Below are 56387 nucleotides of genomic sequence, written 5' to 3' on the forward strand. Positions count from 1 at the left end.
AGACGCTCGATCAACTCAACTCGAAGCTCCAGGCCAACAACCTGACGGCGACGATCGACGCCAACGGCCTGCTGACGGTCTCCACCACCAACGATTACGCGTCCTCGACCATCGGATCGACGGCCGCGGGCGGTGCGATCGGCGGCACGCTGACGACGTCGCTGACCTTCTCGACGGCTTCCACCCCCGTCCAGGATACGGTTGCCCAGACCTCGCGTGCCAATCTGGTGTCCCAGTACAACAACATCCTGAACCAGATCGACTCCACCTCGCAGGACTCCTCGTTCAACGGCGTCAACCTCTTGAACGGCGACCAGCTCAAGCTGGTGTTCGACGAGACCGGCAAGTCGAACCTCAGCATCACCGGCGTGACCTACAACTCCAAGGGTCTGGGCCTCGCCGCGTTGACCGGCGGTGTCGACTTCATCGACAACGCCGCCACCAACAAGGTGCTGACCAACCTGAACGCCGCGTCGAGCACGCTGCGCTCGGAAGCTTCGAGCCTCGGTTCGAACCTGACGATCGTGCAGGTGCGTCAGGACTTCAACAAGAACCTGATCAACGTGCTGCAGACCGGTTCGTCCAACCTGACCCTGGCCGACACCAACGTCGAGGCGGCCAACAGCCAGGCGCTGTCGACCCGTCAGTCCATCGCGGTCTCCGCGCTGTCGCTGGCCAACCAGTCGCAGCAGAGCGTGCTGCAGCTGCTCCGCTAACAAGCGGCAGACATCGCAAGCAGGATCCGGCGGCGGGGCTTCGGCCCCGCCGCTTTTTTTGCTTTGGGCTCGAGATTTTCGAGAAGGCAGGCGGGGCTCGAAAAAGTAACCAGCGGTTATGGTTAATGGAGCGTAAGCGCGAAGAAATACCAATGATTTCAGGCCGATTGCCGATTGCCATCGGTGCCTTGTCCGCGCTTATGGTGAACCGGCGCTTATGCAGGCGATGCTTGTTTCACCCTTTGTTAGCCATGTCGCGGCACGCTGGCCCCGTCACTCGATCCGAAGCGATCGAACGAAGACGCGTAAGCCAGAAGGGTAAGAGTCATGTCCGGTATTGTTCTCTCTGCGTCGGTTCGTCAGAACCTGCTCTCTCTCCAGTCCACCGCCGATCTTCTCGCCACCACACAGAACCGTCTGTCGACCGGCAAGAGCGTCAACTCGGCCCTGGACAATCCCACCAACTTCTTCACCGCTCAGTCGCTCGACAACCGCGCCAGCGACATCAACAACCTGCTCGATAGCATCGCCAACGGCGTGCAGGTGCTGCAGGCCGCCAACACCGGCCTGACCTCGCTGCAGAAGCTGATCGACAGCGCCAAGTCGATCGCCAACCAGGCGCTGCAGACCACGGTCGGCTACTCCACCAAGTCCAACGTCTCGACCACGATCGCCGGTGCGACCGCGGCCGACCTGCGCGGCACCACGAGCTTCGCCAGCGCGACGGCGAGCAGCAACGTGCTGTACAACGGCACCGCCGGCGGCACCACGGCGGCGAACGGCACCACGACGCTCGGCGCCACCATCGGCGCCTTCACGGGCACCGCGGCAACGGCCGGCGACGGCACCACCGCCCTGACCGGCGCCATCACCCTGATCGCCACCAACGGCACGACCGCAACCGGCCTTGCCAGCAACGCCCAGCCCGCCGACGGCGACACGCTGACCGTGAACGGCAAGACCATCACCTTCCGCAGCGGCTCGGCTCCGGCATCGAGCGCGGTTCCGACCGGTTCGGGCGTCAGCGGCAACATCGTCACCGACGGCAACGGCAACACCACCGTCTATCTCGGCACGGCGGGCACTCCGGCTGCGACCGTCAACGATCTGTTGACCGCGGTCGATCTGGCCAGCGGCGTCAAGACGGTATCGATCAGCGCCGGTGCCGCGACGATCGCGACCAGCTTCAACCAGACTGCTTCGAGCGTTGGCGGCGGTGCCGTCACGTTGAGGAGCTCGACGGGTGCGGATCTGAGCGTCACCGGCAAGGCCGACCTGCTCAAGTCGCTCGGCCTGACGACGTCAACCGGTGCCGGCAATGCCACCGTCAATGTCAACCGGACCACGAGCGCGGCCTCGCTGGGAGCGACCCTCACGGACGGCTCGACGCTGAACGTCAACGGTCACATCATCACCTTCAAGAACGCGCCGATCCCGGGCTCGACCGGTGCTCCGAGCGTTCCGACAGGTTTTGGCGCCAGCGGCAACGTCCTCACTGACGGCGCCGGCAACTCGACGGTCTATCTGCAGGGCGGCACGGTCAACGACGTGCTGAAGGCGATCGACCTCGCCACCGGCGTGCAGACCGCGACGATCGCTGCCAACGGTACCGCGACCCTGGCGACGGCGACCGGCCAGTCGAACTCGACGATCAACACGTCCGGCCAGCTGAAGATCTCGACCGGCGTCAACGCCGATCTGTCGATCACCGGCACCGGCAACGCGCTGAACGTGTTCGGTCTCGCCGGCAACACCGGCAACGCGACCGCCTTCACCGCGGCCCGCACCTCCGGCATCGGCGGCATCGCCGGCAAGACCTTGACCTTCACCTCCTTCAACGGCGGCACGGCGGTCAACGTCACCTTCGGTGACGGCACCAACGGCACGGTCAAGACGCTCGATCAGCTCAACACCAAGCTTCAGGCCAACAACCTGTCTGCAACGATCGACGCCAACGGCCTGCTGACCATCACCGCGTCCAACGACTACGCGTCCTCGACGCTCGGATCGACGGCGGCGGGCGGTGCGATCGGCGGCACGCTCACCTCGGCGCTGACCTTCTCGACGGCTTCCACCCCCGTCCAGGATGGCGTCGCCCAGACCGCGCGTGCCAATCTGGTGTCGCAGTTCAACAACATCCTGAACCAGATCGACACGACCTCGCAGGACTCCTCGTTCAACGGCGTCAACCTCTTGAACGGCGACCAGCTCAAGCTGGTGTTCGACGAGACCGGCAAGTCGAGCCTCAACATCACCGGCGTCACCTACAACTCCAAGGGTCTGGGCCTCGCCTCGCTGACCGTCGGCGTCGACTTCATCGACAACGCCGCTGCCAACAGGGTGCTGACCAACCTCAACGCCGCCTCGAGCACGCTGCGCTCCGAAGCCTCCAGCCTCGGCTCGAACCTCTCGGTGGTGCAGATCCGTCAGGACTTCAACAAGAACCTGATCAACGTGCTGCAGACCGGCTCGTCCAACCTGACCTTGGCCGACACCAACGTCGAGGCGGCCAACAGCCAGGCGCTGTCGACCCGCCAGTCGATCGCGGTCTCCGCGCTGTCGCTGGCCAACCAGTCGCAGCAGAGCGTGCTGCAGCTGCTCCGCTAATAAACGACTGAAATCACTGAATAAAATCGAGCGGCGGGGCCCTTTGCCCCGCCGCTCTTTTTTGCGTCCGGAGGCGGGCGGAGGCGTTCATCCGGCATTAACCCTATCGCTTAAGCCGGCGTTAACCATACTTTAAAGGACACCTCCTAAAACTGGACGAAAGCCCGCTTTGCAGACCCGAGCGGCCGATTCGTATCCGGTTCAAGAGGAAGACTCGCCAATGTCCAACATCGTTCTCTCGGCGTCAGTTCGCCAGAACCTGTTGTCGCTGCAGTCGACGGCCGACTTGCTGGCCACGACGCAGGAGCGGCTGGCGACCGGCAAGAAGGTCAACACGGCGCTCGACAATCCCACCAACTTCTTCACCGCGCAGGGGCTGGACAACCGGGCGAGCGACATCAGCAACCTGCTCGACGGCATCAACAACGGCGTCCAGGTGCTGCAGGCCGCCAATACCGGCATCACCTCATTGCAGAAGCTGATCGACAGCGCGAAATCGATCGCCAACCAGGCGCTTCAGACCACGGTCGGCTACTCCACCAAGTCGAACGTCTCCACCACCATTCCCGGCGCGACGCCGGCCGACCTGCGCGGCACGACCTCCTATGCGAGCGCGACCGCCAAGAGCAACGTGCTCTATACCGGCGCCGCCGGTGGCGTGACCCCGGTGACGGGAACCGCCGCGCTCGGCGCCTCGCTGGGCTCGAGCGCCGGCACCTTTACCGGCACGGCAGCGCTCGCCGCCGACGGCACGACCGCGCTGTCCGGCACTGCGACGCTGCTCGGCACCACGGCCTCCACCACGTTCAGCACGCCGCCCGCGGACGGCGACACCATCACGGTGAACGGCAAGACCATCACCTTCCGCACCGGCGTCGCGCCGGCCACGCAGCCGACCGGCTGGGGTCTGGACGCAAGCGGCCATATCGCCACCGACGGCAACGGCAATTCGATCGTCTATGAGGGAACGGCGGCTGCGCCAGGGGCGACCATCAACGACGTCCTCACCGCGATCGACCTCGCCAGCGGCGTCAAGACCGCAACCATCAGCGCGAGCGCGGCGACCATCGCCGTCAGCGGCGCGGCCGGTCCCGTCGGCACACTTCAGGTGGCGTCGTCAATCACGGCGGGCGCTGTGACCTTGAAGAGTTCGACCGGTGCTGATCTGAGCGTGACAGGCAAGGCCGATTTCCTCAAGGCGCTCGGTCTGACCTCCGCGACCGGCGCGGGCAACGCGAACGTGACCGCGAACCGCTCGACCACGGCGGGTTCGCTCGGCACGCTCGTTCAGGACGGCTCGACGCTGAACATCGACGGCCACACCATCACCTTCAAGAACGCGCAGACGCCGCAATCGGCTGCGAGCGTCGCCAACGGCTTTGGCGTCAGTGGCAACATCGTCACCGACGGCAACGGCAACTCGACGGTCTACATCCAGAGCGCGACGTTGACCGACCTGCTCAACGCGGTCGACCTCGCGACCGGCGTCAAGACGGCCAGCATCTTCAACGGGGCGGCAACGCTGTCGACCACGGCGGGCCAGATCCCGTCGTCGGTCAACAGCAGCGGACAGCTCGCGCTCTCCACCGGCGTCAATGCCGATCTCTCGATCACCGGCACCGGCAATGCCCTCAGCGCCTTCGGCCTCAGCGGCAACACGGGAACGGCGACCGCCTTCACCGCGGCCCGCACCTCCGGCGTCGGCGGCATCAGCGGCAAGACGCTGACGTTCACGTCCTTCAACGGCGGCACGCCGGTGAACGTCACCTTCGGCGACGGCACCAACGGCACCGTCAAGACGCTGGACCAGCTCAACGCGCAGCTGCAGGCCAATCATCTGACTGCGACGATCGATGCCAACGGCGTGCTCACGGTGACCACCGTCAACGAGTACGCCTCCTCGACCCTCGGCTCGACGCTCGCCGGCGGCGCCGTCGGCGGCACGATCACTGGCGTCCTGGCCTTCACCACGGCGCAGCCGCCGATCCAGGACCCGGTGGCGCAGACCGCGCGCTCCAACCTGGTCAACCAGTTCAACAACATCCTGGCCCAGATCGACACCACCTCGCAGGACTCCTCCTTCAACGGCGTCAACCTGCTCAACGGCGACACGCTAAAGCTGGTCTTCAACGAGACCGGCAGCTCGACGCTCAGCATCAACGGCGTGGTGTTCAATGCCGCCGGCCTCGGCCTCAGCAATCTCGTCAACGGCGTCGACTTCATCGACAACGGCGCCACCAACAAGGTGCTGGCCAGCCTGAACGCGGCCTCGAGCACGCTGCGCTCGGAAGGCTCGACACTCGGTTCGAACCTGTCGATCGTGCAGGTGCGTCAGGACTTCTCCAAGAACCTGATCAACGTGCTGCAGACCGGCTCGGCCAACCTGACGCTGGCCGACACCAACGAGGAAGCGGCGAACAGCCAGGCGCTGTCGACCCGCCAGTCGATCGCGGTCTCGGCGTTGTCGCTGGCCAACCAGTCGCAGCAGAGCGTGCTGCAGCTGCTTCGCTAATTCGCGCGCGCAAGCTCGCTACTCGAGATTTCGCGGCGGGGCCAAGGCTCCGCCGTTCTTTTGAGGGAGATCGCTAAGACAGGATTAGCTGAGATCGGCGCGCATCACGCGAAGCGAGTTTACATCGTGCGTGCGTGGATCTAGCGTTGCGCTGACGAAGAGCTCCGCGACCCGTAATTATCCGGAGTGCTTCCAAGCACACACGTAAGCAAATCTTAAGCGGTGCTGCCTAGGGTTGGGAAAGAAATCCTTAAGCGCGTACAACGCGCTAGGTAACCTCCAGGGTGTGATTGATGTCGAATTCCGCTGCCTCGGCTTATGCGCGTGTTGCAACGACCACCGCATCTCCTCGGGACATCGAGGCGCAGACTCTGCTCAAGGCCGCGAACAAGCTCCAGGACGCCGTGAACAACGCCGATCCGCTCAGCGAGCAGACCATGCAGGCCCTGATGTTCAACCGCAAGCTCTGGACCATCTTCCTGAGCGAAGCGATGCGCGACAACAACCCGCAACCGATCGACGTCAGGCAGAAGATCGCCAACATCAGCGTGTTCGTGCTGAGCCAGACCGCCGCGCTCCAGATGAGCCCGCAATTCGATCACTTCCGTCCGCTGATCGAGATCAACCGCAATATCGCTGCGGGTCTGTCCGGGCGGCCGTGACGGGCGCTCGTGATGGCCGACATCGCGGGCATTCTTGCACCCACTATCGGGGCGGGTGACGATCAAGATACGCAGTTGTGCTTCGGCAATGCGAATTTCACGCTGACCGGTGCCGGTCAGACGCGGAGCAGAACATCGTCACCGATCCCGCGATCCCGACTCGTCAGGCGCTGACGTCCGTGCTGAGCGGACGCGAGGACTCGGACTTCATATCCAATGCATGGAAATAGGCCCGCCGGCGCAGCATCGCTTCGTCGGGGAACTGGTTGACCACCGCGTCGGTCCTGTCGTTGACGACCTGGAAGACGAAGGATGCGGCCGCCTGGTCGAACACGACCTGGCGCGAGATGTTCTCGTGGTTCGGCAGATCATTGCGCACGGGGGCGCTCGTATCCGCCGCGGCGACCGTCTGGCTCACCGGAAGATCGGTTTGCACAGCCTCGTTCGCCGCCACGCTGGACGCCGCTACGATCTGCACGGGGGCCGGGATCCCCACCGGCCTGATGCTGAAATCTGTACTCATGGCAGCCTCCTGGTTGCCTTGATTGAGTCAAATCCCAACCCCTCTCGTAACGCAACCATGGAACGTCAGGACTGAAGACCCGGTCAACAAACGTGCCTAACCGCGCGACGAAATCGCCGCGCGGTTTTTCGTAAAATTGTCGGGTGTTTTCGTGCGCGTTCAGAGCGAGCGGCTGACCGCGAGCGGGGTGATGTGGCGCGGGCCCGGCGCTGCGCGCCGCCCGGCGGCCGTATAGGTGTTCGGCACGTTGCGCTTCTGGATCTCGGCATTGACGCCGCGCACGACGCTTTCGGAAACGGCGTGCGCGGTCGCGAGCACGGTGAGGTTGACCTGGAGCATGGCGCGGAATGCGTCGTGGTGGCGGTGCAGCGTCGAGAGCAGCTCCGGAGCGGATTTCGCCAGCTGCGCCTGGTTCGCCTTCAACTCGCTGACGGCACCGACATAATTCCGCGACAGCTCCTGCTTCTTGCTCTCGAGCGTCATCGCCTCGCGGACCTTGCCGGCGCGAACGAGCTCGGTCTCGCGCTCGATCAGTCCGAGCAGGGCGCTCATCGCGTCCATCAGGTCTTCGGCGAGCTTGCGCGCCTCGGCGCTGCCCGGCGCAATGTTCGGGCGTTGGGCCGGCATCGGCTGACGTGAGGCGTTGAAGTGGTTCATCTCGTTTGACCTTATGCCGTGCGGATCGTTTTCGCCTGCTGCATGATGAGGGTGCGGTAGACCTCGCTGGCGACGCCGACGCCGCCGGCCTGGGCGAAGTTCTTGGAATATTGCTCGGTCAGCATCGAGCGCCACACGCCGGTGCCGGGCGTGTCGCCGAACGGGCCTTCGCCCTTCAGGCCCGAGGTCATCTGCGAGAACATGCTGTTGAGGAACATCGCCTCGAAATCGGTGGCGGTCTTCTGCGCCCTGGCCTGCTGCTTCGGCGAGACCTTCTGCAGGGCGCTGGCGAGGTCGAAATCGGGCCGGCCGTTGCGGCTCTCGACCGAAAAGGCCGAGGAGGTGGCGAGGCGCGGCGTGTTGATCGTGCTGGTCTGCATCACATCACCTCGATGTCGGCTTCGATCGCGCCGGCGGCCTTGATCGCCTGGAGGATGCTGATCATGTCGCGCGGGCCGATGCCGAGGCCGTTGAGGCCGTCGACCAGTTGCTGGAGCGAGACGCCGTCCTTGACGACGGCCAGCTTCTTGCCGTCCTCGGTGACGGTGACGGCGCTGCGCGGTGCGACCACGGTGCGGCCGCGCGAGAGCGGGTTGGGCTGGCTCACCTGCGGGCTCTCGGAGATGGTGACCGTGAGGTTGCCCTGCGCCACCGCGACGGTGGCGACGCGAACGTCGCGGCCCATCACGATGATGCCGCTGCGCTCGTCGATGACGATCTTGGCGGCCAGATCGGGGTCGACCTGCAGCTGCTCGATCTCGGTGAGGAATGCAACGACGTTGCCCTTGAACTCCGGCGGGATCGAGAGCTGCACTGTCGAGGGATCGATCGGCTCGGCGGTCTTGACGCCGAGATAGTCGTTGACGGCGGCCGCGATGCGCTTGGCGGTGGTGAAGTCGGCGTTGCGCAGCGCCAGGCGCACGTTCGGCAGGCGATTGAGCGCGAACTCGATCTCGCGCTCGATGATGGCGCCGTTGGCGATGCGTCCCACGGTCGGAACGCCGCGCACGATCTTGGCCGCCTCGCCCTCGGCCTGGAAGCCGGAGATCGCGAGCGAGCCCTGCGCGACCGCGTAGACATTGCCGTCGGCACCTAACAGGGGGGTGACGAGCAGGGTTCCGCCCTGCAGGTTCTTGGCATCGCCGAGCGCGGAGACGGTGACGTCCATGCGCGTGCCCTGGGTGGCGAAGGCCGGCAGATTGCCTGTCACCATCACGGCGGCGACGTTGCCGGTGCGGATGGTGGCGCCGCGAATGTTGACGCCCATGCGCTCGAGCATCGCCTGCAGCGATTGCTTGGTGAAGGGGATGTTGTTGAGAGTGTCGCCGGTGCCGTTGAGGCCGACGACGAGGCCATAGCCGATCAGCTGGTTCTGCCGCACGCCTTCGATGTTGGCGAGATCCTTGATGCGCGAGGTCGCAGCCGCCGGAGCGACCGACAGCGCCAGCGCCGAAAGCGCCGCGCAGGCCACCCCGATAATCCTCACCCAACGAACGCCTGGCATCCTCTGCCCCCCGAGGCCCCTCAAATCGGAAAGACCTGCACGACACTCCCATGACGAGCTGGTCCGACGCTGTCCTTGCGAGGGCTATGCCAAGCCGGGGCAGCAAGGTTAGGTGGCTGAATAGGTTGAATAAATCTGTTTCGACCGGTGTCAGCCGGCGTTGTCCCTGAGGAGCGAAACTGCCGCCCGTCGGCAGATTTTGCCGGGCTGTTTACGCCCCGTTAACCATAAGACGGCGAAGGTGACGGCATCGATCACCCGGATTCCCTCCGATGCGCATCTACGGACCGAACGGCACCACGCTTGGAACGCCGGCCAGCCAGGCCAGGCGGACCGGCTCCGGCACCTTCGTGCTGCCCGACACCTCGTCGGCGCAGGAGACCCGGAGCGCTGCCGCACCGAAGGCCGCCGCCAACATCGATGGGCTGCTGGCCCTGCAAGGTGTCGCGGAGGATCCGGTCGAGCGCCGCAAGCGCTCGGTCGCGCGCGGCAGGACTGCGCTCGACGTGCTCGATGATCTCAAGATGGGCCTCTTGTCCGGCAATCTCGACGCCTCGACCGTGATGCGGCTGCGGGATGCCGCAGCGAACCTGAAATCGTCCTCGGGCGATGCCGGTCTCGATGCGGTGCTGGCCGAGATCGAGCTCCGCGTCGAGGTCGAGCTGGCGAAGGCCGGGCAGGCGTAGAACGTTATCCGTCACCCTTGAGGTGGCCGCTTCTTCAGCGCTCCTCGAAGGGCGACGGCCCGGCTGCATCTCGGCCGTCCATCCTTCGAGGCCCACGGCGCGATGCTTTTGCATCGCGCCACTCGCACCTCAGGATGACGGAACTCCCATAGCGTTTTCTTCGTGGCCCTACGCCGCTTCCTCGTTCTGCCGCGCGTCGTAGCGGCGCTGGGCGGCGAGAACGTCTTTGAGATTTTGCTCGGCCCAATCGCGCAGCGGATCGACCGCGCCGGCGAGCGTCAGCCCGAGCTGCGTGATCGAATACTCGACCGTCACGGGCACGGTCGCGATGGCATGGCGCCTGAGCAGGCCGTCGCGTTCGAGCGATTTGAGAACCTGGCTCAGCATCTTCTGCGAAATGCCTTCGATGGTGCGGCGCAGCTGATTGAAGCGCATCGGCTGCTCGCGCAGCAGCAAGAGGATCAGCACCGCCCATTTGTCGCCGACGCGGTCGAGGATTTGGCGGGTGGGGCAGTTCGCCGCATAGACGTCGGGTTTCATCGTCGGTCCTCGGAGTTGGTTCGGTCGTCGCTTGCGGTTCGGGTGTCGGTCGGCTGGGTTACGCCCTCCGGGTTACCCTCGCGTAATCAGGTAAGCACAAAGTGCTCTCTTAACACCAGCATTCTTTGCGATATCTAGTCTCCATTAGTTACCATAGTAGCAATGGAGCCTTCCAATGAAAATCGCAGTCGCCGGCGCATCAGGCCGGGCCGGGTCGGAGATCACCAAGGAACTGTCCCGCCGCGGCCACGCGGTCACCGCCATCGCCCGGAACCCGGAGAAGATCGCGGCCCTGCCGAATGTCACGCCGACCAAGGGGGACGTGCTCGACCAGGCCGGCCTTGCCAGGCTGTGGGCCGGCCACGACGTCGCCGTGAGTTCCGTGCACTTTCTGTCCAGCGACGCGCACAAGCTGATCGGCGCGGCAAAGGACGCCAAAGTCGGCCGTTACCTCGTGGTCGGCGGCGCCGGCAGCCTCGAGGTCGCGCCGGGCGTGAAGCTGGTCACGACTCCCAATTTTCCGGCCCAGTACAAGGCGGAAGCCGAGGCAGGCGCGGCCTTCCTCGACCTGTTGCGGCAGGAGAAGGAGCTGAACTGGACCTTCATTTCGCCGTCCGCGCTGTTCGTCGAGGGGGAGCGCACGGGCAAGTTCCGGCTCGGGACCGACCAGCTTCTCGCAGATGCGAACGGCAAGAGCTGGATCACCTTCGCTGACTACGCCATCGCGCTTGCCGACGAGATCGAGCGCCCGGCCCATCCGAGGCAGCGTTTCACGGTCGGCTACTAGCCTTCGGCCGCCCCCGAGCCCTCCAGGATAAACCTTCCTGTGCAAGGACTTGGGGGTGACGGCCAGACTCTCAGGGAAATATTGTCTGTCACATGAGGCCACTATATAAGGCGCGGTTCAACGGACCCTGTTTCCGTTGCGAGTCGTTGCTTAGACAGATAGGCCGCCCTTGGAAAAGTTGAAAAACTACCGACCGACCGAAAAAGAGCCTTTCATGAACGACCGGCAGAAGGAGTACTTCCGTTTGAAGCTCCTCGCCTGGAAGGATGAGATCCTCAAAGAGTCCAAGCTGACGCTGCAAGCTTTGCAGGAGGAGAACGTCAACCACCCCGATCTTGCCGATCGGGCATCGTCCGAAACCGACCGTGCCATCGAGCTGCGTGCCCGCGACCGCCAGCGCAAGTTGATCGCCAAGATCGACGCCGCGCTCCAGCGCATCGAGGACAACACCTACGGCTATTGCGAGGAAACCGGAGAGCCGATCTCGTTGAAGCGGCTCGAGGCCCGGCCCATCGCGACGCTGTCGGTGGAAGCGCAGGAGCGCCACGAGAAACGCGAGAAGGTTTATCGCGACGAATAAAGGCGGAGCCGCAGAGATGCGGCTCTTTTATTTTGTGGCGGAAGGTGCGCGGTTTCGCACCGCGTGCGGCGTTTGCCTGCCGCTTGAATGTTGCCCATCCGGCGCGTAGTTTGGCGCCGCCATGATGATTTGCACTTCCAACATCGCATCGATCTTCTTCCTGGGTTGAGCGCAGGCGCCTCCGCCGCGGAGGCATTGCGTCCCGCGAGCGCGACTTGCGGATTCCCCAGCGATCGACCCGGCCGGTTCCGCAGCGAGCGGACGACGCGGGCTGGGCGAGACATCGAGAGATCATCATGACGACCAATCCCCGCGTGTTGGACGACGCGCAGATCGACCAATTCATTCGTGACGGCTTCATTCGGATCGACAACGCCTTTCCGCCCGACCTGGCCGAGGCGGTGCGTGCCATCATGTGGCGCGATCTGCCATGCAGCGAGCACGACCCCGCAAGCTGGACCCGGCCCGTGGTGCGGTTGCCGTACTATGGCGACCCGCCGTTCCGGGATGCCATCAACACCGCAGTGCTGCATGCCGCGTTCGACCAGATCGTCGGGCAGGGACGATGGCGGCCGCGACGCGATATCGGCACCTTTCCGGTGCGCTTTCCCCATCCGGACGATCCGGGCGACGATGGCTGGCACGTCGATCTCAGCTTTCCCGGCGAGGGCTGCAACCCGGACGAGGCGCAGGATTTCTCGGCCTGGCGCGTCAACGTCGCCTCGCGGGGGCGGGCGCTGCTGCTGCTGTTCCTGTTCTCCGATGTCGGTGACGACGATGCGCCGACGCGGATCCGGGTCGGTTCGCATCTGCCGATGGCGCGTTATCTGGCGCCCGCCGGCGATGCGGGTCGGGCGCACATGATGCTGGAGCGGATGGGAGCCGATTGCCCGGTTGCGGTTGCGACCGGCGCGGCCGGGACGGTCTATCTCTGTCATCCCTTCCTGGTTCATGCCGCGCAGAAGCATCGGGGAACGCGACCGCGCTTCCTGGCGCAGCCGCCGCTGCATCTCGCCGAGCCGTATCGGCTGGAGCGGGGGGAGGGCGATTACTCGCCGGTCGAGGTCGCCATCCGCATCGCGCTTGGACGCAATTAACGGACGCGATGCCGTTGCACTCGGCGTTGTGGCGCGTTCCTGCGCCACAACGCGATTGTCGTTCGAGACCGATTGCAGGGACCGCGAAAAATGAATCGCGATCAATGGGCTAGAGTCGAATCCTCCGTGCTCACGTGAATTCGCATGAGAAACAGCCTTCACTTCAGGTGCGGGACGTTTTGCGAGTCGCATCAAGGAGATCGGCCGGCAACTTGAGACGGCGGCGCAGCGGCTTCACGCATCGCTGCAATCAGGGTCTCGTGCCGCGCGGGCGCGTAGGGCTGGCGCGTGGCTCCATAAATACCGGACCAACTCAATATTTCCTTAAGCGGGCGGGAGCATCCCGTAATCGACCCGGACGAGCGCCGACCGGCGCTTGTCACGCCCGGGCGGGAATGCTGAAGTGCCGCCCTTGAATGCGTAGCGTGGGAGGCGGCGCCGATGGACAGGATTCTCCAAGCCGCGAAGGCGATCGCGCTGGCGCGCCGCAACCATGCGCCGCTCGCGGCGCTGGAGCGTCCGCCCATGGATGAGGCCGAGGGCTATCAGGTCCAGCGCGCGCTGCACGATCTGCTGCTGGCGCATGCCGGGCCTTTGGTCGGCTACAAGATCGGCTGCACCAGCCAGGTGATGCAGGACTATATCGGCATCCCGCATCCTTGCGGCGGCGGCGTGTTCCAGAAGGGCGTGCATGACAGCGGCGCCAAGCTGGCCGCCTCCAACTATGTCCGGGTCGGGGTCGAATGCGAGATCGCGGTGCGGCTGAAGCGCGACCTCGCCGCCAGCGAAGCGCCGTTCACGGCCGAATGGGTCGGCGAGGCGGTCGAGGCCTATCATCCCGCCATCGAGATCGTCGACGACCGTTACGTGAAGTGGGAGACGATGGGCGCCCCGACGCTGATCGCGGACGATTTCTTCGCCGCCGGCTGCGTGCTGGGGCCGTCCGTGCCCCGCTCGTCGGTGCCGGATCTGAAAGCGGTCAAGGGCCGCGCCATCGTCAACGGCGAGGAGGTCAGCCAGGGCACCGGCGCCGACGTGCTCGGTCACCCCCATAACGCGCTCGCCTGGCTCGCCAACCATCTCGCCGCCGAAGGCAAGGGTCTTCACGCGGGGCAGCTCGTGCTGACGGGCAGCCTGGTCAAGACGCTGTGGCTCAAGGCCGGCGACAAGGTGCGGATGGAGCTGGACGGGCTGGGCGTGGTGGAGGTGGAGTTTACGTGAGGGTGGGAGGATCTCTCCGCCGTCATTACGAGGAGCCCTTCGCGACGAAGCAATCCAGCATCTCTCCGCGGAGAGATGCTGGATTGCGTCGCTGCGCTCGCAATGACAGTGGTTGAGCAGCGATCTTGCTGCAATGGTGCGACCTGACTCGCGGCCGCTATGGCACACCGCTCAAAATACATGCGGCCTCCGGCAGGGGAGCTACCGGAGGCCGCGTCGTACATCGTCGTTCGCGCCTAGGTTCGCGAACACGATGTGGGAGCTCGGGAGAGGCTTAGAAGGGCAGCAGCACGTCCATGACCTGCTGGCCGTAGCGAGGCTGCTGCACGTCCATGATCTGGCCGCGGCCGCCGTAGGCGATGCGGGCCTGGGCGATCTTGGTGGAGTCGATGGTGTTGTCGCTCTGGATGTCCTCAGGGCGCACGATGCCGGCCACGATCAGCTCGCGAATTTCGAAGTTGACGCGGATCTCCTGCTTGCCTTCGACGACCAGGTTGCCGTTCGGCAGCACCTGGGTGACCACGGCGGCGACGTTGGTTTGCAGGGCTTCCTTGCGGTCGACGCTGCCCTTGCCCTCGCTGGACGAGGTCGAGTCGGCGGTCAGGATGCGGCCGGGCAGGATCTTGTTGGCCTGGGTGATCGTTTGCGAGCCAATGAAGTCCGTGATTCCGGAATCTTCCTTGTTGGTGCGGCTGCGCGAGGTGTCGTTCTCGATGTTGGCCTTGTCCGTGATGTTCACGGTCACGGTCAGGATGTCGCCGACCTGGCGGGCGCGCTGGTCCTTGAAGAAGGCGCGGCTGCCGTTGCGCCACAGCGAGTTGGGATTGTAGGAGGCGACTTCCGGCTTCGGCATCGGCATCTGCACCGGCTTGTAACCGGGCTGTGCCGTCGGATTCTCGATGGCCGACAGCTTCGGTTGCTCGCCGATCTGCGACAGGCGGTCGATCGACGAGCAGCCGCCCAGCGCGCAAGAGGCCAGCAGCAGGGCAGAGATCGCGATGCGACGAAGACGGAAAGCCGGACTGAACGTGGACATGATTTACTCTGACTTGGCTGGAGCCTGCGAGAGGCGAACTTGCGGAAGCTGGGCTTGATTCATCTGGACTTGGGCGATCTGGGCCGGCGAGGTCGGCGCCTCGACCAGGCTCCGGGCGAGGGCTGCGGCCGCCGCCGCGGGAGCGGGCGTTTCGCGCTGGAGCGAGGAGGTCTGCTCGACCGCGGGGGTCATCGGCGCGGACTGGCTCGCGCCCTGGATCGTCACCTGGCCGCGGCCGGTGACTACCCCGGTCAGCGTGCGCTTGGAATGCAGATTGAGCACGCCGACGGTGTCGCCCTCGGCGCCGCTCTCGATCGCCTTGCCGCGCGTGGTGAGATAGAGGCCGGGCGCCTGGTAGATGATGGTCACGCTCTGGTCGCGCACCACGAAGTCGGGCTTGACGATGTCGGCGGCGCGGAGCGGCATGCCTGCCCGCATCGCCCGACGCAGCTGCATGCCGACGCTGCGCTCGCGCGAGGCGGGCTCGCCGGTGATCTCGGCCTTCGGCCGGCGCTCCAGCGCGACGTCGGAGGACTTCAGCGTGTCGGCACGGTCGATGTCGCGCGTCAGCACGGCCACTTCGACCGTCTCGATCGCGGTACCGGCGAAGCGCAGCTTGGTCGGGGTCGGATTGTTGTCGTTGGCGATCTCGAATGCGACGTCGAAGCGGCCGCTGCGGGCATCGTAGCGGGTTGCGACCGGCTGCAGCGCGCCGCTGTTGGCGGCGTCCAATCGCATTTCGGTGACGCCGCGGTCGAACGTGACGGTGATGTTGGCGGCATCGCCGAGGCCGAAGCGGCGCTCGAGCGCCGAGGCGACGGCGTTCTCCAGGTCCTTGCCCGCGAGCGTGCGGGCGAGGCGGGTGACCTGGACCTCCTTGATGTCGCCTGTCATCACGCCGATCACCTGCTTGGCGCGGAGCACCGACAGCACCTGGCCGACGGTCAGCGTGCCGGTGGTGCCGAGGTCGGGCGAGCGGTAGACCGGGATCGTCGCGGCCGAGCCGGCATTGTCGATGAGATCGCCGACCCGCACCACGTCCGAGGTCACGGTGACGCTTGCGCGCAGCGCCGGGGCGGCGATGAAATCGTCCGCCGCCGCGGCCGGCAAGGCCAGCGCGAGCAGGGCGGAGATGGTGGCGAGAGTGGCGCGGATCATCGTCATTGCTTCAGTCTTGGCCTCAGCGGAACAGCGCCGTGGTCGATTGCATCATCTGGTCGGCGGCGCTGATCACCTTGGCGTTCATCTCGTAGGCGCGCTGGGCGGCGATCAGGTCGCTCATCTCCGAGACGACGTCGACATTGGCCTGCTCGAGGCTGCCTTGCGTGATCTTGCCGTAGCCCTCGCCGTTCGCGGTGCCGTCCTGCGGCGGGCCGGACGAGGGGGTCTCGGTGAACTGGTTGCTGCCGACCGGCTGCAGGCCCGCTTTGTTGATGAAGCGGGTCACGCCGATCTGGCCGACGATCGAGGAGGTCGAGGAGCCCGGCAGCGTCACCGAGACCTGGCCCTGCTCGCTCACGCTGATGCCGGAGGCGTTGTTCGGGATCGTGATGGTCGGCTGCACCGGGTTGCCCTGGGCGGTGACGACGCGGCCCTGATTGTCCATCTGGAAGGTGCCGTCGCGGGTGTACTGGTAGGTGCCGTCGGGCATCAGGATCTTGAAGAAGCCTTCGCCGGAGATCGCGAGGTCGAGATCGTTGCCGGTCTGCGACAGCGTGCCCTGCGTCATGCTGCGCGGCGTGCCGACGGTCTTGACGCCGCCGCCGATGTCGACGCCGACGGGCAGGATGGTGCCCTGGTCCGAGGCCTGCGCGCCGACGCGGCGCACGTGCTCGTAGATCAGATCCTGGAACGCCGCGGTCTGCTTCTTGAAGCCGGTGGTGCGCAGGTTGGCGATGTTGTTGGAGATCACCTGAACGTTGAGTTCCTGTGCCGCCATTCCGGTCGCTGCGGTGTGAAGTGCCTGCATCTCAGTTCTCCCTCAATCAGGCCGGAACGTCGGCGAGCTTCTCGATCGCCGATTTGTGAAGGTCGCTCTGCTGCTGGAGCAGGTTGGCGATGGCGGTGTAGCTGCGCATGACCTCGACCATGCGGGTCATCTCGCCGACCGAATTCACGTTCGACTTCTCGATGTAGCCCTGCTCCACAGTGGACTTGGTGGCGGGCAGCGGGGTCGCGGAGCCGGTGTCATAGAGATTGGCGCCGAGCTTGGTCAGCTTGGCCGGATCGTCGAACGAGACCATGCGGATCTTGCCGCGGATCGAATCGGTCCTGGCGGTGCCCTCGAGCACCGTGATGGTGCCGTCCGGCGCGATGTTGATGTCGTGGTCGGTCGGCTGGAAGGTGATCGGGCCGCCGGTGCCGAGCACGAGGTTGCCGTCGGAGGTGACGAGCTGGCCGGTAGAGTTGAGCGAGAACTTGCCGTCGCGGGTGTAGCGCTCGCCGCCATTGACCTGCACGGCGAAATAGGCGTCGCCGCTGATCGCCATGTCGAGCGGGTTCTTGGTCATCTCCATCGGCCCCGGGCCGACATCGCGGAAGGTGCCGCGGTCCTGCACATAGGAGACACGGCGGTCGGCACCGATGAAATTGTCCTCACGCGCGTTCGAGTTGAGGAACTCCTCGAACAGCGAATGGTCGGCCTTGAAGCCGTTGGTGTTGGCATTGGCGACGTTGTTGGCGATGACATCCATCTGCCGTTCCAACGTCATCTGCCGTGACAGGCCGACCAGAAGCGCGTTCTGCATCGGAAATCTCCCCTGAGGGGGATCTGCCATTTCGCTCTCCCAAGCGCCTTGGCGGACCCCGTGAACGAGACCTTCAGGTTCTCCCAAACCGGTGGGTCTCGGCCCTCTCTCAGCGAAAGCCGTGCCAACCTGAAAAGATTCGCGATTTCAATGTGTTGGTGATTTTCGAGGGGCGCGGAAGGGCGGCAGAAAGGTTCTGTTAGCCATGTCTGCCCGGCAGATTTTTCCTAGCGGAAGCCCGATCGAAAGATTCCGTTAACCATTATTACCGTAGCGTTTGCCATGAAAAGGAGCGCATTGCGCCGGGGCATTTGTATCGCGTCACTGTCTTGAGCCTTCGCTCTTTCGACCCCTTTGAGAGATCCGGGCGCGGCGACCATGGCAGAGAATGAAGCGGAAGGCGGCGCAGCCACCGAGGGCGCGGAAGGCGCTCCGCCGAAGAACAAGCTGAAGCTCATCATCATGGCCGTCGGCCTGCTCGCCATCCTCGGCGGCGGTGCTGCGACCTGGTTCTTCTTCTTCCGCCACGGCGACGCCGAGCATCATGCCGAGGTCGCGCCGCCGCCGAAGCCGCCGGCCTTCGTCGACGTCCCCGACATGACGGTCAATCTCGCCGGCGCGCCGGGCGAGCGCGTGCAATATCTGCGGCTGAAGATCGTGCTGGAGCTGAAGGAAGAGAAGCAGATCGAGGCGATCAAGCCGACGATGCCGCGCGTCACCGACATCTTCCAGACCTATGTGCGCGAGCTGCGCCCCTCCGACCTCAACGGGTCCGCCGGCATCTTCCGCCTCAAGGAGGAGCTGACCAAGCGCGTCAACGCCGCGGTCGCCCCGATCCAGGTCAGCGCGGTGCTGTTCAAGGAAGTCGTGGTCCAGTGATGGCGCTGCGGAAGGCAACGGGCTAGCGTCATGGCCGGCAACGAGCAAATGGACCAGGATGCGATTGCCGCCCAATGGGAGGCGTCGCTCGATTCCGAGGATCCCGCGGAGGCCGCAAAGGCTGCCGCCGAAAACGAGCTGTCGGAGACCATGGCCCTGCAATGGGCGGCCATGGTCGAGGACGGCAGCCGCGATCTCGGAACCGGCAAGAACTCCGGCGAGCGGGTGCTGTCGCAGGAGGAGATCGACAATCTCCTCGGCTTCACCGTCGGCGACGTCACGCTCGACGACCATTCCGGCATTCGCGCCATCATCGATTCGGCGATGGTCTCCTACGAGCGTCTGCCGATGCTCGAAATCGTCTTCGACCGCCTGGTGCGGTTGATGACGACGTCCTTGCGCAATTTCACCTCCGACAACGTCGAAGTCTCGCTCGACCGCATCACCTCGGTGCGCTTCGGCGACTACATGAACTCGATCCCGTTGCCCGCCGTCCTCACCGTCTTCAAGGCCGAGGAGTGGGAAAACTTCGGCATGGCGACGGTCGATTCCAACCTGATCTATTCGATGATCGACGTGCTGCTCGGCGGCCGCCGCGGCACCAGCCAGCTGCGCATCGAGGGCCGACCCTACACCACGATCGAGACCGAGCTGGTCAAGCGGCTGGTCGAGGTGGTGCTGGCCGACGCCGAGCAGGCGTTCCGGCCGCTGTCGCCGGTGACCTTCACGATCGACCGGCTCGAGACCAACCCGCGTTTCGCCGCGATCAGCCGTCCCGCCAATGCCGCGATCCTGGTGCGCCTGCGCATCGACATGGAAGACCGCGGCGGCAACATCGAGCTGCTGCTGCCTTATGCGACCATCGAACCGATCCGGGGCGTGCTGCTCCAGATGTTCATGGGCGAAAAGTTCGGCCGCGACCCGGTCTGGGAAGGTCATTTCGCCACCGAGATCGTGCAGGCCGAGATCGCCGTCGATGCCGTGCTCTACGAGGCCGAGATCCCGCTCAAGCAGCTGATGCGGCTCAAGGTCGGCGACACGCTGCCGCTGGACATGCGCGCCGACGCCAACGTCACCGTACGCTGCGGCGACGTCACGCTGACCGAGGGGCGGATGGGCCGGGTCGGCGACCGCGTCGCGATCCGCGTGACGAAACCCTTGCGCAAGCCAAGTACGACACTGGCGATGTTCGAGAAGGTGGACGAGCAGAACAAGATGATGGAGGCCCCATGAACCACTCCCTGGGAATGGCGATCGAGACGCTGGTGGCTATCCTGCTGATGCTGACGATCGTCTACTGCGTCATGCTCAACAAGCGGCTGACGCGGCTGAAGGCGGACGAGCATTCGCTGAAGGCGGTGATCGGCGAGCTGATCACCGCGACCGAGATCGCCGAACGCGCGATCGGCGGGCTGAAGCTCGCCGTGCGCGACGTCAACGAGAATCTCGGCAGTCAGCTCGCCGCGGCGACGCAGATGTCGGACCAGCTCTACAAGCAGCTCGGCGAAGCCGACAACGTGGTGCGGCGCCTGTCCAAAATCGCGATCGCCGCGCGCCCCGTCACCAATCCGGAAGCGGTTGCCGCGCCCATCGCCAAGCCCTCGACCGCGAAGGCGGTGGCGGCCGCGGCCGAAGCCTTCTCCGAGCGCCGACGGTCCAACGGTCTTGCCGCATGAAGTCAGGGTATGAAATCCTTTCGTAACATCCGCGTCATTCCAGTCGTCCTGGTTGCCGTCGCGGGCCTCGCCACGCTGAAGGTGGCGGGCCTCGCGATCAATGGCGGCTATGTGTTCGACTACAAGCCGAACCAGAAATCCTGGGCGCAGGAGAATCTGAACTTCCCGACCGGCCGCGAGGAGCCGGAGATCATCACCGGCTCGACCCATGGCGCGCCGAAGGAGGCGCCCAAGCCGGCCGCGCCCGAGACCAAGCCGGAAGGCACCGTGGTCAAGGTCGATGAAGCCCAGCCGCAGGTCTCGGCCTCAGAGCGCGCGATCCTCGAGCGGCTGCAGGCGCGCCGTCAGGAGATCGAGGCGCGCCAGCGCGAGATCGACATCCGCGAAAGCCTGCTCAAATCGGCCGAGAAGCGTATCGAAGGCAAGGTCGAGGAGATGAAGGCGGTGGAAACCCGCATCTCCGCGACGCAGGCCGAGCAGAAGGCCGCCGAAGCCCAGCGCATGAAGGGCCTCGTCACCATGTACGAGGGCATGAAGCCGAAGGACGCCGCACGGGTGTTCGACCGGCTGGAGATGGGCGTGCTGATCGAGATCGCCTCGGCCATCGCGCCGCGGAAGATGTCGGACATCCTCGGACTGATGTCGTCGGAGGCCGCCGAGAAGCTGACGGTCGAGATGGCGCGCCGCGCCAACGGCGGCGGCGATCAATCGGCCTCGGCCGCGGAGCTGCCCAAGATCGACGGCAAGCCGACGCAAAAGCCGAATTGAGGGCGCGAGGCGAACAGTGCTATCGCGGCCGGACGCGTTGTGGCGTGGTCGTTCGACTGAATCCCAGCGAGACGCCTTGCGTGCCTAATTCACGAAGACCTGTTGCACCCTCCGAGCAGGCGGGCGCCACTGCTTCTCCACCCGAGGAAGAATATCTACCTGCTGCTTGATCGGCAGCGCCTCCGTGACGCGAGTCACGAGCTGCAGCGTGCTATGGCAACAGGAGCACTCAAATGTTTTCAGGGCATATCCTCTGGCAATCGGAACGATCGCGACGACGGCTCTTGCCCTGCTACACACAATGCAACCGGCTTCTCCGTTCATTGATTACCCCCGAAGCTAACCAATGCGATTCGCATCGCCGAGGTCACATCTGATTCAGAGTCGCGCGCGGACCGCAACCTCCCGCAGGTTGTGAGCGCGCGCCCGGCAACTCATCAGCCGACAGATCGAACTCCCGCGGCGGATGCAGTCGAACCAGGGGGCACCCTCTGAGACTGCGATGAGTTGACGCGCGCAGGTGTGAACTGGCGTACAGTGGCGCTCAAGGCGCGGTCCTACGCTTCGGCCATTCGCAATCGGCAGCGCAGGAGAAGGCCATGAACTACTCGTCCGCAGCAGAACGCGTCATTGAGGCCGTCAACCGGCTGCTCATAGCGGCGATGACATCCGCGTGGACATCCGCCCTGAGCCATCAGCATTCAGCTCCGCCAGAAGTTGACGACGGCTACGAGGAAGACTCTTCTCTCGACGAACAGAACTCCTCGGCGCCGGAAGGCGCTGACAAGCAACACTGACGAGGCAATCGACTTGAGCGTCATAGGATTAGATCGTGCAACACATGGCCGTGAACTGTTCCTGCCCCGTGAGGTGGGTCAGCATCGGATGGCGACGTTTCAGCCATGAACGCCAGCTCGGACCCATGGAATCTCTCAGCCTGCCCGTGATGACCGACGAAGTCCGAGGGATGCTCCAACACTGCGCTGTGCAGCGAGCCCGGCGAAGCGTCATCTGTAAACTGGAACGAGCCGCCGAGCTGCTGCGGATTGGCGGGCTTGGATCCGGACGCTCCCTGGGACGGGGTGTGCTGCTCCGCCTCGCTTGACGGCAAATGGTTGGCGCCGCCGCTCGCTGACTTCAGGAGGCTTGGGTTGAGCGTCGTGTCTGCCGTTTCATCGTTGGCATGATCATGGGCATGAGCCGCCTTGGCGGCGCTTCCCGCTGGCAAGGTGCCGTCGTCAGCATCGCTCCCCGGTGCAAACCTGCCCCCGGCGTGGTGTTCGGCAGCGTCATGGACGGAATTCAGCATGGCGACCGGAATGCCGGGCACCTGGCCGCTCGCGGCAATCGCGCCGCTTTTGCCAGCCATTGAGGCCGCGTCGAGCCCGGTCAGGTTGTCGAAGATAAAGCTGGTCTCCGTGTGTGTGACGATGTGCTGCACGATCACCGCCAGTGCGCCGGCTGAGGGAGGTGCCGCGTCGCTGCGCAGCGGCTCGATCGCGAGCGTTTGCACTTCGTCTGAACTGGAGAAGCTGGAATATTCGGTCCGTCCGATCTGGTCCCAGCTCGAATCGAGGCTGTAGACCGCCTCGGTCGATTGGATCGTCGAACTCTCCGCCGCGAGAAGCGTGCCGTCGATGCTGCCGAAATCGGACGAGCCTCCGGAGGCGGTCGTCGCCTCAGCGCTTGCGTCACTCTGCGCGGTTGTGGTGAGGTCGAGCAGCTCGCCGGCAACCGCCATCACAGGTGCCGCCGCTGGCGCCATGATGAAGTCCGACGCGTCGATCGTTGCAATCCCCTGCAAATGAATTTCGAGCAGAGCGGAATCGCCAACGTGCAGGGTCTCGTCGGTTGGATTGACGTACACGATCGTTTCATTCGCCGCGCTGTCATAGATCCAGGCGATCGTATGTGGCGGCACGGCCGTGCTGGTTGAGCTCAAGGCCAATATGACAAACCCAAGCGCGCCAAGAGCAGTCAAGTCGATCTTGTCGGCCCCCGAGGCGAAGTCGGTGATGGTGTCGAACTGGCTTGCGTTGGAATCGGCTACGAACAAATAAGCGAAGCGGTCGTTCCCATTGCTGCCGGTGAGTTGATCCGCACCAAATCCACCGGTTATGGTGTCGCTGCCGTTATTGCCGTTGATTGTATCGCTGCCCGAGCCGCCGTAGATGGTGTCATCCCCATCATTGCCTTTGATCGTGTCATTTCCCGAGCCGCTATAGAGGACGTCGGCTTTGCCGGTCCCGTTGACGGTGTCGCTGCTGGCCCCTGCGTAGATGATCTGACCTTCATCGCCGCCGCCGGCAATGGTTTCGCTCCCGGGCGTTCCATACACGTTGGGTGGATCGGAGATCACTGCAGATCCGGTGGCCAAATTATCAAAATCGTTGGGGTCAGCGTCGCTGGCGCCATGAATGGCGACGGTCACCGTCTGCGTCGTACCGTCGATGGCAGTTATCGTGAATGTGTCGGTCAACATGTCGCCGACGTCGAGCGCCTGAACCACGCTGTTGTTATTATCAAGAGTGTAAGTCCATACGCCGGCCGCGGTCATCGTGAAGGTACCGTATCCGCCGTCACTTGCTGTCGAAGAGATTGCGGTGAACGTGTTCGGCGCGTTGTCGACGTCTGTATCGGTGAGCGTGCCCGTCGCGATCGGAGCGCCAGATGAAAAGGTTCCCGCCTCGGTCACTGAGCCGGTCGTGGTGCCAAAAATGAGGGCCGCGTCATTGCTGCCCTGAATGGTGATCGTCACCACCTGCGGCGTGCCGTCGAGGGTCGTGACCGTGAAACTGTCGGTGAGCGTGCCGCCGACATTGAGCGCCTGCACCGCGCCATTGGCGTTGTCGAGCGTGTAGGTCCACACGCCGGTGGCGGTTAACGTAAAAGTGCCATAACCATTCGTGCTTGCCCTGGGTGAACTCACCGCGGCGAAGGTGTTAGGCGCATTGTCGACGTCGGCGGCGGAGAGGGTGCCAGTTGCGCTCGGGCTGCCGGGTGACGCATTGGCAATGCCGCCCGCCTCAGTCACCGAGCCGGCCGTGGTTCCTGAAACGATGGCAGCATCGTTGGTGCCATGGATGGTGACCGTCACGACTTGGGCAGTTCCGTCCAGTGTGGTGACTGTGAACGTATCGGTCAGTGTCTCGCCGGTATTGAGCGCCTGCACCGCGGCGTTGGCATTGTCGAGCGTGTAGGTCCAAGCGCCGGCGGCCGTCATGGTGAAGGTGCCATAGCCGGCGGTGCTCGCCGTTGGCGAGGTGACTGCCGTGAAAGCATTTGCAGTCGTGTCGACGTCGGTGTCGGTGAGAATGCCGGTCGCGGTGGGCATGCCAGGGTTTGCATTGGCGAGACCGCCAGCCTCGATCACCGCACCGGTCGTCGCGCCGGAGATGATCGCGGCGTCACTGGCTCCGTGGATCGTGATCGTCACCACTTGGGCGGTGCCGCCGATCGTGGTCACCGTAAAGGTGTCGGTGAGCGTGTCGCCGGCGTTGAGCCGCTGCACTGTGAGATCGGCATTGTCCAAGGTGTATGTCCACACGCCGGACGTCGTCATCGTGAAAGTGCCATAGCCACCGGTGCTCGTGGTTGGCGAACTCACTGCCGTGAACGTATTGGGCGGATCGTCGACGTCGGTATCAGAAAGGGTGCCGGTCGCAATCGGCGTGCCAAGCGCTGCATTGTCTATGCCGCCGGCCTCTACGACCGAACCGGTCGTATTGCCGGAGATGATTGCAGCGTCGTTGACACCGTTGACGGTGATTGTGAACGTCTTGCTCGCGGAGGTGAGGCCGTCGGAAACCGTGATAACGAAATCGTCGGTCGAGGGCGATTTCAGCGCGTTGATCGCGACGCTGTTCGGCACGAACGTGTAGGCGCCGCTCGTACTGTTGACGTAGAGCGTCCCGTACGGACCTGGCTTTGACAGATCGTATGTCACTCCTTCGAGGATCGTCTCGTTGGCGGCCGCGCCAATGACCCCAAAGGTCAGCTTGGCGCCGCTGCTGGTGCTGCTGGCGGTGAAAACTCCGCTCGTCGGAGCGAATGTATCAAACACCACCGTATCGAGCTCGGTTGGCCCCGCTCCGGTGCTGAGCGTCGGCGGCACAGGGTCAAGAATGGGAATAACGAATGGTGACACGGGGGCCAGCAGGTTCTGCGGCGCGGGCGCATCGGATGGAATGAAATTGATTGGCTGCAGCGACAGCGATTTGACAAAGGGTGGTGTGCTCGATCCGCGTGGACCTTGCCCGTCTGTGAGATTGGCGAGCACGTCCTGCTGAGCGGCGCGCAACTCGTCCATGCGAGCGGCCGTGTTCGCGACTTGGTTGATACTGATGGTGGAGCCCACCTTCTTGAGGACGATCGTCTCGCCGGGATCTTCGACGATGATGTGTCGCGGGATCCGCTCCTTGGTCACGAGCTCGAATGCGCCGTGCGCAAGGTCCTTGTAGGTAATGGAATCGTCATCCAGGAAAGTGACATCCGGATCCGCGGCTTCGGCATCTTGCGCGGTCGAGAAAGTCAATGCTGCCAGCGTCAGCATCCCGAAACCCCCCGCGTGGCTCCGGGCGCGAATGCCTGCAATGGGCGTATTCACCTGGAGCGCCCCGCCTTTTGCCAACCGGCCCGGGACGAAACTGAAGCTCCCTCGGGTCACGTCGAACAGGGCTGCGAGTGGCATGCCTTCGACGTCGAGGACGAATTCGCTCAGCTCAACGTGAGTGCCGCAGCCGATGCTAAAAAAAGTACCGTCGATGAAGCGAATTGTGATCTGTCCGTCGGCATCGCTCTCCAGCACGTCGCCCCTGTAGATCGGCGCACCAGCTACCGCTTGCGTGGCGATGCCGCTCGCTCGCGTAAGCGTACAGCGACCGATCACCGTATGAATATGGCCGATGAATTCGGCGGGCAGGGCCATGGCGGCCCCGTTATCAGCCTGGATGCCGGAAGCAACTAACATGGCTCGCCCTCGCCTGGGTGATCGTTTCAGGCTCGGCGTGCCGCCTTGCTCGGGGTTCCTCGCCAAGGCACAAAATTTCCTAGCGCCGGCAGCCCCGAAGGCTTGCCCGCCGAAAAATCAAGTCTGAGAGGGAGAGATGCATTGTGCGGGGGACAACGAAGCGTACCGCCATTCCCCGCCGTGCCCCTCCCGCCAATGTGATTAAATGGACAAACGAGATGTATTTAATTTGTGGCGCTCGCTTGACGCTGGATATAAGGTAGTCCGGTTAATAAGATTAAACAATAATTATATTTATTGCGACGGCGTTGCGCGGTTCAAAAAATGGACCGCCGATAGCGGCAAGATCTTCTCAGAAAGGGGGGATCATGTGCAGACCTGCGATAGCCGCTCTGGCGACCGTCCTTGTTGTGGCGCTTGCCTGTTTCTTGCCGAGTGCGGCTCGAGCGCAAATCGATTCCGCCAAGCCCGCCGTCGCTACCGCGTCACCGAAACCGATTGGGAAGGTGGTAGCGGCCGCAGGCTCGGTCACCATCGAACATGCGGGCGCAGTGATCGTTCAGGCGAATGTGGGGAGCGACCCCGGCCGGGCCAACACCGGTGACCCCGTATATCTTGGTGATGTGGTGCAGACCGGGGCCGACGGCCGAGTCGGCATCAATTTTACCGACGGCAGCTCGTTCAATCTATCGAGCAACGCCCGTATGGTGCTGGATCATTATGTATATGAGCCGGCCGGCAAGTCCAATGCGAGCCTATTCAATCTCGCCAAGGGAACGTTCACTTTTGTTGCAGGCGGCGTCGCAAAGACAGGCGACATGAAGGTCGATACCCCCGTCGCCACGCTCGGGATCCGGGGCACGACGCCGCATATCGAGATTTCGGATGATGGGTCGGTCAGATTCTCTACCTTGATCGAAGAGGGCAAGAGCAAGCTCCTGAAGAAGCCGCCGACATCCGCGGCGCCGGAGCCCGATCGAAGCAGCAATCGCAGGCTCAACATCTGTCGGGGATGCTGAGAAACTGGCCTGGTCCGAAGCCGTCTTGATGCCGCAGCGCCGGCCGGGCAGAAATCAAGATCGGTGCTTCGCTCGCTGTCGGAGTGGGATTTTGGTGTGGCAATGACCGCAAGAGCCGGTTTCGTCAACGCGGTGATGCTCGTTCTTATCATTGTGCTGTCCAGTTCGTCTGGCTGGGCGCAGAAGCCGAAGAAGGGCAGCTCCCTCAAGAACGTCGAACTGTGTAACAGCTCAGACCGCGCGTCGCCCGAAGCTCGGATCGATGGCTGCACGGCGTTCATCGAAGCGGGCGAGGGAGCGGTGAACGGCTTCGTTATCGCCTACAACAACAGGGGGAATGCCTATAGCGCTAAAGCCGACTACGAACGCGCGATCAAGGATTTCCTCGAGGCGACCAGGCTTGACCCGAACTATGCGAAAGCCTTCAACAACCTCGGCGTGGCCTATCTGAGAACGGGCGCGAACGATCTAGCGATCGGCGCTCTTGAGGAGGCGCTCAAGCTCAACCCGAACTATGGCGCTGCCTATGCCAACCGCGCGGCAGCCTACTTGAAGACGAACGCGTTCGACCGTGCGGCGCGGGACTATGACGAGGCAATTCGCCTTGATCCGAAGCTGGAGGCGGCGCGGAGCGGCCGCTGTTGGACCCGCGCCGTCCTTGGCGCTTTACAGGCTGCGCTGGAAGACTGCGATATTGTGCTTCGATCGGAAACAAACAACGCGGCAGCATACGACTCGCGAGCTCTTATAAATCTGAAAATGGGGCAATTCTCCGCGGCTATAGATGACTACAACTCAGCGCTGCGGCTCGTGCCCAAGCTTGCCAGCGCGCTGTACGGCCGAGGGCTTGCCCGATTCAAGCTGGGCGACACAGACGGTGGCCATAGCGACATCTCCGCGGCTAAGAGGATCGACGCTGCAATTGACGAAGCTTTTGTCCGCTATGGGGTGCCGTGAACGGACTGACCATCCGCGACAGCACCGTTGTGCAGGCGTTAACAAGTCCTTAACCATCGGCACCTCAAATTCAGATCCAGCGGATCCGTCGACGCTCGATGCGGCACGGCGTGCAGCCCCCAGAGCAAATCAAGATTTAGCATTAACAAGTCCTTAATTGGCGAGACCTACAGTCGAGGGCAGGGGCCGGCGTCAGGACCGGCGTCGACCGTCGAAACGGAAGAAATGCCGCCAATGGCGCGAGAGGCTGCCGCTGGATTTGTGTCGCGAGCCCGCGCTTTCGCGCCGGGCCTGTCGCGTCATGTCCGCGCGGCGGGCATGCTGGCGGTCTGCCTGCTGATCGGCCTCGGTGCGCCGGTCCGGGCGGCCGATCCCGTCAGGGGCGAGGCGACTTTTTCGGCCGGGGGCGGCTTTGCCCGCCTCGTCATCAAGCTCGGCGAGGACGTTCCCTCCGAGGTGGCGACCGCGGGTTCCATCCTCATCATCCGCTTCGACCGGCCCGTCGACGTTCCGGTCGATCGCGTGCCCGAAGGCGCCCCCGATTACATCAATTCCGCGCGCCGCGATCCCGATGGCACCGCCATCCGCCTGTCGCTGGCGCGGCGCGTCACGGTCAACACCATGAACGCCGGCGAGCGCACCTTCATCGACCTTTTGCCCGAGGGCTGGAAGGGGCCGCCGCCGAGCCTGCCGATGGACGTCGTCAAGGAACTCGCCGAGCGTGCGCGCATCGCCGAGCGCGCGCTGCGCGCCCAGCGCGCCGCGGCCGAGACCAAGAAGCGTCCGGCGATCCGCGTGCGTGCCTCGGTGCAGCCGACCTTCGTGCGCTTCGTGTTCGAGATGCCCGACGGTGTCGGCGTCTCCTCCGTGCTCAACGAGCAGAAGCTCACGCTGGCTTTCAATGCCAACCTCAACTTCGACCTGGCGGACGCGGTCGTCGCGGCGCCGCCAAACGTTGCCTCGATCAAGCAGAAGGCCGACATCGACCAGACCAATGTCGAGATCGCGCTGATCGGCGATTCCGACGTGCATTCGTTCCGCGACGAGAAGAACTACATCGTCGACGTGTCTTTCCAGCCCGACAAGGGCAAGAGTGCCGCGACGCCCGAGGCGGCGCTCACACAGATGAAGCCTGGAGGTCACGGACCTCAGCCGTCGCCCGACAAGCCGGCGGCCGAGAAGCCGAAGGACGCCCATCGCGAGATCGTGCCGCCGACCTCCGAGACGATCGCGCGCGAAGCCAAGATCGACGCGAGGCCCGAGGTGAAGCCGGAAGCGCCGGCGGCGATGCCGTCGGCCGAAGCGGCGAAACCGGCGCCGGCTCCCGCGACCGAGGCGGCGCGCGTTCCGGAGGCGGCCAAGGAGGTCGCGAAGGAAATTGCGAAACCGGCGCCCCTAGCTGCCGAAGCTGCGACCGTACCGGCCAGGCCCGCGCCGGCCGAGGAGGCCGCAAAGGAGCCGGTCAAGGAAGCCGCCAAGGAAACGGCCAAAGAAGCGGCCAAGGAAACTGTCAAGCCTGCGCCGCAGCCCACGGTCGCCGGCGTCGATGCGCGTCGCGACAGCGACGGCTTGCGCGTGACGTTCCCGATTCAGGTCGCAACGGCCGCGGCCGCGTTCCGCCGCGGCGATACCGTCTGGCTGGTGTTCGATACGCCGAAGCCGATCGACGTCGAGGCGATCCGCACCAAGGGCGGCGCGATGATCGGCGAGGTCGGGCGCGTCCCTCTCGACAAGGGGCAGGCGGTGCGCATCCGTCTCACCCGTCCGCTGGTCTACTCGCTGGCGAGCGAGGAGGTCGGCAAGGAGACCAACTGGCTTCTGACGCTGGCCGACAAGATCCAGTCGACGCCGCTGCCGCTGATGATATCGCGCAACATCACCGACCCCGCGCTTGCCAACATCGCGATCCCCTTCGCCAACCCGGGCCAGTTGCACAAGCTCACCGACCCCGACGCCGGCGACACGCTCTATGTCGTCACCGCGCAGCGGCCGGTGCGCGGCTTCATCAAGCGGCAGGACCTCGTCGATCTCTCGCTGCTGGAATCCGCGCACGGCATCGCGATCCGGCCGAACTTCGACGAGATCGGCGTCGAGGTCGGCGCCGACAAGGTGATCCTCGGCAAGAAGGGCGGATTGACGCTGTCGCCGGTCGACATCGCGGCCGAGCGGGCGCCGACCGCGGTGCGCCCGGTCTTCAGCCCCGAAGGCTGGCGCAGGGGCCAGTCGGAAAACTTCATGGCGCGCCAGAGCGAGCTGATGTCGGCGATCGCGGCGGTCGAGCCGGCGCTGCGCTCGCTGCCGCGGCTCGACCTCGCGCAGTTCTATATGTCGCGTGCGATGTATTACGAGGCCAAGGCCGTCACCGACGTCATGCTGGCCGATCCCCTCAACAAGGAGGAGAGCGGCGCGCTGATCATGCATGCGATCGCCAGCATCCTGATCGGCCGGCCGGCGCAGGGCCTGAAGGACCTCGCCAATCCCGTGATCGGCAACAGCCACGATTCCCAGCTCTGGAAGGCGCTCGCCTTCGCGCGTCAGGGCAAATGGGCGGACGCGCGCGAGAAGTTCAAGAACGTCGAATTCGCCATCGCCTCGCTGCCGCTCGACATCCAGCGCATCGTGACGATGGACGCGATGCGCGCGTCCCTCGAGGTGAAGGATTATGCCGGCGCCTCCAAGCGCCGCAGCGAGCTCGAAGTGGTCGGCGTCTCGCCCGAGGCCGCGCCCGGCTTCGCGGTGCTGCGCGGCCGGCTCGCCGAGGCGCTCGGCCACGACAAGGACGCGCTCGACGACTACAAGTTCGCAGCCGCCTCGGCCGACCGGCCGGCGGCGGCGGAAGCCAAGCAGCTCGAGATCGCGCTGCGGCAGAAGCGCGACGAGATCGGCAAGGAAGACGCGCTGCGCGAACTCGAGACCCTTTCCATGACCTGGCGCGGCGACTCGATCGAGGTCAAGACGCTCCAGATGCTGTCGCGGATGTATGCCGAGAGCGGTCGCTACCGCGACGCGCTCACCGCGGCGCGCACCGCGACGAGGCTCCAGCCCAACGCGGAAGCCTCCCGCCAGGCGCAGGACCTCGCCTCCGAGCTGTTCACGCAGATCTTCCTGGGACCGAAAGGTGACGAGCTGCCGCCGGTCGAAGCCCTCGGCATGTTCTACGAGTTCCGCGAGCTGACGCCGATCGGCCGCCGCGGCGACGAGCTGATCCGCCGGCTCGCCGACCGTCTTGCCTCGATCGATCTGCTCGACCAGGCCGCCGAGCTCTTGCAATATCAGGTCGACCATCGCCTCGAAGGCGCCGCGCGTGCCCAGGTCGCCGCGCGTCTTGCCATGATCTATCTCGCCAACCGCAAGCCCGACATGGCGATCACCGCACTGCGTGCAAGCCGTATCAGCGATCTCTCCGGCGAACTCAGGCAGCAGCGCCTGCTCTTGGAAGCGCGCGCGCAGAGCGACGTCGGTCGTCACGATCTGGCGCTCGACATCGTCTCCAACGTCGCCGGGCGCGAAGTGCTCCGCCTGCGCTCCGACATCTTCTGGGCGGCACGGCGCTGGCGCGAGGCCGCCGAGCAGATCGAGCTCTATTACGGCGAGCGCTTCCGCGACTTCAAGCCGCTCAACGCGGTGGAGAAGAGCGACATCATCCGCGCCGCCGTCGGCTATGCGCTCGCCGACGACTCGATCGGCCTGTCGCGCTTCCGGGAGAAATACGCGCCGCTGATGAGCGAGAGCGCCGACCGTCTCGCCTTCGACATCGCCAGCAAGCCGGCCGCGGCCTCCAGCGCCGAATTCGCCGAGATCGCCAAGCTCGCCGCCAGCGTCGACACGCTCGACGGCTTCCTGCGCGAGATGAAGCAGCGCTTCCCCGACGCCTCCGCCCGCGCACCAGCCCCACCCCATGCCAAGGACGAAGCCGAGCACACCGGCTCACTGCCCACGATTCCCGTGGTGCGGCAGATCAGGATGACGCGGTAGGCGCCGTCCGCGCGAAGCGCGGCCCGTGACGGCTCGACATTCTCCGTCATTGCGAGCGAAGCGAAGCAATCCAGAATCTTCTCGCGGCGCAGCCTGGATTGCTTCGTCGCAAGGGCTCCTCGCAATGACGGGAGGGGCCGGAAGTGAATCCCGGTGGCGGAGAGGATGCGGCGGCGACGTGGTGCCGAGCTCGCCGTCACCCCCCGTAGCTCTGCACCAGGCTTCCCGCCACCAGCGACCAGCCGTCGACCAGCACGAAGAAGATCAGCTTGAACGGCAGTGAGATCGTTGCCGGCGGCAGCATCATCATGCCCATCGACATCAGCACCGAGGCGACGACGAGGTCGATGATCAGGAAGGGCAGGAACAACAGGAAGCCGATCTCGAAGGCGCGCTTCAGCTCGGAGATCATGAAGGCGGGGACGAGGATGCGAAGCGCGAGGTCGTCGGGGGTCGCCGGCGCCGGTTCGCCTGACAGATCCAGAAACAGCCTGAGGTCCTTCTCGCGCACGTTCTTCTGCATGAAGCCGCGCAGCGGGACGGAGGCGCGCTGCAGCGCGTCCTCGACGCCGATCTGGTTGGCGACCAGCGGGCGGATGCCGTCGTCGTAGGATTTCTGCAGCACCGGGCCCATCACGAAGAAGGTGAGGAACATGGCCAGCGCGATGATCACCGAGTTCGGCGGCGCGGTCGCCGTGCCCAGCGCGGTGCGCAGCAGCGACAGCACGACCACGATGCGCGTGAACGACGTCATCATGATCAGGATCGACGGTGCGATCGACAGCACGGTGAGCAGCGCGATGAGCTGGATCGCGCGCTCGGTGACGCCGCCACCGCCGGCGCCGCCGCCGAGATTGATGCTGATGTCCTGCGCATGCGCAAGGCCTGCGAGCGAGGCCGCGACTAACAGGACAGAAAGGAAAACAACTCTACGCGGGAGGGACGGCAGCCTCACGAAGATGGCTTCGGACGGCCGAGCAGCGAGGCCATCTCGTCTTCGAGATTTTCAAAGCTGGTCTTCTCCGCGGCCGGCTTCGGCGGCGGGGCCGGCGGCGCCGCCGGCTCGCTGCGAGCGGCCCGCGGGGGAGCGGCCGGCGGCTCCGGCGCGACGGGCGGCGCGACCGTTTCGCCGGCGGGGCGGCGCAGCGCGGCCTCTAACCGCTGTGCCATTTCCGCGAGGTTCTGCTCGGCGCTGGACGGGCCCGCGGCGGGTGCCGGCGGCGGAACGGGCGGAGCCGGCGGAGGAGGCGGCGGTGCAGCGGCGCGCTCGGCCCGCACGGGCGGCATTTTCATCGGCTCGCTCTGGCGCGGCGGCCTCGGCATCAGCGGCGGCTCGCTGCGCGGAACGCGCGGCGGCAGCGGCTCGGGCCGCGGTTCGCGCTCGGGGCGCGGCGGGATCGCATCGGCGGTGAAGCCGGCGAGGGGATCGCTGCGGCGTTCGGCCAGCGCGGGGGCGGGCCGGCGCACCTCGTCGGCGAAGGACGGGCGCGAAGGCCGCGGCGGCGGCTCGGGCATTTGCGGCTCGGGATGATCGAGCAGCTCGGGCCGCGGCGCCTCGTCGGCCCAGCCGCCGGAGTCCGGCATCGGGGCAAGGCGCGGCGGCTCGGCGGCGTTGGGACGCTGGGGGAGCTGATCGCGGCCATGCGCGGCACGAACGATGTTGGGCTCGACCACGATGTCGGTGGGGCCGCCGATCATCAGGAGGTGCTCGACATTGTCACGCCGGACCAGCACCAGGCGGCGCCGGCCGTCGACCGCGGCGGCATCGATCACGGCAAGCCGGGGCATCCTGCCGCGCTGGGTGTTGGCACCGAGCCGGCTGGTGGCGAATCGGCGAACCAGCCAGGCAGCGACGCCGATCAACGCCAGAACGACGATGAACGCGACGATGAAGGTGATAGGGCTGCCTTGCATACTAGTCCCCGACAAATGGCGCTGCTCTCGTGCCCATGGTCGGATACGCCAACCACCGGCCTACGATGCCCCAAACTGCGATTTCTTAACGTCCCACGGCAAGTTTTGCCGTCCCCAACTCTTAATAACCCATGAATCGCTCGATCCAAAACGACTTCTTGGGCTGTGCACGGCCCGCCAAACGGTTGGGTTAATGCTGCTTTTGGCGGCGTCGAATCACGGGAGCGACGGAATCGTGTCCCGCTCGGGGACATCCGGCGAGGGTCCCTTAACCAGCTGTTAACCATACACGCGGCAAATTCTGCCTAGCTGCGGACCTCGAGGTCCGTACCAGGCGGAAGGAGCCGCGACGATGTCCATCAACGACCTCCCGGTACTGTCGGCGCTTCGCACCAAGATGCAGTGGCACCAGGAACGCCAGCGCGTCCTGTCCGAGAACGTCTCCAATTCCGACACGCCCAAATTCCGGCCGCGCGACCTGGTCGAGCCGAAACTCGACAAGAGCGGGGCCGTCACGGGCTCGATGGGCCCCCTCGCGCTGACCCGCACCAGCGGCTCGCACATGACGCCGTCAGGCGCGGTTTCCGTATTCGACCAGAACAAGAACGCGGGCTTCGAAACCCGCCCTGCCGGCAACGCCGTCAATCTCGAAGAGGAGATGATGAAGGCCGCCAGCAACCAGATGGACTACGCGGCGGCGACCTCGCTCTATTCGAAGAGCCTGCACCTGCTCAAGACCGCGATCGGCAAGGCCTAGCCGCATGATCCGGGAACAGAACAGCTAGAGGAGGCGCATCATGGCCAATGACAGCAGCGACTTTGCCCGCTCGATGGCGATCGCGACCTCCGGTCTGCGGGCGCAAGCCGGCCGCATGCGGGTGATCTCGGAAAACATCGCGAATGCGGATTCGACCGCGCAGACCCCCGGCGGCGACCCCTACCGGCGCAAGGTTCCGACCTTCTCCTCCGCGCTCGACCGCACGCTCGACGCGCAGGTCGTCACCCTCGGCAGGATCAAGCCCGACCAGTCGAACTTCCGCGTCAAATACGAGCCGAACAATCCGGTCGCGGACGCCAGCGGCAACGTCAAATACCCAAATGTGAACTCGGTGGTCGAGATGACCGACATGCGCGACGCGCAGCGGTCCTACGAGGCCAATCTCAACATCATCAGTGCGACGCGCCGGATGATCCAGCGCACGCTCGACATCCTCAAGAGCTGAACAGGACAATTGAGCCATGGCATCACCGACAATCGCCGCCAATGCTTACGCCAACCTCGCCCGGGTGCTCGAAAACAGCGGCGCCGGTGCCGGCAAAGGCAGCGAGGCCAGCGGGCAATCCTTTGCCTCGCTGCTGAAGGACGCCGTCGGCAGCGTCATGGAATCCGGCCGCAAGTCGGATGCACAGACGGTCGCGATGGCCTCCGGCAAGGCCAACGTGATGGACGTGGTGACCGCGGTCGCCGACACCGACGTCGCGGTGTCCACGCTGGTGTCGGTCCGCGACCGCGTGATCGCGGCCTATGAAGACATCATGAAGATGCCGATCTGATCACCGTTGTCATTCCGGGACGGTGCGAAGCACCGGGCCCGGAATCTCGAGATTCCGGGTTCTCGCTTCGCGAGCCCCGGAATGACGAAAATACCGGAAGTGAGAATCGAAGATGACCGGCCCCGAAACCCTCGACGTCGCGCGCGATGCCATCTGGACGATCGTGATCGTGTCCTCCCCGCTGATGGTGGTCGGTCTGGTGGTCGGCGTCGTCGTGTCGCTGTTCCAGGCGCTGACGCAGATCCAGGAGCAGACCCTGATCTACGTGCCGAAGATCCTGGCCATCTTTGCCACGATGCTGCTGGCGCTGCCGTTCATGGCCGACGCGCTTCATTCCCACATGTTGCGGATCTCGTCGCGAATCATCGGCGGCTGAGGCAAGATGCAGCAATTATGCGCATCGACGTCTCGTTGCTGCCGGCGCTTGCCGCTTCCTTCATGCTCGCCTTCGCCCGGGTCGGCGCGATGGTGATGCTGCTGCCGGGGCTGGGCGAGACCAATATCCCGACGCGGATCAAACTGTCGATCGCGCTGATGCTCACGCTGATCATCCTGCCGCTGCATCGCAACGCCTACCAGGTCGACATGGGCTCGCTGGCGCCGCTCCTGGTCCTGATGCTGCATGAGATCGCGATCGGCATCGTGCTGGGCGCGACCGCGCGCGTGACGCTGTCGGCGCTGCAGGTCGCGGGATCGGTGATCGCGCAGCAGATGGGGCTCGGTTTCGTCACCTCGGTCGATCCGACCCAGGGGCAGCAGGGGGTGCTGGTCGGCAACTTCCTGACCATCCTGGGGGTGACGCTGCTGTTTGCCACCGACAGCCATCACCTGGTGATCGCGGCGCTGAACGACAGCTATACCATCTTCTCGCCGGGCGAGACCGTGTCGAGTGGCGACGTCGCCTCGCTGGCCACGCGTGCCTTTGCCGCCGCGTTTCGCCTGGGCTTGCAGCTCTCGGGGCCGTTTCTGGTGTTCGGCCTCGTCTTCAACATCGGCCTCGGCGTGCTGGCGCGGCTGATGCCGCAGATGCAGGTCTATTTCGTCGGCGTGCCGCTCTCGATCTTCGCGGGCTTCTTGGTGCTCGCCGTGGTGCTCACGGCGATGATGGGCACCTTTCTGGATTACTTCATCGGTGTCATGCACCAATTGATGCCGCTCAGGTCGCGATAGATCGATGGCAGAAGACAACGATCCAGAGAGTCAAACAGAAGACCCGACGCAAAAGCGTCTGGACGATGCGCTCGAGCGGGGCGACGTCGCCAAGAGCCAGGAGATCAACACCTGGTTCATGATGGCGGGCGGCACGCTCGTGGTGTCGACCTTCTCGGGCTCGGTGGGCAGCGGCTTGCTGACGCCGATGCGCAATTTGCTCGCCAATTCCTGGATGATCAAGACCGACGGCAAGGCTCTGCTCGCGCTGATGCAGCAGATCGAATTCGCCTTGCTGGCCGCTGTCGGCGTACCCCTGCTGATGCTGGTGCTGGCGGCGATCGCCGGCAACATGCTCCAGCACCGCCTGGTGTGGTCGGCCGAATCCCTCAAACCCAAATTCAGCAAGATCTCGCCCGGCGCCGGCTTCAAGCGCATCTTCGGCAAGCAGGCGGCGGCGAATTTCCTGAAGGGTCTCGGCAAGCTGATCGCGCTCGGCGTCGTCATGACCATGATCCTGTGGCCGGAGCGGCATCGCATGGAGGCGATGGTCAAGCTCGACCCGGCCGCCATGCTCGACGCCAGCACCAGCATGACCATTCATCTGCTCGGCGCGGTGGTCGCAGCGCTCGCGGTCATCGCCATCGCCGATTATTTCTTCCAGTATCGCAGCTGGTTCCAGCGGCAGAAGATGTCGCTCCAGGAGATCAAGGAAGAGTTCAAGCAGTCCGAAGGCGACCCGCACATCAAGGGCAAGATCCGGCAATTGCGGCAGCAGCGCGCCAAGAAGCGCATGATGGCGGCGGTTCCCAAGGCCTCGGTGATCATCACCAACCCGACCCACTATTCGGTGGCGCTGTCCTACGAGCGTGGCATGTCGGCGCCGATCTGCGTCGCCAAGGGCGTCGACAACCTCGCCTTCAAGATCCGGGAGATCGCGCGCGAGCACGACATTCCGATCGTGGAGAACGTGCCGCTGGCCCGCGCGCTCTACGCCACCGTCGAGATCGACCAGGAAATCCCGACCGAGCACTACCACGCGGTCGCCGAAGTGATCGGCTACGTCATGCGGCTGAAACGCGGATTTGGCGCGGGGCGGGGATAAAGCACCCGAAAAATACCGGAAATGGCCGTAATCTGGGAATCAGCGTACCTTTCGGCCTTGCTGCCCTTGCACCTCAGGGTCCGATTCAGGCAGGGAGGACCCCACGCGCCCGTGGCGCGTTGATTCTCTGCCGACAGGCCGCGCCAGCTTGAGATGACCGCCGAGACCGACCACGACCTCACACGCGAGCCCGTTGCGGCGCACGAGCCGTCGCCGCGGTCGGGCAGCATTGCGCTGGTGCTGCTGGTGGCCGCCGGCCTCGTCGCCGTCGCCGTCGGACTGATGACGCTCGGACGGGTGCAGGCGCAACCCTATATCCTCGGTGTCCTCGCCGTGCTGGCGATGGTCGGCCTGTTCAACCTGTTCGCCTTCGCCGCCGGCATCATCCGCTTTGCCGACCGCAATCTCGACGATCCCATCATTCGCCGCATCTCCGATCATGCCTTCGACGGGCTCGCGGTTACCGATGCCCGCGGCCACGTGGTCTATTCCAATGCCGCCTATCTGACGCTGACCGGTGCCAGCGGCCCCCAGGACGTGCGCCCGGTGGAACGCGTCTTCATCGGCAATCCCGATGTCTCCGAAGCCGTGTTCCGGCTGCTGAAGGCCGCGCGCGAGGGCAAGCGCCAGCAGGAGGAGGTGCGCATCTCCGGCCATGACGGCAGCCAGGGCCGCTGGCTGCGCATGCGCGTTCGCCCGCTCGGCACTGAAAAGCGCGAAGCCAAATACGCGGTATGGTCGATCGCCGACATCACCCGCGACCGCGAGCGCCAGGAGGACGTGTTCCAGGAGCTCCAGCACGCCATCGAATATCTCGATCACGCGCCGTGCGGCTTCTTCTCGGTCAATCCGGCCGGCGAGCTCGCTTATGTCAACGCGACGCTGGCGAACTGGCTCGACTACGACCTCGCCGAGATCGGTTCGGGCGGCCTCAAGCTGACCGACATCGTCTCCGGCGACGGCGCCTCGCTGCTGACGTCGATCGTGGCGGTGCCGGGCGAGGTGAAGACGGAAGTCTTCGACATCGACCTGCGCATGCGCACCGGCAAGACCATGCCGGTGCGGCTCTATCACAAGCTCGCCTTCGGCGCCGACGGCGCGCCGGGGCCGTCGCGCACGCTCGTGATCAGCCGCGCCCGCGACGAGCGCAGCGATCCCGACCGCGCCGCCGAAGTGCGCTTCATGCGCTTCTTCGACCATACGCCGATGGCGATCGCGACCGTCGACCGCGGCGGCAACGTCGTGCGCGCCAATGCCCGCTACGCCAAGCTCGGTCAGGCGCTGGGGCTCGACAGCGCCTCCAAGTCGATCTTCCGCGCGGTCAATGCGCGCGACCGTCACCTCCTGATCGCGGCCATCAACCAGGCCGCCGAAGGCCAGGCCGACATCGCGCCGGTCGAGGTGGCGCTGGAAGGGGCCAAGGAACGCTGGGGCCAGTTCTTCGTCACGCCGGTCGATTCGGCCGAGAACGACGCGGAAACCGCCATCGTGCACATGCTCGAGACCACCGAGCGGCGCGCGTTGGAGAACCAGATCAACCAATCGCAGAAGATGGAGACGGTCGGCCAGCTCGCCGGCGGCATCGCCCACGACTTCAACAACGTGCTGTCCGCCATCATGATGGCGAACGACTTCCTGCTGAACGCGCACAAGCCGACCGACCCGTCGTTCCAGGACATCATGCAGATCAAGCAGAACGCGACGCGGGCCGCGACCCTGGTGCGGCAGCTGCTCGCGTTCTCGCGGCGCCAGACGCTGCGGCCGCAGGTGCTCGATCTCGGCGACGCCCTGAGCGATCTCACCATGCTGCTGCGCCGGCTGATCGGCGAGAAGGTCAAGCTCGACCTCGTCCACGGCCGCGATCTCTGGCCGGTGAAGGTCGACGTCTCCCAGTTCGAGCAGGTGATCGTGAACCTCGCGGTGAACGCGCGCGACGCCATGCCCGACGGCGGCAAGCTGATCATCCGTACCGCCAACGTCACCACCGAGGACGCGGGCAAGCTTGCTTACAAGGGCATGCCGGCGGCGGATTATGTCCGGATCGAGGTCGCCGACACCGGCACCGGCATTCCCGCCGACATCCGCGACAAGATCTTCGAGCCGTTCTTCTCGACCAAGGAAGTGGGCAAAGGCACCGGCCTCGGCCTGTCGACGGTCTACGGCATCGTCAAGCAGACCGGTGGTTTCATCTACGTGGACTCCGAGCCGGGGCAGGGCACCTCGTTCCACATCTTCCTGCCGCGCCATCACGCCGAGCCGGAGGTGCAGGTCGAGCAGCCGGCTGTCGCCAGCGCGACCAATGGCGCCGCGAAGGAAGCCGCTTCCGTCGAGGCCAAGCCGCGCACCGATCTCACGGGGCAGGGCACCATCCTGCTGGTCGAGGACGAGGAGGGCCTGCGCGCGCTCAATGCCCGCGGCCTGCGCTCGCGCGGCTATACCGTGGTCGAGGCCGAGAACGGCGTCGAAGCCATGGAGATGCTGGAGGAGCAGAGCGGGGCCATCGATCTCGTCGTCTCCGACGTCGTCATGCCCGAGATGGACGGCCCGACGCTGCTGAAGGCGATGCGGGAGAAGAACCCCGACATCAAGTTCATCTTCGTCTCCGGCTACGCCGAGGACGCCTTCGAGAAGAGCCTGCCCGAAGGCCAGCAGTTCGACTTCCTGCCGAAACCGTTCACGCTCAGCCAGCTCGTGGCGGCGGTGAAGGAGACAATGACGAAGCAGGGGTGAGGGCGCGCGCTCGGTGCGCATCCCCACCCCCGCCGGTAACTGGTGACCACGGTTCCCTTCCACGGCCAAATCCCCGTCCAATATGGGCTTTTGCCACATCCCCGCGACTGAGGGCCGCAGCCACAAGTTCCGAAACCGGCTTCACTTTTCGGCAAGTCTGCCCATCTTAAGCGCACATCCCCATGCCGGGGATTTGGGAAACGAACATGAATTTCTCGCTACGCTCCCGCAGTCTCTTCAAGACGATCGCTGTCGTGCTGGCGCTTGCGCTGCCGACTGCACTGGCGATCTCGTCCGCGGACGCGCGCGTCGGCGGCGGCTCCTCGTCGGGGTCACGCGGCTCGCGCACCTATTCCGCTCCGCCCCCGACCACGACGGCGCCGGGCTCGGCCTCGCAGTTCAACCGGACCTACACCCAACCGGGCGCAGGCATGAACTCGGCTGCTGCCGCGCCCGCGCGCGGCGGCCTGTTCGGCCGCGCCGGCGGCTTCATGGGCGGCCTTGCGGCCGGCTTCCTCGGCGCCGGCCTGCTCGGCATGCTGTTCGGCGGCGGCCTGTTCGGCGGCCTCGGCGGTCTGTCCTCGATCCTCGGCCTGATCATCCAGATCGTGCTCGTGGTGCTGGTGGTGCGGCTGGCGATGTCCTGGTGGCAGCGCCGTCACTCGCCGCAGGCGGCCTATGCCAACGCCGATGCGGGCGCTGCTCCCGGACCGCAGGCGAACCAGCGCAGCGGTCTTGGCGGTGGTCTTGGCGGCTTCGGTTTCGGCGCCAATGCCAACAACGCGCCGCTCGAGATCAAGCCGGACGATTACGAGTCGTTCGAGCGCTTGCTCGGCGAGGTTCAGACGGCCTGGTCGAACGAGGACGTGGCCAAGCTGCACACGCTCGCGACGCCTGAGATGGTCTCCTATTTCGACCAGGACCTCGCCCAGAATCGTGCGCGCAACGTCGTCAACAAGGTCACCAACGTCAAGCTGCTGCAGGGCGACCTCGCCGAAGCCTGGCGCGAAGGCGAGACCGACTACGCCACGGTGGCGCTGCGCTTCGCGCTCACCGACAAGACGCTGGACCGCAACAGCGGCACGCTCGTCGCCGGCAGCGAGCAGCCGGGCGAAGTCACCGAGGTCTGGACGTTCGCCCGCCGGCCCGGCAGCGGCTGGGAATTGTCGGCGATCCAGCAGACCAACTGATCGTAACGCGATTGAAGACAAGGGCGTCGTGCTTCGGCACGGCGCCTTTTCTTTTGTGCCCCCTGCATCGCGGCATCGGAATAAGTGCGGGCGCACCGGGTTGAAATCTGGCGGCCAACGACAAACAGAACGGGAGGACAAGATGATCCGTATCAAGAGATCCCTGGCTATTTCCGCGCTCGCCGCGGTCCCGCTCGCATGGCTTGCGGCACCGTCGGCGCAGGCGCAGTCGGCCGACATGACCTTCTTCGTGACCTCCAGCGGCCCGGGCAAGGGCGCCGATCTCGGCGGCCTGGAGGGAGCCGACGCGCAGTGCCAGAAGCTGGCTCAGGCCTCCGGCGCCGGCGCCAAGACCTGGCGCGCCTATCTCTCGACGCAGGCCGCCGACGGCAAGCCGGCCGTCAACGCCCGCGACCGCATCGGCAAGGGACCGTGGCAGAATGCCAAGGGTGCGGTGATTGCCAAGGACGTCGCCGAGCTGCACGGTCCCGCCAACAACCTCACCAAGCAGACGGCCCTCAGCGAGAAGGCTGAGGTCACCAACGGCAGCGGCGACACGCCGAACCGGCACGACATCCTGACGGGGACGCAACCCGACGGCACCGCGTTCGCCGCCGGCGACGACAAGACCTGCAAGAACTGGACGTCGAGCACGCAAGGTGCGGCGGTGGTCGGCCACGCCGATCGCAAGGGCCTGCGCGACGACGAACCGTCAAAGTCCTGGAACAGCTCGCACCCCTCGCGCGGTCCCGATGGTGGCTGCTCGCAGGCCGATCTGAGGAGCACCGGCGGCGACGGGCTGCTTTATTGTTTCGCTGCGAATTGAACTGACGGGCGGAGCTCTTTCCTCCGTCATTGCGAGGCGCTCGCGACAAAATTGCGTAGCAATTTTGCGCTGAAGCGACGAGGCAATCCAGCGTCTTTCCGCAGAGGCAATCTGGATCGCTTCCGCTGTCGCCAACGCTTCGGCGGACAAGTCGCTACGCGCAAATGACGGAGGATGTCGCACATCCGTCTCGCCCTGCCGGAACCTCCAGCCACATGCTACATTGGTCCGATCGCTCCCACGTGCACGGACCCTTCCCATGAAATACGAGCTCTATTACTGGCCCGAGATCCAGGGCCGCGGCGAATATGTGCGGCTGGCGCTGGAGGAGGCAGGCGCCGCTTACATTGATGTCGCGCGCGGAGCGCGCGGGACGGCGGCGATGATGAAGATGATGGACGCGCAGAAAGGCACGCCGCCCTTTGCGCCGCCGTTCCTGAAAGCGGGCAAGCTCGTCATCGGCCAGACCGCCAACATCCTGCTCTATCTCGGCGCCCGCCATGGGCTTGCGCCGAAGACGGAGGCCGGAAAGCTCTGGGTGCACCAGCTTCAGCTCACGATCACGGACTTCGTCGTCGAGATCCACGACACCCATCATCCGCTCGGACCCTCGCTCTATTATGAGGACCAGAAGGCACCGGCGAAGAAGCGCACGGCCGACTTCTGGGACGAGCGCGTACCGAAATATCTCGGCTATTTCGAGCGGCTTCTCGACGGGAGCGGCGGCACCTATGTCAGCGGTCGCCGCCTAACCTATGTCGATCTCTCGCTGTTCCAGCTCGTCGCGGGGCTGCGCTATGCCTTTCCCAAGCGCATGAAGGCATTCGAAGTGGATGTCCCGGGCCTTGTCGGTCTGCACGACCGCATTGCCGCGCGGCCGAACATCAAGGCCTATCTCGCAAGCCCGCGCCGCATTCCCTTCAACGAGCAGGGCATCTTCCGCCGCTACCGCGAGCTGGACGGTTAGCGGTTCGGACGGGAAAAGGATCAGCCCTCACCAGACGCCGGGCATGAGGCGATAGCGCACCCGCGCCGCATAGTCGGTATAGCCCGGCAGGCCCTCGCGCAGCGTGCGCTCCTCGATGGAGATGCGGACCGCGAACAAGGCGACGAAGAGCGGCAGCATCGCAAGTCCCCACCACGACCCCAGCAGCAGCGGGAGGCCGGCGAAGAACAGCACCATGCTGCTGTACATGGGGTGGCGGACATGGGCATAGGGACCGGTCGAGATCACGTGCTGCGCACGCTCGGTCTGCAGCTTCACCACGGGGGCGGCGAATGAGTTCTCGCGGAAGACCCACATGGTGAACAGTGTCGAGGCCAGGAACAGCACGAGGCCGAGCGCCTGCAACGCAGTCGACATGTCGGAGGATTGAAAGCGCCGGTCAAGCCCCATCACGACCAGCCAGGCCAGCATCACGAAGACGAAGCCCGTCATGAACATCTTGTCGGCGGCGGGCTGATCCTTTTGCAGCACCGGCCGCAAACGTTCGGCCAGCAGCGCCGGATCGATCCGGTAGAGCCACCAGCCGCAGAGCGGGCCGAGGAGCGCGGAGGTGGCGAGGAACGTCCAGGCCGACGGCCAATGCAGTGTTCCCGCGGATGCGAACAGCACCGCGCCCATGGCGACGACGAAGACCGTGTTCTGCAACAGCAGGCGTGCGATCATGCGCAGGTCCCGGGTGAGCGGCGCACGATATGGTGCAGCTATCCGGCAAAGATGCGGCCGGACGCGCGAAAGGCCCGATCGACCGGATCGGGCCCCTCCGTGGCAAGCCTGATCAGGCCAGCTGATCGATCCGCGTGCCCTGACCCGGCGGCAGCGGCGCGGGCGGTTGCGGCTTGAAGGTCGGATCCTCGTCCTTGACCTTGGCCTGGTCGTCCTGCTGCTTGGTCGTGTCGTAGCTGGGAACCACGATCGCGATCGGCGGCGGTGCTACGGTAGAAACCTTCATCCGCAAATCCTCACATATGGAAACAATTGAGCCTGCCCTGCGAGGCGCGAAAATTCCTTCAAGGCAATCGTTAAAATGCGAGGGATTGCGTGGGGATGGGCTGTTCTCGCGCTTCATCTAGCTGGATGAGGGCGATGACAAATCTCTCCTCGTCATTGCGAGGAGCTCGCGACAAAATTGCGTGGCAATCTTGCGCTGATGCGACGAAGCAATCCAGACTGCTTCTGCGGAGAGATCTCTGGATTGCTTCGCTCGCAATGACGGAGTTCGTGGCGAGCAGCGACGCGCAACATGTGCACTGCGTGCGCAGCAAGTGCAGAGGGAGAAAGCCGCCGCCTATTCGTCCTTGCCGCGGGTGATCGCGATGGAAGCCTCCGTCTTGGTGCGGGTGCATTCCATGTTGAGCCGGCGATAGCGCATGCTGACCTTGTCGCCGCGGAGCAGGCCCATGCGCTTCAGGCAGCGTGTCGCGCCGGTCGTGGTGTCGTCCTTGGTCACGGTGAAGACGATTGCCGCCATCGACCCCACCAGCCCGTAGAATTCCGGCTTGGGCTTGCGATCGCCCTTGGCATAGAGCTCGATCGAATATTTGTCGCCGCGGCAGGCGACCGAAAGCTCCTTGGCCGCCGGGTGCGAGAGGTAAACGACGTTGCGTGCCCGGAAATTCACCTTCAGGCGGTCGACCTGGTTCGCCAGTTCCTTGGCGCTGTCATCGCAGCGGTCGGCCCGGGCCGGCGAGGTGAGGGTCACAAGGCCGGTGATGGCGGCGGCGACCAGGATCGCGCCGCGGACGTCTAGTTTCAATGTCATGATGAAAAGCCCCTTAGGGCGCGCATTCAAGCGTCGGCGGACGCGAAGCGCAAGGGTGGGGTCCGGCCTTTCCACGTGCTGCGCTACGCCTTCCCAAACGCCCGCGCCGTCCCCTCTCATGCGTCCCGGTCCCTTCCTTTTCCGTCCAAAATGGGCTTAGAACGCTTCTATGCGAGGGCCCGCGCGTGGCCCCAAACCCCGGATTCGCCCATGAACGCCCCGACCGCCTTCCCCGACCAGTCCAAGCCCGTTCCCCCCTACAAGCACACCCCCCTGTTCCCGCTGGGCAAGGACGAAACCCCCTACAAGAAGATTTCGTCCGAGGGCGTCCGGGTGGAGAAGGTCCTGGGGAAAGACATGCTGGTGGTGTCGCGCGAGGCGCTGCGGGCGCTGTCGGAGGCGGCTTTCGGCGACATCAACCATTACCTGCGCCCCGGCCATCTGAAGCAGCTCCGTGCCATCCTGGAGGACAATGAGGCCAGCCCCAACGACAAGTTCGTCGCGCTGGACTTTCTGAAGAATGCCAACATCGCGGCCGGCGGCGTGCTGCCGATGTGTCAGGACACCGGCACCGCGATCATCATGGGCAAGAAGGGCTGCAACGTCATCACCGACGGCGACGACGAGGCGGCGCTTTCGGAAGGCGCGCGCGATGCGTACCTGCGCCGCAATCTGCGCTACTCGCAGGTCGCGCCGCTCTCGATGTACGAGGAGAAGAACACCGCCAACAACATGCCGGCGCAGTGCGAGATCTACGCCGAGGGCGACGATGCCTACAAGTTCATGTTCATGGCGAAAGGCGGCGGCTCCGCCAACAAGAGCTTTTTGTTCCAGGCAACGCCCTCGGTGCTGACCAAGGACCGGCTGCTCGCGTTCCTGAAGGAGAAGATCCTGACCCTCGGCACCGCCGCATGCCCGCCCTATCACCTCGCCATCGTGATCGGCGGCACCTCGGCCGAGCTCTGCATGAAGACGGTGAAGCTTGCCTCGGCGCGCTATCTCGATGCGCTGCCGACCCACGGCTCGCCTGACGGCAACGCCTTCCGCGACGTCGAGATGGAGAAGGAAATCCACAAGATGACGCAGTCGCTCGGCGTCGGCGCGCAGTTCGGCGGCAAATATTTCTGCCACGATGTGCGCGTGATCCGCATGCCGCGTCACGGCGCATCGCTTCCCATCGGGCTCGGCGTGTCCTGCTCGGCCGACCGCCAGGTGCTCGGTAAGATCACCAAGGACGGCATCTATCTCGAGGAGCTCGAGCACAACCCGGCACAATACCTGCCGCAGGTCGAGCAGTCGCTCGGCGGCGAGGTGGTCAAGATCGACCTCAACCAGCCGATGAAGGACATTCTGGCGACGTTCTCGAAATATCCGATCAAGACCCGCGTCTCGATGACCGGCACCATGATCGTCGCGCGCGATAGCGCCCATGCCAAGCTGCGTGAGCGGCTGGAGAAGGGCGAGCCGCTGCCGGATTACTTCAAGAACCATCCGGTCTATTACGCCGGGCCCGCCAAGACGCCCGAAGGCTACGCCTCCGGCGCGTTCGGTCCGACCACCGCCGGCCGCATGGATTCCTTCGTCGACCAGTTCCAGGCCGCCGGCGGCTCGATGGTGATGGTGGCCAAGGGCAACCGCGCCCCCGCCGTGCGCGAGGCCTGCAAGAAATATGGCGGCTTCTATCTCGGCTCGATCGGCGGCGCGGCGGCCAATCTCGCCGAACACTGCATCAAGAAGGTCGAGGTGCTCGAATATCCCGAACTCGGCATGGAAGCGATCTGGCGCATCGAAGTCGTCGACTTCCCCGCCTTCATCATCATCGACGACAAGGGGAATGACTTCTTCAAGGAACTGAACTTGGGCTGAGGCTAGTTCACCTCGCCCCGGTTGCGGGGAGAGGTCGGACTTTGCGCGTGGCGCAAAGTCCGGGTGAGGGGGACTCTCCACGAGTCCGACTGTCTCCGTCCTTGCGGAGACTCCCCCTCACCCCAACCCTCTCCCCGCAAGCGGGGCGAGGGAGAACTCTCAACTGCAATTGGTGACCTGGTTGGAGCACAGCGCGCGCCACCAGCCTCGCACGCCGTCGTGACTCTCGACCAGAGCCCAGAAGCCGCTGCAGGCCAAGAGCCGCTTCGGCCCGCCGTCGGCGTCGATCGGGCCGCCGAGCTCGCGCTGCGCCGGCATCCATTTGGCGTCGACGAAGGGCGCCTGGAACAGGCCGCCGGCGCGCGTGCCGCCATTGGCGTAGTTGGCGCCGACCTTGTTGGAGGCGACCCAGCCACGCCCGGCATAGGGCTTTGGCGCGCTGCGTGGATATCGCTTCTCGTCCTCGTAGTCCTTGCCCGGCGGCTTGGCCCCCTCGATCAGGAACCAGCCGTTCTTGAAGCCGATGATGCGGAATTCGGTGAGCCAGCCGCCGTCGGGCGTGTTCTCGGCGCCGCCGAGCTTGAGCCGGTAAGGCGGCGGCAGCGTGCCGAGCACGCGCCCTTGCACCGACGGTTCGGCGCGCACGTTGAGGCCTTTGGGATCCTGGTCGATGGACCAGGCGCCGAGAGCGCAGGGCTCGGTGCCCTCGGGCAGCGATGAGCGCTGTTCGGCGAGTTCGGCGTGCAGCTTGGCGAAATCGCTGTCGTCGTCATCGCGATCGTTGCGCGGCTTCAATTCGGCTGAGACCGCGCGCGTCGCATCCGGCGTCAGCGTGACCACGAGGCTCTGACGCGCGGCAAACACACTGGCCGGCGTCTTCGGATCGTTCGATGTCGCGGGATAGACGGCGAGATAACCGGTCGCACTTTCCGTGCGATAGGCGAGGCCGGCGACGTAGCCTGCCGGCACCATGGCGAGCGCGCTTGCGCGCCACGCCGGTTCGGTGTCTTCCGCGTGCGCCGCCACCGATGCTGCGACACACAGCAACGTCGCCGCGACGAGGCGGATGTTGGGCATGTGCCGAAGCCGCGGCGTTACGCCCGTACGCCCGTAAACGGAAAGCTGCCCATCGGGCCGATGCCCATCTCGCCGCTCATGCTGTCGCCGGAGACCTTTCCGATAAACTCGAGTGTCAACGGCATCGGATTGGTGATGGAAACCTTCCAGTTGACGGCGTCGCCACTGATGGTGCCGTCGAAGATCTCTGCGGTGTTGCCCTCTGCGCCCTGCGTGCCCGTCAGCGTGCCGCCGGAACTCAGCAGGGTCAGCGTCGCCTGGCGCTCGCCCATCGGCGTCGTCATGGTCAGATTCCAGTTGCCGTCTACGGCCATTCCCGTCTCCCGAACAAATCCCGGCGGACCGCGACGATCCGCGGTCAGTCCCGAGCGAGCCTATAACCCAACTCGCAGCTCCTGCCTAACGCCCGAATAGGGCATTTAGGCGCGGGCGGCGGCGCGCCGGCGGCTGGTGACGATGAGGCGCAGAACGACGTATTGAACGGCAAAGGCCAGGATCTTGCCGCCGCCTGCGACCACCGTGAGGTAGAACGCCCACAGCTTCAAATCGCCGGTCGATGCGACGACGATCATGCCGGCGCCGAGCACGAACATCAGCGCGGCCCAGGCATAGCCCGCAGCCGTCACATATTCCGGAACGGCCTCGACGACCATCGGCGGCATGTATCGCAGCATCCAGCCGCGCTTGAGCATGATGAGGCCGATCGCGAAATGCGCGATCGAAGGCTTGGCCATCATGAAGCGAGGATCGTTGGTCAGCAGCGTGATTGTGCCGAGGCCGACGACGAGCGCGAGGCTCGCATACGTCATGTAATTGAGGTGCTGCCCCCTGATGCGCGCGTGGATCACCTGCGCGACCGCGCCGGCGATCGCCACCGACGTCGCCAGGATGACGTTGTCGGTGACGAGATAGATGACCAGGAAGAGGATGGCGGAGAAGAGATCGGAGGCGAGGCGGGCGAATACGACCTTCATCGGCAGTCCTGTTCAGCGGGCGTTCGGCAATGCGCGGGCCGGCGTACCGTACTTGATCTGGCGATACTCGGGATACCATTTTGTGAAGTAAACCGCGCTGTTCCGAGCGGCGAAGGCGACTGCAAGGCTCGACCAGAGCGGCAGGCCGGGGACGTAGATCAGCACGAGATTGGCGGCCGCCATCAACAGCGCGGCCGCGGTCCAGGCGCCGGTGATGACGTAATTGGCATGGAGAAAGCCGGGCATCGCCGCGGTCTCGGCCGGCACCGCTTCCAGCGCATATTGCAGCGTGAAAGGACGGCGGAGCAGCATCGAGCCGAGCGAGATGACGAGGATGCCGATGTCGACCGACAGCTTGACGCCGAGCGTGCCGAACTGCGGATCGACCAGCGCGAGGTAGAGCCCGATGGCGGCGAACACGACCGCCGAGCCTGCGGCCAGGGTCTTCACCGAGCGGCCACGCACGACATCGATCGCGACGGTTGCGAGGCAGATCGCGGAGGCCGCGAACACGCTCGAGGCGGCCGACGTCACCAGCATCAGAAAGGTGAAAACGCCGTAGGGCGCGAGGATCAGGAAGATCGCCATGGGCCACCTCGGTCAGGTGAATCTTTACGATGTAAAGATCGATAGTTCAGGAGCGGCGCCGGGTCAAGTCAAATCTTTACAGTGTCAAAATAACGTAGGCGGCGTATAAAAGCTGAATGGCCGCAGTCGTTTGGTCGGACACCTCTGCGGCGATTTCGGCCCAGGGCAGGTGTGACAAAACCGGCAGCGCGCAGGCGATCGCGAGGCCGAGGGCGAACAGGATGCCGCCGTTGAAGATGACCTGGCCGCTCCGCCGCAGCTGGATCATATGGAGGGCAGCGACGGCGCAGATCAGGGCGATCACGGCCAGGAAGTGGGCGGCGATTGCGGGCATCTGCATGCGGTGCTTCCTTGGTGACACGTCGTGCTGTGGCTTTGGGACGCCCCGGAGTGACGGGCGCTACTGCGCGCCCACCCAATTGCCGTGAAAGCCATCGGGCACGCGGTGGCCGAGCTGCACCAGCGCGACGGGACCCGCCTCGACATCGGTGGCGTTGAACACCGCGAGGTCGCTGCGGTTCTCTCGCGCCCGCCAGATCACCGCGAGCAGCCAGCCGTCGCCCTCGGTCGCATCCTTCGATCGCTCGACGAACACCGGCTCGGAGATGGTGTCGCCGGCGGGCAGCAGATAATGGCCGAGCCGCCTTCCGTTGCAGTCGACATGGACGACGCCGGAGAGCGCGCCGAACATCGGCAGTTTCGGATTGGCGCAGGCGTACCAGCCGTGACGGTTCTTCAGCCCGGCGCGGCGGTCGTCGATGCGGGGGAATTCGCCGGTGAGATCGTCAAGATACGTCTGCTGGAAGCGATCGGTATTGCCTGAGAGGTCGAACGTCCAGCGGCAGTGCCGGGCGCGCGACTTCTCCGGATCGGTCGGCCGACCGTCGGGATGCGGAAACAGCGGCGCTTCCTCGAACTGCATGACGTCCGCGACGATGCGATTGTCGTCCTCCCACGCGTTCATGACGTGGAAGACGTAGCATGCTTCGGTACGGAACCAGACGATGTCCTTTGTCGCGCCGCTGCGCTTCATCACGCCGACATAGGCGCCCTTGTCCGGCTCCCAGGCGTAGGGCGGCCGCCCGCTCATTGCGCGCTCCATGCTGCCGGTAATGGGGAGGATCGGAAACAGCACATGGTTCGCGGTGACGATGAAGTCGTGCACCATGCTGGCATAGGGCGCCTCGAACCGCTCGAAGCGAGTCGCCTTGCCGGAGGCATCGATCGAGCCGTAGGAGAGGGCAGAGGTCAACGGCCCGGCGGCGTTGTAGCCGAAGAACACCAGCTCGCCGGTGATGGGATCGATCTTCGGATGTGCGGTGAAACTGCCGGCGAGGCGGCCCTGATAGTTGTGATAGCCGCGCGTCGCCAGCGTGCCCGGTTCGATCTCGGTCGGCAGATGCGCCTCTTCCAGCGCAAGCAGCTTGCCGGCATGGAAGATGATGTTGGTGTTGGCGACGCCGCCGTCGGTGAGATCAGCCGGGGCATCCGGAAGCTTGCGGCCGAAGCCGCCGAACAAAGCGCGGCCGGCGTCGTGCTCGGCAAGCCATTTCGGCGTGCGGACCCAGCGGTTGCGGTAGCTGGCCCGCCCGTTCTCGAGGTGGAAGGCGTGCAGCATGCCGTCGCCGACGAACCAATGCGCGCCGGGCGAAGAGTACTGCGGATTGGGACCGTTGCGATAGAGCGTGCCGTTCAGATCCCGCGGCAATTCGCCGATGATCGTCAGGAATGGCGCGTCCGCCTCGAACGGGATCGGCGCGATATTGTTCCGGCGCTCGGCGATGGCGTCGTGCTGCACGGGCATATCCTCCGTATCTTTACATCGTAAAGATCAAATAGCGTCGATTGCCAATCCGGTCAAGCGAAATCTTTACACTGTCAATATTGCGTCATATAGCTTGCAAATGATCAAGACCGACACCAAGAGCGAAACCGCACGAAGGCCGCGTGCCTCCAGAAAAACGACGTCGACCGCGGCATCGCGTCCGGCACGCCGCACCACGAACGCGAAGACCGAGACGCCATACCATCACGGCGCCTTGCGCGAGGCGCTGCTCCAGGCCGCCGAACGGGTGCTGGAACGCGAGGGGCTCGCGGGCCTCACACTACGCGCGGTGGCACGCGAGGCGGGCGTTTCGCACGCCGCGCCCACCCACCATTTCGGCGATCTCACCGGCCTGCTCAGCGAGCTCGCGGCCGTGGGCTTCCGGCAGTTCAACGCGGCGATGACCGCGTCCTGCGATGCCGCCGCCACGCCGCTCGAAGCCGCGCTAGCGCGGCCGAAGGCTTATGTCGCCTATGCGCAGGCTCATCCCGGCATGTACGGCATAATGTTCCGCTCCGAGCGGCTGGATTATTCCAGGCCCTCGCTGCACGAGGCCGCCGAAGCCTCCTTTGCCGGGCTCGCGAATGCCATCGGCGCGATGCGGCAGGAGCAGATCAGCGGCGACACGCTGACGCTGAACCAGGGCGCCGCCATCGCACGCGCCTGGTCGATGGTGCACGGCTTCACCATGCTGCTGCTCGACGGACGGCTCGAGGACATCCTCGGGCGGTTGCCCGAGGGGACCACGGCCGAGCGCCTGCTCGAGGCGATGCTGACCGCGCCCGTGTCCCCGAAGCATCCTGTATAGCGCCGTTTGGGGCGCCTAAAGCGCGATGCGATTAGGATGAATCGTCATCGCGCTTTAGGTTGTTGTTTAAGCATGATCTTTTCGGAAAACCGCTGCGCACTTTTCCGGATCATGCTTTAGCGCATCGTCGCAAGCTCGACGGCGCGGCCGCGCGTGCCGATGATCTTCACCTCGTCCTTGCCGCAAGCGAAGCCACGGGCGGAATCGTCCGCGGCCTTGCGCGCAAGCTCATTGGCGGTGGGATTGGCGATCGCATCGACATAGGCGACGTGGCAGACCGGGCCGGGCGGCAGCCGGGTCACGACCAGCATGGCTTTGGTATTCGGCCGTCCCTGCTTGTCGGGATCGCTGTTGTCGGCAATGTGCCAACGCTGGATGATCGCAAACGGCTTTGCGCCCACCGCGCGCCATTCGATCGTGTTCTCCGACCAATTGAACGGCGCGAACCAGGCCTTGGCGGCCGGTTCCTCGGCGGCTTGCTTGCGATTGCGGCCGACCGAGACGATTTCGCGAAGATCGTCCTCGGCAACCAGCACCAGGAGGCCGCTCTTGCCCGGACATGCCCGCGCGGTACTGCCGTCGAGCTCGCTGGCTCTACCGATCTGGCGGCAATCTTTTGGCGCGGTCGAGGTGTAGATGCTGCCCACGGATTGGGCGTCGGCACTGTTCAGGCCGATGCAGGTCATCAAGACGGCAAGACCTATGCTGGCGTGGTTCATCATGAGGCCTCGAGGGAGTGGGAACTTCGTCCCATCAGACGTCTTGATTGTGGGCAAGGTTCAAACTGCGACGGGATATACCTGACAGCGCCGCGGAATCGTTCTAGAAGAGCGGCTTCGCTTGGGCTTCTCCAGCCTCGTTCGCGTCCTCATTCTCTCGATCATGCCAGCCATCTCGAACAAACCTTATCGTGTCGGCCGCTCCAAGACCGGACTCGGCCTCTTCGCCACCAAGCCGATCAAGAAGGGCACAAGGATCATCCGCTATTTCGGACCGATCCTGGATTCGCGGATTCCAGCGCACGACGAGATCGAGAACAAGTACCTGTTCGAGCTCAACGGCCGCTGGACCATCGACGGGTCGGTGCGCAAGAATCTTGCCCGCTACATCAATCATTCCTGCCGGCCCAACGCCGAGTCCGACGTCCGGCCGCGCGAGCGCAAGGTGTTCATCCGCGCCATCAAGAACATCGAGCCGGGCGACGAGATCAACTACGATTACGGCACCGATTATTTCAAAGCCTATCTGAAGCCGATCGGCTGCAAGTGCGATTCCTGCGAGAAGAAGCGCAAGAAGCTGCGCGCCGAGGCGCGGGCCGAACGTGCCAAGGTGAAGGCGCGCAGCGAGCGCAAGGCCGAGAAGTCGGGCGCGAAGGGCCTCAAGAACAAGGCCGCCAACAAGAAGCTCAACGGTCACGCCGTCGGCAAGGCCCGCGCGCCGGCGTAGCCTGCGCTTCCAGCTCCGCTGGCATGCTACGTAAGGAGCGCATCGTCAGGTGTCATTCCGGGGCGATGCGCAGCATCGAGCCCGGAATTTCGAGATTCCGGGTCTGGTGCTCGCGCACCAGCCCGGAATGACGGTGACTTGGCCTCACGCCGCCGCCACGCTCCCGCTCCTTCGCAAGCCCACATATTGCAACTCTGCGAACACGCCCGTGGCGATTGCCTGCGCGACGACCATGAGCTCGCCGGCGAGGTTCGGCGACACCGCGCCGGAGAGCAGCAGCGCGATGCTGCCGACGGTCCAGGCCGCGTTGCCGACCACGACCAGCAGCACGAGCGCCTTCGCCACCGCGGCGCGCGAAGCGAGCCAGCCGACCAGCGCGGCGTAGGCGATCAGGAACAGGCCGGTCTCGCGCAGCAGCGCCTCGGGCAGGTTGAACAGCGCAGCGAAGGTGCTCGCGCCGAAGGCGAAGCCGAGGGCGGCGACGCCGCTGAAGACGGCATCGGCCAGCAGGGCGCGGCGAAGGAAAGTGGATGCAACGATCATGGTCGGTCTCCTTGCTTGGGGGGTGAGGTCGAGTTCACGGCCGTCCGCGCCACCAGGCGCGGAGCCGGCGGGCGAGACGGTAGGGGCAGAGGCTTCTGCCGACGCCGTGCTCGAAGGCGATGACCTGTGCGACCACGTAATCGCCGGTCGAATGCACCAGCGGCTCGGGCATGTTGAGACAGCGCGCCAGCATGCGGGTCGCGAGCGCCAGGGCCCAGGGAACAAGGTGGTCTGCGATGGTCCGGTAGAGCAGCAGCGCGATCATGGTCATCTCCTGTAGAACCGAAGATGCGCCGGCCCGCGGGCCAATTCGATTACCTCAGGGGTAAGGCAGATCGCTATTCAGGACAGTCTTGGGATGTTCGACGCTGCTCGCAATTCGCGAGAAATCCCGGTGGTCCCGGCTACGTCGAGACGCCAAACAGCCTGCGCAGAGCCGGCAACCATTCGCCGGTCATCGTGAACTCGAGCCCGAGTCGGGCTCCGCAGGCGATCGCCAGTAGGGTGATCGGCGCCGAGACGGCGAGGGTCGAGAACGCGGTCAACCCTTGCCCGATCGTGCATCCCATCGACATGACGCCCCCGATGCCCATCAGGAGCGCGCCGGTCATGTGACGCTTCAATTCGCGCGCGTCGTCGCAGGCCTCCCATCGGAAGCCGCGCGCGAGCATCGCTGCGGCGAATGAGCCTGCCACGACGCCGGTGACGGAGCCGATCCCAAAATTCAGCCGCGCCCCGGAGAAGGTGGCGATGTAGAGGATGGTGTCGCCGAGCGGCGCGACGAAGCTGAGCGAGGAGACGCGGACCGGGTCGAATTCGTCATCGGCGAGCCAGCCGGTCGCGAACCAGCCGAATGCGATCGCGCCGCCGACGGCAAGGCCGGAGGCCAGCAGTCGCGGCGATCGCACCAGCCTGCCGTCCGCGAGAGCCCAGACGGCGAGCGCCGTGGCGATCGATACGACGAGGAACGCGCGCAGCGCGCCTCCCGCGCCGAGAAGCGAGGTCAGCGTCTGGTCGCTGCCCTCGGAGAGCCGCAGGGACAACGGCTCGATCAGCATCATGCGCAGCACGCCCGTGATGCCGCGCATGGTTGCGAGCGCCGAGAGGCCGAGCACGAGAAAGACCACGATGGCGCGCAGATCTCCGCCGCCGACACGGACCAACGTGCCGAAGCCGCAGGTGCCGACCAGCGCCATGCCGATGCCGAACGTCAACCCGCCCAGAATCGCGCCGCCAAGCCCGAGCGACGGCGTCAGGTAGATCGACCGCGACAGATCGACGATGCCGAACTCGGCGAGCGCCTGGGTCGCCAGCAGCGCCACGGCCGCAGCCAGCGCAAAGGACTTCAGCCGACGCAAATCCGACCCGAAGAACGCATCCTCGAGCATCGCCAGAGTGCAAAATCGTCCCGCGCGACCCGAGACACCGAGCACGGCGCCGGCTGCAAGCCCGCATGCAAACGCTATGGTCGACGGGTTCAGCATTCCTCCCGGAGATGTTTGTTGCCGTTCCGGGCAGCTTGCGCCGGAGGGTTGCGGAAAGCCAGAGCGGATAATTACCGGCGCCGCCGGCGCACCGGCTCGCAGAACACGTCGTAGACGGCGGTCAGTATCTTGCGGACGTCCTCGCTGGCGAGGCTGTAGTAAATGGTCTTGCCGTCGCGGCGGGTGGTGACAAGACGGTCGAGCCTCAACCGTGCGAGCTGCTGGGATACCGTCGACTGCCGCTCGCCGAGGAATTGCTCGAGCTCGGTCACGGACTTCTCGCCCTCGGCGAGGATGCAGAGCAGCAGCAAGCGGGATTCATGCGACAGCGCCTTGAGCATGTCGCTCGCCTCGCGCGCCTTCTCGATCATCTGCTCGAGTTCGGCGGAGCCCTCGATCTCCTTCAGCTTTGGCAACGGCATCGC

The 56387-nt window shown here is 65.0% G+C and carries 56 protein-coding genes; 30 read left to right on the top strand and 26 right to left on the bottom strand.

Annotated elements, in window-relative coordinates:
- The 4 genes from D6B98_RS30610 to flaF all read left to right on the top strand — a co-directional run.
- A partial coding sequence (locus D6B98_RS30610) for a flagellin (RefSeq protein WP_283810174.1) occupies positions 1–716 on the top strand: 716 nt, incomplete at its 5' end.
- A 327-nt stretch (positions 717–1043) separates the two neighbouring features.
- Complete coding sequence (locus D6B98_RS30615) at positions 1044–3323, top strand: DUF1522 domain-containing protein (RefSeq protein WP_126260756.1); 2280 nt, start codon at positions 1044–1046, stop codon at positions 3321–3323.
- A 220-nt stretch (positions 3324–3543) separates the two neighbouring features.
- On the top strand, positions 3544–5835 hold the full coding sequence (locus D6B98_RS30620; protein ID WP_126260757.1) for a DUF1522 domain-containing protein: 2292 nt from the start codon (positions 3544–3546) through the stop codon (positions 5833–5835).
- A gap of 293 nt (positions 5836–6128) precedes the next feature.
- Complete coding sequence (gene flaF / locus D6B98_RS30625; RefSeq protein WP_008554779.1) at positions 6129–6497, top strand: flagellar biosynthesis regulator FlaF; 369 nt, start codon at positions 6129–6131, stop codon at positions 6495–6497.
- Between the two features lie 163 nt (positions 6498–6660).
- On the opposite strand, the gene D6B98_RS30630 is transcribed toward flaF, so the two are convergent.
- The 4 genes from D6B98_RS30630 to D6B98_RS30645 all read right to left on the bottom strand — a co-directional run bounded on the left by D6B98_RS30630 (position 6661) and on the right by D6B98_RS30645 (position 9181).
- The gene (locus tag D6B98_RS30630) at positions 6661–7020 is read right to left on the bottom strand and encodes a hypothetical protein (RefSeq protein ID WP_126260758.1); all 360 of its coding nucleotides are present in this window, start codon (positions 7018–7020) and stop codon (positions 6661–6663) included.
- A 159-nt stretch (positions 7021–7179) separates the two neighbouring features.
- Positions 7180–7677, bottom strand: a complete 498-nt coding sequence (locus tag D6B98_RS30635; RefSeq protein ID WP_126260759.1) for a hypothetical protein — start codon at positions 7675–7677, stop codon at positions 7180–7182.
- Between the two features lie 11 nt (positions 7678–7688).
- A complete protein-coding gene (gene flgJ, locus D6B98_RS30640; protein WP_164718973.1) occupies positions 7689–8057 on the bottom strand; it encodes a flagellar assembly peptidoglycan hydrolase FlgJ in 369 nt (122 codons plus the stop codon).
- A complete protein-coding gene (locus D6B98_RS30645) occupies positions 8057–9181 on the bottom strand; it encodes a flagellar basal body P-ring protein FlgI (protein WP_126260761.1) in 1125 nt (374 codons plus the stop codon). The genes flgJ and D6B98_RS30645 overlap by 1 nt, the downstream gene beginning before the upstream one ends.
- A gap of 272 nt (positions 9182–9453) precedes the next feature.
- Between D6B98_RS30645 and D6B98_RS30650 the strand changes: the two genes are divergently transcribed.
- Positions 9454–9867, top strand: a complete 414-nt coding sequence (locus tag D6B98_RS30650; RefSeq protein ID WP_126260762.1) for a flagellar assembly protein FliX — start codon at positions 9454–9456, stop codon at positions 9865–9867.
- Between the two features lie 168 nt (positions 9868–10035).
- On the opposite strand, the gene D6B98_RS30660 is transcribed toward D6B98_RS30650, so the two are convergent.
- On the bottom strand, positions 10036–10407 hold the full coding sequence (locus D6B98_RS30660; protein ID WP_126260763.1) for a winged helix-turn-helix transcriptional regulator: 372 nt from the start codon (positions 10405–10407) through the stop codon (positions 10036–10038).
- A gap of 175 nt (positions 10408–10582) precedes the next feature.
- On the opposite strand from D6B98_RS30660, the gene D6B98_RS30665 reads away from it, so the two are divergent.
- The 4 genes from D6B98_RS30665 (at position 10583) to D6B98_RS30680 (ending at position 14092) form a co-directional block, all read left to right on the top strand.
- The gene (locus D6B98_RS30665; protein ID WP_126260764.1) at positions 10583–11194 is read left to right on the top strand and encodes an NAD(P)-dependent oxidoreductase; all 612 of its coding nucleotides are present in this window, start codon (positions 10583–10585) and stop codon (positions 11192–11194) included.
- Positions 11195–11408: 214 nt separating this feature from the next.
- Positions 11409–11774 (top strand): RNA polymerase-binding protein DksA, encoded by a 366-nt coding sequence (gene dksA / locus D6B98_RS30670; RefSeq protein WP_085966600.1) that lies wholly within the window; start codon positions 11409–11411, stop codon positions 11772–11774.
- Between the two features lie 296 nt (positions 11775–12070).
- Complete coding sequence (locus tag D6B98_RS30675) at positions 12071–12871, top strand: phytanoyl-CoA dioxygenase family protein (protein WP_126260765.1); 801 nt, start codon at positions 12071–12073, stop codon at positions 12869–12871.
- A 441-nt stretch (positions 12872–13312) separates the two neighbouring features.
- The gene (locus tag D6B98_RS30680) at positions 13313–14092 is read left to right on the top strand and encodes a 2-keto-4-pentenoate hydratase (protein ID WP_126260766.1); all 780 of its coding nucleotides are present in this window, start codon (positions 13313–13315) and stop codon (positions 14090–14092) included.
- Between the two features lie 274 nt (positions 14093–14366).
- On the opposite strand, the gene flgH is transcribed toward D6B98_RS30680, so the two are convergent.
- From flgH to flgF, 4 genes are read right to left on the bottom strand one after another with little or no spacing between them, the layout of a single operon-like run.
- Positions 14367–15128: a flagellar basal body L-ring protein FlgH gene (gene flgH / locus D6B98_RS30685; RefSeq protein WP_126260767.1), complete on the bottom strand. Its 762-nt coding sequence runs from the start codon at positions 15126–15128 to the stop codon at positions 14367–14369.
- Positions 15129–15131: 3 nt separating this feature from the next.
- Entirely contained in the window at positions 15132–16286 is a 1155-nt protein-coding gene (gene flgA, locus D6B98_RS30690) for a flagellar basal body P-ring formation chaperone FlgA (protein WP_164718997.1), read from the bottom strand.
- 22 nt (positions 16287–16308) lie between these two features.
- Complete coding sequence (flgG, locus tag D6B98_RS30695) at positions 16309–17097, bottom strand: flagellar basal-body rod protein FlgG (RefSeq protein WP_126260769.1); 789 nt, start codon at positions 17095–17097, stop codon at positions 16309–16311.
- Positions 17098–17113: 16 nt separating this feature from the next.
- A complete protein-coding gene (flgF, locus tag D6B98_RS30700) occupies positions 17114–17875 on the bottom strand; it encodes a flagellar basal-body rod protein FlgF (protein ID WP_126260770.1) in 762 nt (253 codons plus the stop codon).
- A 378-nt stretch (positions 17876–18253) separates the two neighbouring features.
- On the opposite strand from flgF, the gene fliL reads away from it, so the two are divergent.
- The 5 genes from fliL (at position 18254) to D6B98_RS30730 (ending at position 21995) form a co-directional block, all read left to right on the top strand.
- Positions 18254–18754 (top strand): flagellar basal body-associated protein FliL, encoded by a 501-nt coding sequence (gene fliL / locus D6B98_RS30705; protein ID WP_126260771.1) that lies wholly within the window; start codon positions 18254–18256, stop codon positions 18752–18754.
- A 30-nt stretch (positions 18755–18784) separates the two neighbouring features.
- Positions 18785–19987, top strand: coding sequence for a flagellar motor switch protein FliM (gene fliM / locus D6B98_RS30710; protein WP_126260772.1), 1203 nt, complete (start codon positions 18785–18787; stop codon positions 19985–19987).
- The gene (locus tag D6B98_RS30715; protein WP_126260773.1) at positions 19984–20430 is read left to right on the top strand and encodes a DUF6468 domain-containing protein; all 447 of its coding nucleotides are present in this window, start codon (positions 19984–19986) and stop codon (positions 20428–20430) included. The genes fliM and D6B98_RS30715 overlap by 4 nt, the downstream gene beginning before the upstream one ends.
- A gap of 9 nt (positions 20431–20439) precedes the next feature.
- Positions 20440–21198, top strand: coding sequence for a MotE family protein (locus D6B98_RS30720; protein ID WP_126260774.1), 759 nt, complete (start codon positions 20440–20442; stop codon positions 21196–21198).
- Between the two features lie 599 nt (positions 21199–21797).
- Entirely contained in the window at positions 21798–21995 is a 198-nt protein-coding gene (locus D6B98_RS30730) for a hypothetical protein (protein WP_126260775.1), read from the top strand.
- A 20-nt stretch (positions 21996–22015) separates the two neighbouring features.
- On the opposite strand, the gene D6B98_RS30735 is transcribed toward D6B98_RS30730, so the two are convergent.
- Positions 22016–26167, bottom strand: coding sequence for a VCBS domain-containing protein (locus tag D6B98_RS30735; RefSeq protein WP_245481495.1), 4152 nt, complete (start codon positions 26165–26167; stop codon positions 22016–22018).
- Positions 26168–26673: 506 nt separating this feature from the next.
- On the opposite strand from D6B98_RS30735, the gene D6B98_RS30740 reads away from it, so the two are divergent.
- From D6B98_RS30740 to D6B98_RS30750, 3 genes are all read left to right on the top strand, one after another.
- Positions 26674–27186 carry a FecR family protein gene (locus D6B98_RS30740; RefSeq protein WP_245481496.1) on the top strand — a complete coding sequence of 171 codons (513 nt, stop codon included), beginning with the start codon at positions 26674–26676 and terminating at the stop codon, positions 27184–27186.
- A 63-nt stretch (positions 27187–27249) separates the two neighbouring features.
- Positions 27250–28143: a tetratricopeptide repeat protein gene (locus tag D6B98_RS30745; protein ID WP_245481497.1), complete on the top strand. Its 894-nt coding sequence runs from the start codon at positions 27250–27252 to the stop codon at positions 28141–28143.
- A gap of 234 nt (positions 28144–28377) precedes the next feature.
- Positions 28378–32118, top strand: coding sequence for a tetratricopeptide repeat protein (locus tag D6B98_RS30750; protein WP_164718974.1), 3741 nt, complete (start codon positions 28378–28380; stop codon positions 32116–32118).
- Between the two features lie 196 nt (positions 32119–32314).
- Here D6B98_RS30750 and fliP read toward each other — a convergent pair whose 3' ends face one another.
- Both fliP and D6B98_RS30760 read right to left on the bottom strand, forming a co-directional pair.
- Positions 32315–33073 (bottom strand): flagellar type III secretion system pore protein FliP, encoded by a 759-nt coding sequence (gene fliP, locus D6B98_RS30755; RefSeq protein WP_126260778.1) that lies wholly within the window; start codon positions 33071–33073, stop codon positions 32315–32317.
- Complete coding sequence (locus tag D6B98_RS30760) at positions 33070–34032, bottom strand: flagellar biosynthetic protein FliO (RefSeq protein ID WP_126260779.1); 963 nt, start codon at positions 34030–34032, stop codon at positions 33070–33072. Before D6B98_RS30760 ends, fliP begins: the two co-directional genes overlap by 4 nt.
- A 352-nt stretch (positions 34033–34384) precedes the next feature.
- Here D6B98_RS30760 and flgB point away from each other — a divergent pair, with 352 nt between their 5' ends.
- From flgB to D6B98_RS30810, 10 genes are all read left to right on the top strand, one after another.
- Positions 34385–34789, top strand: a complete 405-nt coding sequence (gene flgB / locus D6B98_RS30765; RefSeq protein ID WP_126260780.1) for a flagellar basal body rod protein FlgB — start codon at positions 34385–34387, stop codon at positions 34787–34789.
- Positions 34790–34829: 40 nt separating this feature from the next.
- A complete protein-coding gene (gene flgC, locus D6B98_RS30770; RefSeq protein ID WP_126260781.1) occupies positions 34830–35255 on the top strand; it encodes a flagellar basal body rod protein FlgC in 426 nt (141 codons plus the stop codon).
- A 16-nt stretch (positions 35256–35271) separates the two neighbouring features.
- On the top strand, positions 35272–35586 hold the full coding sequence (fliE, locus tag D6B98_RS30775; RefSeq protein ID WP_097658032.1) for a flagellar hook-basal body complex protein FliE: 315 nt from the start codon (positions 35272–35274) through the stop codon (positions 35584–35586).
- Between the two features lie 112 nt (positions 35587–35698).
- Positions 35699–35962, top strand: coding sequence for a flagellar biosynthesis protein FliQ (gene fliQ, locus D6B98_RS30780; protein ID WP_007612284.1), 264 nt, complete (start codon positions 35699–35701; stop codon positions 35960–35962).
- Between the two features lie 17 nt (positions 35963–35979).
- Positions 35980–36756 carry a flagellar biosynthetic protein FliR gene (fliR, locus tag D6B98_RS30785; RefSeq protein ID WP_126260782.1) on the top strand — a complete coding sequence of 259 codons (777 nt, stop codon included), beginning with the start codon at positions 35980–35982 and terminating at the stop codon, positions 36754–36756.
- Between the two features lie 4 nt (positions 36757–36760).
- Positions 36761–37840, top strand: coding sequence for a flagellar biosynthesis protein FlhB (gene flhB, locus D6B98_RS30790; RefSeq protein WP_126260783.1), 1080 nt, complete (start codon positions 36761–36763; stop codon positions 37838–37840).
- A gap of 153 nt (positions 37841–37993) precedes the next feature.
- Complete coding sequence (gene cckA / locus D6B98_RS30795; RefSeq protein WP_126260784.1) at positions 37994–40570, top strand: cell cycle histidine kinase CckA; 2577 nt, start codon at positions 37994–37996, stop codon at positions 40568–40570.
- 182 nt (positions 40571–40752) lie between these two features.
- Positions 40753–41760 (top strand): Tim44 domain-containing protein, encoded by a 1008-nt coding sequence (locus D6B98_RS30800; protein WP_126260785.1) that lies wholly within the window; start codon positions 40753–40755, stop codon positions 41758–41760.
- 142 nt (positions 41761–41902) lie between these two features.
- Positions 41903–42586 (top strand): lectin, encoded by a 684-nt coding sequence (locus D6B98_RS30805; protein WP_126260786.1) that lies wholly within the window; start codon positions 41903–41905, stop codon positions 42584–42586.
- A gap of 259 nt (positions 42587–42845) precedes the next feature.
- The gene (locus D6B98_RS30810; protein ID WP_126260787.1) at positions 42846–43553 is read left to right on the top strand and encodes a glutathione S-transferase; all 708 of its coding nucleotides are present in this window, start codon (positions 42846–42848) and stop codon (positions 43551–43553) included.
- A gap of 27 nt (positions 43554–43580) precedes the next feature.
- Here the strand turns inward: D6B98_RS30810 and D6B98_RS30815 are convergent, their stop codons facing one another.
- From D6B98_RS30815 to D6B98_RS30820, 3 genes are all read right to left on the bottom strand, one after another.
- Positions 43581–44255 (bottom strand): methyltransferase family protein, encoded by a 675-nt coding sequence (locus D6B98_RS30815; protein ID WP_126260788.1) that lies wholly within the window; start codon positions 44253–44255, stop codon positions 43581–43583.
- Positions 44256–44367: 112 nt separating this feature from the next.
- Positions 44368–44541 carry a hypothetical protein gene (locus D6B98_RS40190; RefSeq protein WP_164718975.1) on the bottom strand — a complete coding sequence of 58 codons (174 nt, stop codon included), beginning with the start codon at positions 44539–44541 and terminating at the stop codon, positions 44368–44370.
- Positions 44542–44877: 336 nt separating this feature from the next.
- Positions 44878–45351: a hypothetical protein gene (locus tag D6B98_RS30820; RefSeq protein ID WP_126260789.1), complete on the bottom strand. Its 474-nt coding sequence runs from the start codon at positions 45349–45351 to the stop codon at positions 44878–44880.
- Positions 45352–45561: 210 nt separating this feature from the next.
- On the opposite strand from D6B98_RS30820, the gene D6B98_RS30825 reads away from it, so the two are divergent.
- Positions 45562–47217 (top strand): fumarate hydratase, encoded by a 1656-nt coding sequence (locus D6B98_RS30825; RefSeq protein ID WP_126260790.1) that lies wholly within the window; start codon positions 45562–45564, stop codon positions 47215–47217.
- A gap of 159 nt (positions 47218–47376) precedes the next feature.
- On the opposite strand, the gene D6B98_RS30830 is transcribed toward D6B98_RS30825, so the two are convergent.
- The 6 genes from D6B98_RS30830 to D6B98_RS30855 form a co-directional block, all read right to left on the bottom strand.
- Positions 47377–48294 (bottom strand): SH3 domain-containing protein, encoded by a 918-nt coding sequence (locus D6B98_RS30830; RefSeq protein ID WP_126260791.1) that lies wholly within the window; start codon positions 48292–48294, stop codon positions 47377–47379.
- A gap of 17 nt (positions 48295–48311) precedes the next feature.
- Positions 48312–48608, bottom strand: coding sequence for a hypothetical protein (locus tag D6B98_RS30835; protein WP_028181202.1), 297 nt, complete (start codon positions 48606–48608; stop codon positions 48312–48314).
- 105 nt (positions 48609–48713) lie between these two features.
- Complete coding sequence (locus D6B98_RS30840) at positions 48714–49268, bottom strand: inner membrane-spanning protein YciB (protein ID WP_126260792.1); 555 nt, start codon at positions 49266–49268, stop codon at positions 48714–48716.
- Positions 49269–49280: 12 nt separating this feature from the next.
- The gene (locus D6B98_RS30845) at positions 49281–49856 is read right to left on the bottom strand and encodes a hypothetical protein (RefSeq protein WP_126260793.1); all 576 of its coding nucleotides are present in this window, start codon (positions 49854–49856) and stop codon (positions 49281–49283) included.
- Positions 49857–49932: 76 nt separating this feature from the next.
- A complete protein-coding gene (locus tag D6B98_RS30850) occupies positions 49933–50196 on the bottom strand; it encodes a hypothetical protein (protein ID WP_126260794.1) in 264 nt (87 codons plus the stop codon).
- Between the two features lie 60 nt (positions 50197–50256).
- Positions 50257–51654, bottom strand: coding sequence for a carotenoid oxygenase family protein (locus tag D6B98_RS30855; RefSeq protein WP_126260795.1), 1398 nt, complete (start codon positions 51652–51654; stop codon positions 50257–50259).
- Positions 51655–51760: 106 nt separating this feature from the next.
- Between D6B98_RS30855 and D6B98_RS30860 the strand changes: the two genes are divergently transcribed.
- Complete coding sequence (locus D6B98_RS30860) at positions 51761–52489, top strand: TetR/AcrR family transcriptional regulator (RefSeq protein WP_126260796.1); 729 nt, start codon at positions 51761–51763, stop codon at positions 52487–52489.
- Positions 52490–52605: 116 nt separating this feature from the next.
- Here D6B98_RS30860 and D6B98_RS30865 read toward each other — a convergent pair whose 3' ends face one another.
- Positions 52606–53208 carry a hypothetical protein gene (locus tag D6B98_RS30865; protein ID WP_164718998.1) on the bottom strand — a complete coding sequence of 201 codons (603 nt, stop codon included), beginning with the start codon at positions 53206–53208 and terminating at the stop codon, positions 52606–52608.
- A 163-nt stretch (positions 53209–53371) separates the two neighbouring features.
- Between D6B98_RS30865 and D6B98_RS30870 the strand changes: the two genes are divergently transcribed.
- Positions 53372–53935 carry an SET domain-containing protein gene (locus tag D6B98_RS30870; RefSeq protein WP_126260943.1) on the top strand — a complete coding sequence of 188 codons (564 nt, stop codon included), beginning with the start codon at positions 53372–53374 and terminating at the stop codon, positions 53933–53935.
- A gap of 144 nt (positions 53936–54079) precedes the next feature.
- On the opposite strand, the gene D6B98_RS30875 is transcribed toward D6B98_RS30870, so the two are convergent.
- The 4 genes from D6B98_RS30875 to D6B98_RS30890 form a co-directional block, all read right to left on the bottom strand.
- Entirely contained in the window at positions 54080–54478 is a 399-nt protein-coding gene (locus D6B98_RS30875) for a hypothetical protein (RefSeq protein ID WP_126260798.1), read from the bottom strand.
- 34 nt (positions 54479–54512) lie between these two features.
- Entirely contained in the window at positions 54513–54743 is a 231-nt protein-coding gene (locus D6B98_RS30880) for a hypothetical protein (protein WP_126260944.1), read from the bottom strand.
- A 139-nt stretch (positions 54744–54882) separates the two neighbouring features.
- Positions 54883–55962 carry a YeeE/YedE family protein gene (locus D6B98_RS30885; RefSeq protein ID WP_126260799.1) on the bottom strand — a complete coding sequence of 360 codons (1080 nt, stop codon included), beginning with the start codon at positions 55960–55962 and terminating at the stop codon, positions 54883–54885.
- Positions 55963–56033: 71 nt separating this feature from the next.
- Complete coding sequence (locus D6B98_RS30890; RefSeq protein ID WP_028137430.1) at positions 56034–56384, bottom strand: ArsR/SmtB family transcription factor; 351 nt, start codon at positions 56382–56384, stop codon at positions 56034–56036.
- Between the last annotated feature and the right edge of the window lie 3 nt (positions 56385–56387).

Origin of the sequence: Bradyrhizobium sp. LVM 105, from assembly GCF_003957705.1 — a bacterium.
Taxonomy (GTDB): domain Bacteria; phylum Pseudomonadota; class Alphaproteobacteria; order Rhizobiales; family Xanthobacteraceae; genus Bradyrhizobium; species Bradyrhizobium frederickii.

Coding starts and splice junctions, on each gene's coding strand:
- D6B98_RS30615 (WP_126260756.1), top strand. CDS start 1,044: ATGTCCGGTATTGTTCTCTCTGCGTCGGTTCGTCAGAACCTGCTCTCT.
- D6B98_RS30620 (WP_126260757.1), top strand. CDS start 3,544: ATGTCCAACATCGTTCTCTCGGCGTCAGTTCGCCAGAACCTGTTGTCG.
- flaF (WP_008554779.1), top strand. CDS start 6,129: ATGTCGAATTCCGCTGCCTCGGCTTATGCGCGTGTTGCAACGACCACC.
- D6B98_RS30630 (WP_126260758.1), bottom strand. CDS start 7,020: ATGAGTACAGATTTCAGCATCAGGCCGGTGGGGATCCCGGCCCCCGTG.
- D6B98_RS30635 (WP_126260759.1), bottom strand. CDS start 7,677: ATGAACCACTTCAACGCCTCACGTCAGCCGATGCCGGCCCAACGCCCG.
- flgJ (WP_164718973.1), bottom strand. CDS start 8,057: ATGCAGACCAGCACGATCAACACGCCGCGCCTCGCCACCTCCTCGGCC.
- D6B98_RS30645 (WP_126260761.1), bottom strand. CDS start 9,181: ATGCCAGGCGTTCGTTGGGTGAGGATTATCGGGGTGGCCTGCGCGGCG.
- D6B98_RS30650 (WP_126260762.1), top strand. CDS start 9,454: ATGCGCATCTACGGACCGAACGGCACCACGCTTGGAACGCCGGCCAGC.
- D6B98_RS30660 (WP_126260763.1), bottom strand. CDS start 10,407: ATGAAACCCGACGTCTATGCGGCGAACTGCCCCACCCGCCAAATCCTC.
- D6B98_RS30665 (WP_126260764.1), top strand. CDS start 10,583: ATGAAAATCGCAGTCGCCGGCGCATCAGGCCGGGCCGGGTCGGAGATC.
- dksA (WP_085966600.1), top strand. CDS start 11,409: ATGAACGACCGGCAGAAGGAGTACTTCCGTTTGAAGCTCCTCGCCTGG.
- D6B98_RS30675 (WP_126260765.1), top strand. CDS start 12,071: ATGACGACCAATCCCCGCGTGTTGGACGACGCGCAGATCGACCAATTC.
- D6B98_RS30680 (WP_126260766.1), top strand. CDS start 13,313: ATGGACAGGATTCTCCAAGCCGCGAAGGCGATCGCGCTGGCGCGCCGC.
- flgH (WP_126260767.1), bottom strand. CDS start 15,128: ATGTCCACGTTCAGTCCGGCTTTCCGTCTTCGTCGCATCGCGATCTCT.
- flgA (WP_164718997.1), bottom strand. CDS start 16,286: ATGATCCGCGCCACTCTCGCCACCATCTCCGCCCTGCTCGCGCTGGCC.
- flgG (WP_126260769.1), bottom strand. CDS start 17,097: ATGCAGGCACTTCACACCGCAGCGACCGGAATGGCGGCACAGGAACTC.
- flgF (WP_126260770.1), bottom strand. CDS start 17,875: ATGCAGAACGCGCTTCTGGTCGGCCTGTCACGGCAGATGACGTTGGAA.
- fliL (WP_126260771.1), top strand. CDS start 18,254: ATGGCAGAGAATGAAGCGGAAGGCGGCGCAGCCACCGAGGGCGCGGAA.
- fliM (WP_126260772.1), top strand. CDS start 18,785: ATGGCCGGCAACGAGCAAATGGACCAGGATGCGATTGCCGCCCAATGG.
- D6B98_RS30715 (WP_126260773.1), top strand. CDS start 19,984: ATGAACCACTCCCTGGGAATGGCGATCGAGACGCTGGTGGCTATCCTG.
- D6B98_RS30720 (WP_126260774.1), top strand. CDS start 20,440: ATGAAATCCTTTCGTAACATCCGCGTCATTCCAGTCGTCCTGGTTGCC.
- D6B98_RS30730 (WP_126260775.1), top strand. CDS start 21,798: ATGAACTACTCGTCCGCAGCAGAACGCGTCATTGAGGCCGTCAACCGG.
- D6B98_RS30735 (WP_245481495.1), bottom strand. CDS start 26,167: ATGTTAGTTGCTTCCGGCATCCAGGCTGATAACGGGGCCGCCATGGCC.
- D6B98_RS30750 (WP_164718974.1), top strand. CDS start 28,378: ATGGCGCGAGAGGCTGCCGCTGGATTTGTGTCGCGAGCCCGCGCTTTC.
- D6B98_RS30760 (WP_126260779.1), bottom strand. CDS start 34,032: ATGCAAGGCAGCCCTATCACCTTCATCGTCGCGTTCATCGTCGTTCTG.
- flgB (WP_126260780.1), top strand. CDS start 34,385: ATGTCCATCAACGACCTCCCGGTACTGTCGGCGCTTCGCACCAAGATG.
- flgC (WP_126260781.1), top strand. CDS start 34,830: ATGGCCAATGACAGCAGCGACTTTGCCCGCTCGATGGCGATCGCGACC.
- fliE (WP_097658032.1), top strand. CDS start 35,272: ATGGCATCACCGACAATCGCCGCCAATGCTTACGCCAACCTCGCCCGG.
- fliQ (WP_007612284.1), top strand. CDS start 35,699: ATGACCGGCCCCGAAACCCTCGACGTCGCGCGCGATGCCATCTGGACG.
- fliR (WP_126260782.1), top strand. CDS start 35,980: ATGCGCATCGACGTCTCGTTGCTGCCGGCGCTTGCCGCTTCCTTCATG.
- flhB (WP_126260783.1), top strand. CDS start 36,761: ATGGCAGAAGACAACGATCCAGAGAGTCAAACAGAAGACCCGACGCAA.
- cckA (WP_126260784.1), top strand. CDS start 37,994: ATGACCGCCGAGACCGACCACGACCTCACACGCGAGCCCGTTGCGGCG.
- D6B98_RS30800 (WP_126260785.1), top strand. CDS start 40,753: ATGCCGGGGATTTGGGAAACGAACATGAATTTCTCGCTACGCTCCCGC.
- D6B98_RS30805 (WP_126260786.1), top strand. CDS start 41,903: ATGATCCGTATCAAGAGATCCCTGGCTATTTCCGCGCTCGCCGCGGTC.
- D6B98_RS30810 (WP_126260787.1), top strand. CDS start 42,846: ATGAAATACGAGCTCTATTACTGGCCCGAGATCCAGGGCCGCGGCGAA.
- D6B98_RS30815 (WP_126260788.1), bottom strand. CDS start 44,255: ATGATCGCACGCCTGCTGTTGCAGAACACGGTCTTCGTCGTCGCCATG.
- D6B98_RS40190 (WP_164718975.1), bottom strand. CDS start 44,541: ATGAAGGTTTCTACCGTAGCACCGCCGCCGATCGCGATCGTGGTTCCC.
- D6B98_RS30820 (WP_126260789.1), bottom strand. CDS start 45,351: ATGACATTGAAACTAGACGTCCGCGGCGCGATCCTGGTCGCCGCCGCC.
- D6B98_RS30825 (WP_126260790.1), top strand. CDS start 45,562: ATGAACGCCCCGACCGCCTTCCCCGACCAGTCCAAGCCCGTTCCCCCC.
- D6B98_RS30830 (WP_126260791.1), bottom strand. CDS start 48,294: ATGCCCAACATCCGCCTCGTCGCGGCGACGTTGCTGTGTGTCGCAGCA.
- D6B98_RS30835 (WP_028181202.1), bottom strand. CDS start 48,608: ATGGCCGTAGACGGCAACTGGAATCTGACCATGACGACGCCGATGGGC.
- D6B98_RS30840 (WP_126260792.1), bottom strand. CDS start 49,268: ATGAAGGTCGTATTCGCCCGCCTCGCCTCCGATCTCTTCTCCGCCATC.
- D6B98_RS30845 (WP_126260793.1), bottom strand. CDS start 49,856: ATGGCGATCTTCCTGATCCTCGCGCCCTACGGCGTTTTCACCTTTCTG.
- D6B98_RS30850 (WP_126260794.1), bottom strand. CDS start 50,196: ATGCAGATGCCCGCAATCGCCGCCCACTTCCTGGCCGTGATCGCCCTG.
- D6B98_RS30860 (WP_126260796.1), top strand. CDS start 51,761: ATGATCAAGACCGACACCAAGAGCGAAACCGCACGAAGGCCGCGTGCC.
- D6B98_RS30865 (WP_164718998.1), bottom strand. CDS start 53,208: ATGAACCACGCCAGCATAGGTCTTGCCGTCTTGATGACCTGCATCGGC.
- D6B98_RS30870 (WP_126260943.1), top strand. CDS start 53,372: ATGCCAGCCATCTCGAACAAACCTTATCGTGTCGGCCGCTCCAAGACC.
- D6B98_RS30875 (WP_126260798.1), bottom strand. CDS start 54,478: ATGATCGTTGCATCCACTTTCCTTCGCCGCGCCCTGCTGGCCGATGCC.
- D6B98_RS30880 (WP_126260944.1), bottom strand. CDS start 54,743: ATGATCGCGCTGCTGCTCTACCGGACCATCGCAGACCACCTTGTTCCC.
- D6B98_RS30885 (WP_126260799.1), bottom strand. CDS start 55,962: ATGCTGAACCCGTCGACCATAGCGTTTGCATGCGGGCTTGCAGCCGGC.
- D6B98_RS30890 (WP_028137430.1), bottom strand. CDS start 56,384: ATGCCGTTGCCAAAGCTGAAGGAGATCGAGGGCTCCGCCGAACTCGAG.